This is a genomic window from Streptomyces sp. NPDC012888 (genome assembly GCF_042900645.1).
Classification (GTDB): Bacteria; Actinomycetota; Actinomycetes; order Streptomycetales; family Streptomycetaceae; genus Streptomyces.
Window position 1 is genome coordinate 1 of sequence record NZ_JBIBBM010000025.1, and the last position, 54,175, is coordinate 54,175.

The window sequence follows — 54,175 nt, forward strand, 5'->3', positions numbered from 1 at the left end:
CCGGGTCCTCCGCTGCGCTTCGGACTGCCCGGGTTCCGCTGCGCTCCACCCGGGCTGGGGCCCGCAAGCGGGCCTTTGGAGGCTCCCGCGCTTCGCGCGGGAGGTGACCCCGTTTCACGGGGTTCAGGCCTTCGGCCTGTTGGGTGTCCGCTTCGCTCCCACCCCCGGTCTTCCGGCTTCGCCTCCAGCCCGAAGGCCCGCAAGCGGGCCTGGCTGGCAGCGGCGAGGGGGCGGTCTCGCTCGGCTGACGGATCGGTGAGGTTCCGCGCGAGAAGCGGCCTGGGATCCGGGTCCTGTCCACATAGCTGCCGCCCCGGTAGACTGCATCATGGTTCGGTTGGCTGTGTAGGATCCCGAGAAGACCTAGCATCCCCATCAGGTCACCAGCCTGTCCAGCACCCGGCGGTCGAGACAGGGCGTAGCACGTCCGCCGCCCAGCCGGGGCTGTAGCGGATGAGGACGTTCGGTTGCTGTCAGCCGAGAGTACCGAGCGGCCTGGAGCTGCGAGAGGTCACGGGACCGGGTCTGCTTCAGTATTGGCCCGAGCCCGCCGCCCGCCTCGCGGGCGGCATGACTCCTCACTGCGCCCACGCACCAAGGCCACGCCGCCCGGTGTCCGGGCGGGTTGGCACCGGGCCTGCCCCGGTCCGCCGTCCGGGCCGGGCGCGAACATAGCGGGGGTTCCGCGGCCGCGAAACCCCGCGACGAGCCAAGCAGACGCGGGCAGGCGACCAGAGACCCCAGGGCGCCGCTAGCTGTATTGCTCACGAGCGCCCCACTCGCCGCGTCGATGCCATCCTTCAGACACCATGCGGCGGACTGCCGGCTGCGGCTCGGGGCGTTGCGCAACCGTAACTACTGTCAGTGATTTTCTGGCCTAGTCTGTGCCGGTGATCCACACGGCCATCGACCCCACTTCCCATGCCTACGCTCTCGGCCACGCATCCGGCACCATCCTCATCACACTGGCTGCCGTCGCGTTGCTCTGGCGGCTGACGCGTACCTACCGGCGAGCCACCGCGTCGCAGGCGCCGCTGCCGGCGGCGCAGCTTCCCGCCCTGCGGCAGCGTCGGCGGGTCCGCGTACTGGTCGCGGCCGCCCTGATCACCGCGGGCGGCACGGCCAAGGCCGTGGCCGACTACGATCCGGCATCCCGGAAGGCCGGAACCGCAGCCGAGGCCGGGACCGGGACAACGGCGGAAGTACCGGCGCGCACCATCGCGGCGCCGGCGCAGGTGGGGCGCTACCGGTTGCTGACCGGCGAGCAGGCCGCCCCGTACGAGGCGCAGATGGCCGGGTCGCCCGTCAAGGGCGACTACTGGGTCTTCGACGCCGACGGAGATGCAACTCCGGACGGCGTGCTGTCCATTCTGAGCGTGGAGAAGAGCCCGAAACTCACCGCGGAGAAGAAGCGCGACTCGACCGCTCAGCAGTTCCGCAACTTGTTCGCCGGCGCCAAAGCCAGTGACGTCGAATGGTTCCCCGCAGGCCCCCTGGGAGGAGGCCTCGGGTGCGGACACACCGACACTCCCGCACCCGGAACCATCGTCTGCGGGTGGATCGACGACTACACCACGGGCACCTTCCTGGCCGCCGACGCCACCGACCTCAAGGAGATGGCTGAGGTCACGCTCGCCCTGCGCAACGCATCCGACCAGCGCTCCTGAAACCCCACCGGCCAGTCGCAGGCCAGTGGGGCCGGGGCACCCGGCGCAGGCAGGCTGCAGCGCTGCTCGGGTCTGCGCCGCGGCCAGACCTATCGAATGCGCAGAGTCGGGGCTGGCCGCTCCGACTGCCTGGGCCTGGCGCGGGTGGTTAGCACCGTCACGGTGGCCGGGTCGCCCGGGCCGTGGTCCGCCTCCAGCTGCGCCTCCAGGCGGTGCGCGAGGACGACGGCTGTCGGCAGGTCCCCGGCGGTGTGCACGGCCCGTACGGCGGCGGGGAGATCCGACATCGGCGGGCCGATGCGGGGTTTGGGCGTCGGGATCGTGAGCAGGCGAGTCGTCACGACCAACCCGGTACTACACGAGGAGGTCCCCATGTCGGGCGACGAGAAGACCAAGGCCCACGTCGAGCAGGCCAAGGGCAAGGTCAAGGAGGCCATGGGCCGCATGGCTGGCAACGAGCGGATGACCGCCGACGGACACGCCGACCAGGCCAAGGGCAACGTCCGCCAGGCCAAGGAAGACGTCAAGGACACCTTCCGCCGCCACTGAACCACACCCGTGCCGCGGCCCTGACCCGCGGCAACCCACTGGGCCCCGACCACCCCCCTAGGTCGGGGCCCAGCCACACTCCCAACCAGACACCAGGCCCCGACAGGTGCTTTGCCCCCCTGATCGCCCCCAGCCGTTCGAAGACCTCCTCGGACGGGACCACGAGCTTCGTCAAGACGCGTCCGGCACCCGCACCGAACGCCGCCCCGGCCCCGCCCCGCCTGTCCCGCAGACCCGCAGGCGGGCTAGTCTTGATCAAATGACTCGCAGTCACATCCCCTTCACCGCAGCCCTGCTGGCCTGCCTTGCCCTCTCCGCCTGCTCGACGGACAAGGCAGGGGAGGCCGGGGCGCCGGCCTCGCGCGCCGGAGACGGGAAGCCGTCGGCCGCGCCGGCGGCGCCGGAACCGTTCAAGGACGACTCCGACGTACCACTGACCGAACAGCTCCGCATGAGCGACTTCACCCTGGCGGTCCCCGACGCGGGGGACATCGTGGCCGGCTACTACCCGGGCAGCCTGCACAAGAGCATGACGGGCGAGGCCGACGACTGCGCTCCCCCGAACGGTGCCGCCTCCCCCGGCTGGCAGCGGTCGGTCAGGGGAGACTACGACTACCGGGGGTCGACCGTCTCGCGCGAGATCGACCTGCACGTCTGCCAGTTCGACACCGTCGCGCACGCGAAGGCGGCGTACGCCCTGCTGCCGGACCGGGACGAGACGGCGCCGCCCGCCGAGGCGCCCACGCCGGTCGGCGAGGAGTCCCTCTTCCTCAGGCACACCGGATCGAGCGGCACGGTCTACGGCTACACCAGGTCCGGCACCGTCGTCGCCCGGGTACGGGTCGAGGACGCCTCCGGCGACGCCACCGATGCCCGTCACGTCCTCGCCGCCACGATCAAGCGCCTCCAGCAGGTCCAGGTGGGCCGGCCCCCGACGGCGACGGCAGTCGAGATCGCCGATCTCGACCGGGCCCGGCGGCAGTGACGGGCCAGGGGCGCGTCAGCGACCCGGACGCGGCGGGGCGGGGCCCCACTCGCCATGCCCCCGTCCACCTGCGCCGACCTGCGGTTCGAGTGATGTGGTTCGTGGGCGTTCCGCCTTCGTAGGGAGTGAACTGGAACCCCTTGTTCCCACGGGCGTGGATGACGAGGCCCTTGGGGATCACGTCGGTCGGATCGTCAGTGGAGTAGATCGGCGTGACGGTGTACTCGATGGTTTCTCCACGGCTGTCGACGGCTGCCCGGATCTGGTCCTCGATCTTTCGCATGACCGGCGAGTTGGCGAATCGGTGCATGGTCACGAAGTTCCGGGGGTCCTTGTTCGAGCCGCCGATCTGAGCTCCGAGCAGGTGGGTCTTGTTGAGCTTCTTGTACTTCTCGTAGCCGGGGACCTTGACGGAGGGGTTGGTCCTACCGCCCGTCATTCCCGGCTCGATGCGTGCGCGCATGGTGGTGGCGCGGCCGCCCGGACCGGGGTCACCGTAGCGGACTCGGCCGTTCCAGGTGACGTCGTTCTCGTCACACGGAGTCAGCCCCAGCGGGTCGCTGTAGCTGAGCGGGTTGTCGACATAGGTGCGAGGGTTCGGAGCCGGGTCGAGTCCCAGTGGGTCGAGCGACAGGTACCGGCCGGTCCTGGGGTCGTAGTGGCGGAAGTAGTTGTGGTGGAGCCCGGTCTCCGGGTCGTAGTACTGGCCCGGGAAGCGCAGTGGTGTGTACGCCGTGGCGTCGCGGTTCCAGGTCGTGGCGCCCCAGACCGAGGCGCGGGTGTACCAGGCGATTCGTCCCGCCTCGTCGACGAGTTCGGTGGGGGTGCCGATCTGGTCGGTGACGATGGCGAAGAATCGTTGGTCCACCACACTCTGTGGCAGGTCCGCGAGGTGTTTGGTTTCCGTCTGGGAGAGCGGTGTGGCTCCGTCATGGTCCCAGGTGAGGGTGACCGCAACCGCCGTCCCGGTTTCCGTGGTGGTCTGTTCGGTGAGGGTGGAGCCGTCCCAGGTGAAGACGGTCTCCTCCATGACCGTCTCGCCGTCCTGGCCGAGGCGCTGCTTGGCGACGCGCCGGCCGAGCGGGTCGTACAGGTACCGCCACCGGGTGCCGTCCGGGGTGGTGACGGCAGTGAGGTGATCCTCGGCGTCCCAGGCGTAGCGCCAGTTGTCGGGCTTGCGGGACAGCCGGGTCCGCTGACGGAGTACGGCCCGCCCCTGGGCGTCGTACTCGTAGCGTGTATCTCCGGCCTGGGTGAGGAGGGTGCCTTCGTAAGCCCGCTCTCCGCGGCTGCGCGGGTCGGTGTGCCGGTCCGGCCACGCGGCGTGGGTCTGGTTACCGGCCAGGTCGTAGGCGTACGACTCCTGCCAGTTGTCGGCCGTGACGCGGGTGACCCGGCCTACGGCGTCGAGGTCGTAGGTCCGGCGGCCGGTCCGGCTGTCGGTGATGGCGGTGGGGATGCCGTCCGCCCGGTAGGCGTATCCGCGCTGCACGACGGTGCCGGGCGTCCCGGGAGTGGTGAGGACCTGGCGGCTGAGGAGGCCTGCCGGGTCCCATGTGTGGTGCAGGGTGAAGGCGTGGTGGAGGCGGCGCGCGGTTTCGCGGCCCATCGCGTTGTGCTCGAAGGTGAACGTCCGGCCGGCGGTGTTCAGCCCCGTGCGCCGGCCTGTGACCGCGTCGTACTGGTAGGTGGTGACGGTCCCGGCCGGGGTGATGCGTTTCGTGCGCCGGCCGGTTGCGTCGCACTCGGTGGTGAGGGTGCGGCCGTCAACGGTTTCGCTGACGAGGCGTCCCACCGCGTCATAACCCATGCGCAGTGTCGCGTCCGGGCCGACGGCGTGAACGAGGCGTCCGCAGGGGTCGTTGGTGTAGTGGACGACACCGGCGTCTGACTCCTTCTCGACGAGGTTTCCGACGCTGTCGTACCGGTAGTGGACTGCCTGCCCGGCGGCATTGACGCGGCTGGTGAGCTGGCCGGCCCCGTCGTAGGCGTAGGTGACCGCTCGGCCGTCGAAGTCGCTTTCCGAGGTCAGCCGACCCGCGCCGTCGTACTCGTACGTCCACGTCAGGCCTTGGGGGTTCACGGCTCGGATGAGACGCAGCTCGGTGTCGTGGTGGTAGGCGTACCGCGCACCGTCGGGGGCGACGCGGAGGGTGGGCAGGTCGAAGGGGCCGTACTCGAAGCGGGTGGTTTGGCCGAGGCCGTCGGTGTAGGTGGTGCAGTTGCCCTCGCCGTCGTAAGTCCACCGCTCCGTGGTACCGACGGGGTTGGTACGGGAGGTCAGCAGGCCTTCGACGGACCACGTCAGGTGGGTGGTGCCGCCGAGAGGGTTGGTCACCCGGGTAAGGCGGCCCAACGCGTCGTACGCGTGCGATGTCACCGCGCCTGACGCGTCGGTGACGGTCAGGGGAAGGCCCGCATCGTTACGAGTGATTGTGACCGTGAGCCCGTTGGCGTCCGTGACGGACGTGACGGCGCCGTGCCCGTCGTAGGTGTAGCGGGTGGTGGCACCCGCAGGGTCGGTCAGCTCGATCCGGTTGCCGTGGTCGTCATAAGTGTGGCGCCACGTCGCCCCGTCCGGCTCGGTGACCGATGCGGGCAGGCCCTGCTCGCCGTAGGTCACCGTGGTGCGCCGGCCGTCGGCTCGGGTCAGCTCGGTGGGACGTCCGGCAGCGTCGTGCGTGAAGTAGGAGGTGTGGCCCAGCGCGTCGGTGACGGAGACGAGCCGGTCATGTGGGTCGTACTCCGTGTGGGTGGTGTGACCGGTGGGGTCCGTGACGGCGACGACCTGGAGTCGCTGGTTCAGCTGGAAGGTGGTGGTGGCACCGGTCGAGTCCGTGTACCGGGTGACGCGGGATTCGGTGTCGTACGAGAAGGCCGAGGACATGAACCCGGCGGGTCCGACGGTCCGCACCACGCGCCCGGCGTCGTCGTAGACGTAAGTGAAGGTGGAGGACCTACTGTCGGTCCAGGAGGTGATGCGGCCGTCCGCGTCGTAGGTGAAGGACAGCGGGAGCCCTGAGGAGTTCGTGACCGAGGTGAGGTCCCCCGTGTCACCGTAGGCGTATGACCGGGCTGTCACCGGGCCCTGGGGTGTGGCCAGAGCCAGACTCTCGACCCGTCCGTTCCGGGTGTCGACGACCACCCGGTAGCCGCCGTCGTGCTGCACGGTGACGGGCGCTCCGTCGCCGCGCCGGGTGATGGAGATGCCGTTTCCGTGGCGGTCCTGGATGTCGGTCAGCCAGTACGCGGTGGAGGTGTTGTATGGGCTGCCGGAGAAGAGCCGGGCGGTGGCGCTGTCCGGGTCGGTGATGCGGAAGGTCGTCGTCGCTCCGGCTTCTCCGTCGTGGGTCAGGGCGAGCTGGGGCCCTTCGAGCGGGAGTACGGGTTCCCCGCCCGGTTGCGGAGTTCGTGGGTACACCAGGAGGGAGCCGTCCTCGCGCGCCCAGATCATCCCTGCACCGAGGGGATCGGCCTCGAGCCGCTCGTCCAGGGTCGAGGCCCAGCTCCGGCCGAACCACTGTCCGTAGCGGTATTCGGACAAGATGGGTCCGGGTCAGCACGAGGGGGAGCGTTCCGGGGAGGGAGACGTCCGTCTGGGGCAGGGTCATCTCGCCCGTGGCGACGTCGACGGGGTCTCCCTCGCAAGTCTTGCCGTTGAGAGGGATGGATTTGCGACGCGGATCCGTGGTGGCACCGCGCAATGAGTTCGGCCGGGTGCGGGCGCTGTCACTGCCGCGCGTACCGCGACGGTCCCTACTGTCCCGTCCCTCGTTTCCGCGGGGGCCCGAGGAGTCACCGCCCGTGCCGCCGACGTCCTTGTGTAGACGGGCGAACCTGTCGCGCAGCGCGTCGTCGGTCTTCTTGTGGTCGACGGATATCTGCTTGACGGCCTTCGGCAGGGTCTTGCCCACATGGTCACCGATGGCCTTCGTCGCCTTCTCCAAGGCACCAATGGCCTTGTCCGCCACGGGATCGAGGGCCTGCGCTATCGAATCCCGGCCGCGCGTGCGCCCGTGGGCGGACTTCGCCTTGCCGAGCTTCCCCGCCGTCTTGCCGTGGATGTTGCCGCTTACGCCGTGAAGCCGCCCGCCTGCGCCGCGATGCTCGGCGTGGTCGATGAACAGATCGGTCAGCCCGCTGCCTGCGCTCCCGGCCCCGGCAGAGGCGGAGGCCAGGTGCATGGCCTCCTTGCCGGACTGAACGCCCTCGCTGAATCCCTCCCTGCCGGCGTCCCTTGCCTGTTCGACGTCGATCTCATCCTGGAGGCCGATCGCCATCGCGCCGAGCTGCACCACCAGGTCGGCGGTGATTCCCTCCAGGGCGGCGACAGCAGGCTCTGTCATCGCGGCGACTACGTAGCCGACGGCCTCCTCCACGCACTCCTTGATCAGGCGCTTGACGGCTTCCTGGGTCACCCGCATCGCACCCGCGCCCAGCAGGGCTGACAGGCCACCGGTCAGCGGGATGGCGGCGATCGCGATACCGGCCTCGGCCGCGAGATAACCGAGTTGGACGATTGCGGCGAGCTTCATTGCCTCGATGGCCCCTGCTGCAGAGTCCATTGCTCCGGCGATGACCCGCGCGGCGTCCGCGATGTCCTTGAAATGTCTGTCCTTGACCTTGGCCCAGTGCTTGTCCAAGGCCTGAATCGATTCGCCGTCACTGGCGGAGATCACGCGCTGGAGGTGGTTGTTCGCCAGCTGCCCGTCGTCTGCCAGGTCTTCGGCGAACTCCCGGAGTGCGTCAGCCATGTCCCGGTAGGCGTCCTCGTCGACGTTCGGCCACGCCACGCCGATGACATCCAGGAGGGTATCTGCCCAGTCCGGAACCGTTACTGCCATGCTTTCGCAAACCCCCGAACAAACACACCATCAGAACAGGCAACTTCTATCATCTGATGAACGTTTTACGTGCATGCGATAGCGCATCCGGCCACCTCCGCATCCGCCTGAAGGACCGAGCCATGGGAAGCCCCCTCGACGGCGGCATTGCTATGCAGGCGTGGGAGAGCAGCAGGCAGTCGGCTCACCGACCGATCCGGAGGCCGGGTCCGCACGCGTGGGCGCGGCAGCAAGACCGTCATGGCCGAGCCGACTGGTTTTGTCCACGGGAACGGGCTCTGGCACAAATTCAGTTGATGCGGCAACGTTGAGTGAGCGGATCACCTCGCGGTTGACCAATCCCGTACTGGATCCTCGTGAATACCGGGGCCCGGAGACGGTGCTGCGCCGCCCTGAACTACACGGACGGACGTGGATGGATTGCGCATAGATTGGCCTGGACAGAGCCACGCCCCGGCACATGGGCGCTCCCGTGGGCACCGGAGGACGCCGTGATCACAGCGCAGCACTGGATCGACACCCTCGGGCTGGAAGCCCACATCGAAGGCGGATACTTCCGGCGGACCTTCCAGGCAGACCACCGTCCGCGCATCCGGACACCCGCTGGTGAGCGCTACACGCTGACCTCCATCCACTACCTGCTCACGCACTGGTCACCCGTGGGTCACTGGCACGTGAACCGGTCCGACGTCCTGCACTTCCACCACCACGGCGAACCGATCACCTACCACCTGCTCCACCCCGACGGCCGCTACAGCAGCGCCGTCCTCGGGCAGGACATCGGCCGGGGAGAGCTCCTCAGCCTGGCCGTGCCCGGAGGGGTCTGGAAGGCCTCCCATCTCGTCGACGGTGACCACGCCCTCATCAGTGAAGCCGTGGCGCCCGGATTCGACTACGCCGATATGACCCTCGGCCGCCCGGACGAGCTCATGACCCGCTTCCCCGACCACGCCGACCTCGTCCAGCGCTACTGCCGACCCGGCCACCCTTAGCGCGACCGTGAAGCCGGTGGTGTGGGCGCCGTCATCATCCGGCGCGCCGTCGGGTGAGCCGGTCGGGGCGGTCTCCACGAGCTGGCGTATGCGGGGTCGTCGGCCGGAGGACAGGTGTCATGGTCCGGCCGTCGTGGCGCGGGTCGGTGGGGGACGTACGTCACACCGCGGCCCTGTCAGGTTCCGCGGAGCTGTCCGGTCAGAGGTGTGTACCCGTCACCAACGGCACAGGAGCACACCATGGACGCCCGTCTGAACCTCTTCGCCAGCCCGGTCGCCGGCAAGTTCCTCAAGCAGCTCATCGCGGCCGGCACCCACCTGAAGGACACCGGACTGCCCCTGTCGACGCAGGAACTGGTGAAGATCCGTGCCAGCCAGATCAACGGCTGTGGTTTCTGCCTCGACATGCACACCAAGGAGGCCGCCGCCGCCGGTGAAAGCCCGACGCGCCTGAACCTGGTGGCGGCCTGGCGGGAGGCCACGGTCTTCACCGAGGCCGAGCGCGCGGCGTTGGAGCTCGCCGAGCAGGGCACCCGCATCGCGGACGCGGCCGGCGGGGTGCCGGACGAGGTCTGGGCGAAGGCGGCCGAGCACTACGACGAGGAGCAGCTCGCCGCCCTGATGTCGCTGATCGCCCTGATCAACGCGTTCAACCGGGTCAACGTCATGGTGCAGTTGCCCGCCGGCGACTACCAGGTCGGCCAGTTCGCCTGACGGACGGAACCGGTCCAGCGCCTCCTCAGCCGGGTCCCGTGCGCAGGGCGCGCATCGGGTGGGTGGGGTGACGCGGTTCCGGGCGGGGCGGCCCTCGCCGCCCCGCGCGGTGCCGAGGTCAGGCCCGGATGCGGTCTGGTTTGACCGGTGACGATGCGACAGCCGCTCAGGCCGGGTTCGGTGATGGCGCAGTTGGCCAGTCGGGGTGGTCACCACGGCGGAGCCCGGCGTGGGGCCGTCATGGGTGGCAGGCCGACTCGCCGGTCCGCTACTTGCCAGGAGCCCGGTATTGGATGTGCCCGGCTCTGCGCAGGGCGTCGAGTGTTTCGTCGATGCTCAGGAGAACGGTCGTCTCAAAAGAGCTGAGAGCGCCGCCGCCACTGATCGCCAGCGCCACCGAGGCCATGGACACGTTGTCCGGAGCTTCCCAGAGATTGTAGCCGTCGTGTGTGCCGAAGGCGTACCAGAAGCCGTGGAGCTTTCCACCGGCGGACTCGATGTAGGACTGAGCGGCCTTTGCACGGTCCTCGGGGTGACCGATCAGCCTCGCCCACGTCTCCGGCGTGTAACTGAACCTTGACAGATAAAGCGGCATCGCGTCTCTCCCTCGTTTGAGGCATGGGTGCCCGCACCCGGTGGGAGAAGGACCGGATGGCTCACACTTCCCCCGATCAGCCGGGGACGATGACCGCCACGGCCCATAAACGACGTGTTGCATGGGGTGCTCCAGGTCACTTCAGGGTCCGTCCGGCTCCTGCGGCGACCGAGCGGCCCGGAGAGCGATGTGTCGGCAGGCCAGGCTTCTGTCGGGGTGAACGGATCGGCGATGGCCGCCCCCGCCCTGTGCCCGGCTGCGACGGGCGCTGACGCCGGTGGCGGCACGTACTGGGCGCCGCGAGGGTCTCCAGCCAGACCCTCGCCTCATGCGCCCGGAGCTTTCGTCTAGACGAACTTGTAGGTGCCGGCGGTGGCGCGAATCGAGCCGACGCTGGAGCAGTAGGCGTAGGACCAGCCGCCGTTGCTGGTGGTGACGCCGTAGACGGTCTTGCCGTTCTGGCACTTCACGTAGTCGAGGTAGGCGCGGGAAGTACCGGTGCAGGAGACCCTGTACGTGGACTGGTCGCTCCATTCCTGGCAGCTGGGGGCGGCGCTGGCGCTGCCGCCGGTGAAGACGACGGCGGAGGCGGCGAGGGTGGCGGCGGCGAAAGCGCCGGCGGGAGTTCCACCATGACTGGCCGTCTTGTCCGGGGCCGCAAGGAGATAGGCACTGATCGCGTCCCCGCCCTGGTCGAGCTGGCTGGCCCCGTGAGCGGAGGAGTCAGGAGCCCAGTAGCGCTTGGGCGATGGTTTCCGCTTGGGCTGTTGTGACCGCCCCGTCCTCGATCTCCCAGAGGCAGTTCTGCAGGACGCGGCCGAGTGCCCATCCGGTGGCCCGTTCCCGGTCTAGACCGACATTCGCGCACAACCATCCCCGAGTATCTGCGGCCTGCAGAATTAAGTCCAATCGGTTCACCTGCCTTGAGGTCAAATGCAATTGCGCCTGAATCTCTCTGGGGAAGAGATCTGTGAATCGACCTCGCCGGAAGTTCTTTATGGCCAGTTGTCTTGCCGCGACTCACCACCGTAGGTGGTCATACCACTGAATGGATGAAGCGGCCGTGCCAGTTCGCGACGTCGCGATCTGCCAGAGATAGAGTGCTCGACTGATTGATCAACATGCTGTCGTCGAGCAAGGAGTGTTCTCTTGAGGAAGATTAGTCGGATCTTCGCAAGTCTGACAGCCGCGATGGCCATGGCGGCAGCGGGCTCCGGACAGGCCCATGCCGACGACAACCTGCTCGGGCTGCTGTCGCCACTGCTGTGTGGAGTTCAGAACAATGTGAACGGCGACAACAACCAGTTCAACCAGGCAACTTCCTGCCACCAGACCGCGACGACAACAACTCCGCCCGCGAATAACGGCATCCCGGGGTATGAAGTGGTGTCGGAACCGTTCGCAGTTTTCAACAATGGCATTGTTGCGACTGACGTTGACTGCCCCACCGGCAAGCACGTTATCGGGGGAGGAGCCTCTGCGGACGACTCTGGGATTCACGACATCCACGTGCTCGAGTCCGGCCCCACCCCGGATCAAACGGCTTGGAGAGTCACAGTCCAGGCCCTTGACGGAGCACCTACCACTAACGGGCACTTCTACGCGATCTGCGCAACAACCAGTTAAACATCGTCTCATTTGGCGGATTGGGTGCATCCAACTGACGGCCCCGCCGCCCTGAGGGCGGCGGGGCCGTCAAGGCAAGTAGCGGCAGCAGTCAGCCGGCCTTGGCCGACTCCTCGGCGCGAGCCCGGGTGCTGGCGAGGCGGTAGGAGTCGGTTCCGGTCTCGATGATCGTGCCGTTGAAGTGAGACGGTCGACGATGGCCGCGCAGAGACGGGGGTCGGTGAACGTCTTGGTCCAGCCGCCGAACGACTCGTTCGAGGCGATGGCCACGCTGTTCTTCTCCTCGCGTTCGGTCAGGGCCTGGAAGAGGAGTTCAGCGCCGCGGCGGTCGAGCTCCATGTAGCCGAGCTCGTCGATGCACAAAAGATCAACACGGCCGTAGCGGGCGATCGTCTTGGAGAGCTGCTTCTCCTCGGCGGCCTCAACGAGCTCGTTGACCAGCTTGGTGGCCAGCACGTACTTGACCCGGTAGCCGGCCATCGGAGGGGAGCTGGGCGGTGGCGCGGCTGGCTGCGGGTGTGGCGGTGGCGGGCGGGGTGGCGACGGCGGCTTCGGGTGCGGGCGCGGCTACGGGGGTGGCGATCACGGCGGCGATGGCGAGGACGGCGGCGGCGCGCAGGGTCCACTTCAGCATGAGGATGCTCCGGTCTCGACGGGTGAGGGCATGTGCCACGCAAGCGTCGCTGCGGCCCCGGTGCCCGGGCATCGTCCGTAGGTAGGGGTCGCCTCCCCCGCCCGGGGGAGGTGGCCGGCCGCGCGTACCCGCTGTCACGGCTTCACGCCCGGTGCGCGGTCGCCGGGGGAACTGGCGGGGTGGCGTCCGCGTCGGGCAGGGTTCGCGGTGATGAGCGATGAGTGCGAGATGAGATACGCCCACCCCGACTGCGTCGAGGGGCTGCTGCAGCGGGGGCGTGGTCTGGGCGCGGTGCGCGCGCTCCGGGACCCGCAGGGTTCCGCTGTGTTCGTGTACGACGGGATCCGCCGTGACTGGCGGTGGGACGGCACCGACGACCGGTCGTTGTACCTGGCGCGGCTGGTGCGGGACCTGGAGCTGTCTCCGGCGCCGGTCGTGGACCAGCTGGCGGGGGACGAGGAGTCCTGCTTGCGGGCCTGTGAGGTGTTGGAGCTGCTGGCTCTTGCCGGATCGGACGAGGCCCGGGAGGGGCTTCGGGCGTATGTCCGGACGGGTGGGCATTGGGTTGTGGTGTTGGAGTCGGTGTCAGCCTGCTGGCCGGTGGAGTGGTGGGAGGACCTCGGTGATGTGGCACGTGCTCGGATGGGAGGAGAAGCGGAGCTTCCGTGGTTCGCCGAGCCGTGGACGCGGTTCGGGATCGAGGTACGGAGCCGGCCGTCGGTGGCGCGGCCGTCGCTGTCCGGGCTCAGGACCGCGGACCTCCTCACCCTGCTCGCCGACGCCCGTGGGGAAGCCGCCGAGAAGGTCGATGCACTGCGTGCGCTGAACCGGCGGGAGCCCTCCGAGGGACTGGTCCCGCTGGTGCCCTCGCTGGGCACCCGGGACGGCCGCCGAGCTCTGCCCCTGCTCAGGCGGGCCGTTGAGCGCCTCGGCGCCGCCGCCGTGCCGGCGGCGCGCGGCTGGGCGCAGGATGAGCGGGCGTGGCTGGCTCGGCTGGGTGCCGAGATCCTGGCCGACCACCCTGGCCCCGAGGCGTTGCCGGGACTCGTGGAGGAACTCGCGGAGCAATGGGCGGCTCGGGCCTGGTGCGGCCCCGACCGGACGGCCCGGCGTCTGGCCCGGTTCGGTCCCGGCGCCGCCGGCGCAGTGCCCTGCCTGCGGCGCTTCTGGCTGAGCACCCCGCACTCGTATGAGCGGACCGCGTACCTGGAGGCACTCGCCGCGATCGACGGGGACGGCCTGGAGTACGTGTACACCGAGTCCCTGTGGGACTGCGAGGAGACGGCGCGGCTGCTGGGGATCGCCTCTGCACCCGCGACCCCGGAGACCCTGGCGCGGATCGCCCTTCTGCGCGATGACCCTATGGAGACGCCCGAGGTACGTGCCGCGGCCGGAGCACGGCTGGTGACCCTGTCCGGTCCGCGTCGGACCTGACGCTGTTCGGACGTGGTGCTGTCGACCTCGTACTGTGGTTCGTCTTTTGGTGATCGTCCTCTGGCCTCGCGCGGGTGGGTGTCGGATTCTGGGGTCGGCGGAGGGGAGGCGGAGGTGGTGGGTAGGGGAATGCGGCTGCTCGTCGGTGTCGGTGTGGTGGTGGGGTGCGTGTTGTTCGTGGGCTCCAGTGCACCGCGGGGTGAGCTGTTCGACGGGTCCGGCTCGGTCGTGGCCGGGCGGGTCATGACGTGGAACATCTGCAACCCGTGTGACGTGGGCAACGGCGAGCGGGCGGCGGAGATCGCCGCGCACGCGCCCGAGGTGGTCGGGCTGCAGGAGGCGTGCGTGCGTGATGTCGAGGAGATCCGGCAGCGTCTGCGGGCGGCGTACGGGCTGGTCTACCACGTCGAGTACGGGACGGTGCTGCGGAACTGGAACCGGTGCGGTGGGTTGCCGTGGCGTCCCGGGGCCTACGGCCAGGCGGTGCTCTCGGCGGCACCGATGACGGGCGTCGTCGTGGAGGAGTACCCCGATGGCGGGTCCGAGGACCGGGGGTACATGGCGGTCACGACCGTGGTGGGTGGCCGGCCCGTACGTGTCTTCAACACGCACCTCGCCGAACGGCGTCAGGAGGCGGTGCGGGCGCAGCAGGCCGGCGTGCTCGGTGCAGCCGTCGCCCGGCACGACCGTGTGATCGTTCTCGGTGATCTCAACGCGCGGCCGACCGCCTCCGAGCTCGACGTCCTCCTGGGGCCGCACGCCGGTGGGCGGTGTGGGGCCGGGGCGTGCGAGCCGACCACCGACTGGGAGACCAAGTTCGACTACGTCCTGCTGCGGGGCGTCGTCCCGCTGGGGCAGCGTGTGGTTCCGACGGCCTACTCGGACCACCACCTGCTGTACGCCGATGTCGATGCCGGGTGATGGCTGTTCAGTTCTTGCGGGTCAGCGGTTGTCCGGCGAAGGTCACCGCTGCCAGGCCGTGGGCCGCGAGGTTGCGGATGTTGCCGTGGTCGGTGCCGTCCGGGGTCGCCAGCACGTTGCGGTAGTGCTCGCCGAAGGCCAGCAGTGCTTCCTGGTCGCTGAGTCCTTCCAGCAGGGCCAGTCCCAGGGTCTTGCAGGAACCCTCGTTCTCGCCGGCGGCGTTCTCGAGTTCCCCGTTGCGGAAGGCCTGGGGCCGGTACTCGTAGTGCTCGGCGACGAAGGCGAGGGTGTCGGCGAACTCGTGCTCACCTGAGGCGAGGCTTGCTCGCAGCGAGTCCAGGTCGGTCATGGTGGTTCTCCTGGGTGGACGGACGGGCTGATCGACCGGACGACGGTACTCGCTGCGGGGACGGCGGGTGGGGGACGGCCACATGTTGGAACGGGGGGCTCGGCTCCGTGTCGTGTGGTCCGCCTGGGGCTCAGAGGGGGGTGGTGGCGATCAGGTGGTCCACGACGTCGGTGAGGCGGGCGCGGGGGTGGTGGGCCGCGCGTTGGGCGTCGGCGCGGCTGCCGTGGGCGCGGAGGCGGGACCAGAGGGTGTCGACGAGGTCGGTGTCGCCGTGGTGGTGGAGGGCGGGTCGCAGGTGGGTCAGGAGCCGGTCGATCTGGGTGGTGGCGGGGACGAGCCGGCCGGTGGCGGGGTCGATGCCGTGTCCGGCGAGGCCGTCGCGGGCGGCGCGCCAGCAGGCTGCCCGGAGGAGTTCGGTGGCGGGCCGCGGGGGTGGTTCGCCGGCGGCGATGGCCGCCATGGCGGTCGCGGTCATCGCGCGGACGACGCCGGCGAGCAGGGCGGTGTCGTCGGAGGTGGCGGTGGCGTCGGCGGCGCGGAACTCCAGGGTGGGCTGGTGGTGGGAGGGGCGGATGTCCCAGTACAGGCCGCCGCGGTCCAGGAGGGTGCCGTTGTCGAGGAAGCCGGCGACGAGGTCCTCGAAGTGGGACGGGGAGGCGAAGAAGGGCGGGGGGCCGGCGACGGGCCAGCGGCCCCAGGTGGTGGTGCGCCAGCTGGCGTAGCCGGTGTCCCGGCCCGCCCAGTACGGCGAGTTCGCCGAGAGGGTGATCAGGAGGGGGATCCAGGGGCGCAGGTGGTTGCTGATCCGGAGGGCGGTGGGGAGGTCCGGGACGCCGATGTGGACGTGGCAGGCGCAGGCGAGCTGCTCGTCGTCCAGGGCCCGGAACGTGGCGGCGCTGCGGGCGTAGCGGGGGGCGTCGGTCAGCGGTGGCGGGCCGGGTGGGGCGAGGACGGGGGTGCCGGTGGAGGTGACGCGCAGGCCTTGGCGGGTGGCGGCCCGGGCCAGGGTGCGGCGGGTGGAGCGGATCTGGTCGGCGAGGTCGGCGAGGTGGACGTGGGGGTCGGTGCGGGTCTCGACCTGGTAGCGGGTGAGTTCGGGGCCGATGCGGTCGCCGAGTTCGGGTGCGGCTTCGGTGACCACCTTCTCGGCGTCGGCGCGCAGTTCGCGGGTGAGGGGGTCGACCAGGAGGAACTCCTCCTCGACACCGACGGTGAGCGGGGTGGTCCGCCCTGTGCTCGTCATGGCGGTCATGGTGGCATGCGCGCCGGGTCCGGGGACAGAACGCGGGGCGGGAAGGGTGCCTATAGAGGGGGTTGGGATCGGCGCAGGTCAGGGGGGATGTGGTGTATCGCTGAGGGCTATTCGAGTTGCGGATCGGGACGCGTCTTTCCCCTGGAGGGGAAATGATCGCAGGGGGGTTCCGGGGAGTCGCGGTGGAAGGATTCCCTCCAGGGGGAAGGACAACTACGGTCGCCTACCACGTTCCCCTCCGAGGGAAAGCGTGAGGTGAGGAGTGGTATGGGTGGGGCCAGGCCGGCAGCGAACACCGCGACCGGCGAGTACCTCCAGCTGGAGCTGCTCGACAAGAACGACAAGCCGTTCGCGTGGAGCGGGGGCGGGCGGCACGTCAACGCGAGCAAGCGGCTGGGGGCGGCGCTGTACTCCAGGGACAGCGGGTACACCAAGAACGACAAGCTGGTCTGGGGCTACTACCTGTTCAACTCGCCGCCGGGGGACGAGCCGTTGCGCATGAGCTTCCGGGAGATCGGCGTGGACCTGGAGTTACGTCCGAATGCGGTGAGCAGGTCGGTGGGTAACCTTCACCGCGGGGGCTACCTCCTGGAGGCGGAGAAGGTGGGCCGGGTGAAGTTCTACAAGCTGAATCCCCGGGTCGCCTACGACGGTTCCTCGGGGCAGCAACGGCACGCCACGCAGCACGCACGGCATCCCTCGACCACCCGCCCGCGGGAGAAGGAGGCGTCATGACCTCGCAGATCGCAGATCCGTTCGCCCCGCGTTTCATGGAGGCCGCCGAGCTCAACGATCTCCTCCTGCGGTCGCAGCTCAGGCAGGGCGCGGACGTGAAGGTGCTGATGTACTACGCCACGGCCGTCGCCATGGGCGAGCCCGTGCGCACCACGGCCACGGACATCGGCCGGATGCTGGGTCTGAGCACCACCAGTGCATCGCGCAGCATCGGGCGGCTGACCGAGAACGGGTGGCTGCAGCTCGCTTACACGGCGGTGGGCGTGAAGTTCTACCGGCTCGGTACCAGGGCCACGGGTCTGCCGGCGGTGGCCGAGCCCGGGGACGACGCTCCCCTGGCGACGGTGAGGCATCTCCACGCTTCCTGACGGGAGTGCGGTACATCGTTACCCCCGGGGGGAAATCGCAGGTGGGGTGGCGGGTGCTGGGGTGGGTGCGGTTCCCGTCCGAGGGCACGGGAGGTCGTGGGGCGCACATCGTTCCCGCGGAGGGGAAAGTGTGTCAGGTGGCCACGCAGACGCCGATGCGGAAGCCGGTGGGTGCCTGGGGTGCGTGGCAGGCCCAGCGGGTGGGGTCGGGGACCGCGGCGGTGCGCAGGAGCCGGATCGTGCCGTGGCCGTCCGTGCGGAAGGCGATCTGGCGGAAGGGGAGGCGCAGGCCGAGGCCGACGGCTTTGGCGTAGGCCTCCTTGAGGGCCCAGAGCTGGACGAAGGCGTCCCGCCGGTCGTGGGCGGGTACGCGGTCGAGGTCGGTCTGTTCCTCCGGTGAGAGGCTCCTGGTGACGAGGCGGCGTCCGACGTGGCCGGGTTCGTGCAGGGTGGCGCAGGTCTGGACGTCGACGCCGACCGGGTGGCCGTGGGCGATGCCGACGAGGCAGACGCCTCCGGAGTGGGACAGGCTGAAGTGGAGGTCCAGCCCGAACCGGGGGTGGAGTGCGGGTTTGCCGTGGTGGGACTGGACGAACTCCCAGTCGCGCGGTGGGACGGGGGCGAGGCGGGAGAGTTCGGTGCGGAGCATCCAGCGGGTGTACTGGAACTGGCGGCGGTCGGTGTCGAAGCGGTAGGTGCCGGCGCGCCGCAGTTCGGCGGGGGACAGCACGGCCCGCCAGGTGTCCTCGGCGGGTGCGTCCGGGCCGTCCGGGAGGCGGCCCATGGCGGTGGTCACCCCGGGGATCCGGGGGCTGGTGGGTGTCGGTTCGTGCCGTGCGTGGGCGGGGCGCCGCGCGGCCGGCTGCCGCGCGGCGTTCCGCACTTCCGAGGAGGCGTTCGTCGCTGCTGCCCTCCCGTGGTCGTTCAGGTGTCGGTTCCGAGCATGTCGGGCCGCTTGGCCAGCTCGCGCAGGGTGGCGAGGGGGTCGGGGAGCAGGCGGCGTGTGGTGAGGTCGAGCAGGCCGATGACGCTTTCGATCCGGGCGACCGGGATACCGCCGGGCGTCTGGAACTGCTGGAGCAGTTCGACGAGTTTGCCGCGGGATCCGCTGATGGCGCAGCCCACGTCGACTTCGTCGCCGGTGCGCAGCTCGCGCTGGAAGCGGATGGTGGTCTTGAGCAGGACCGGGCCGGTCCCGGCCTCGCCGAGGACGTCGGGGGTGAGGCCGGCGGCTTGCAGGAACTCCCAGCGGGCGTGTTCCGCGTACTGCGTGTACACGGCCTGGTTGAGGTGGCCCTGGCGGTCGACCTCGTAGCCGCGGGCTTGGATGCGGACGGTGAACGGTTGCTGCACTCGGTCCTCCTTCAGGCCCCGACCGGGTCGTCGAAGAGGATCCGCCAGGTGCCGTCGGGCCGGCGGCGGGACACCACGGTGCCCTTGCCCCTGAGGTCGATCGGTTCGCCGGCCTCGTCCTTGCCCACCAGGTGCCAGTCGGCGTGCGTCATGGCGATGTCGCCGGCGCGCATCGCGCTGGTCATGGTGATCTCGGCCGCCGTGATGGCGGCGAACATGGGGGTCAGGGCTTCGTCGACGGCCGCGAGCCCCGCCTGCTGGGCGCCGTCCGGCGGGGTGACGAGGATGCCGTCGGGCTCGTACAGGTCGAGCATGGCCTGCTTGTCGTTGGTGTTGAAGGCCTCGGCGATGAGGCCGGGGAGGTCTTCCGGGCGTTGTGCCGGCATTGCTGGTTCTCCTTGCTGGAGTCGCGGGGCGCGGGCCGTCGGCGGGTCAGCCGAAGATGCCCTGGCCCGGGGTGAGGATCCCGGCGGGGTCGTACTGGCGCTTGAGGGAGCAGAGCTGGGTCCAGCGCGTCCCGTAGTGGGTCTGCCAGTCGGCGCGGGTCATCGAGGGCACGGAGCCGACGAGGTAGCGCTTGGCGCCGAGGGCGACGGCACGGTCGTAGAAGCGGCGGTTCTGGGCGAGCAGGCCGGGGACGTCGGGGTGGTTGGGGGCGGGGAAGCGGATGAGGCTGACCTCGAAGAACTCGTTGGTGCGGCGGCGGGGCAGGACGAAGTTGGGGCGGGTGACGGCGTTGGCGTCCATCGGGGAGATGCGGACCGGGCCGGGGCCCATCTGGGTGGCCGTCAGTTCGCCGAGCACGGTGTCGAGGTAGGCGGGGGTGTTGTCGAGGCCGACGAACATCATGAGCCAGGGCTTGCTGGCACCCCAGAAGCCGGCGGCCTTGAGGGCGGCCCAGTTCGGCTCGAAGCGCAGCAGCCAGTCGCGGAACGGCATGTCGGCGGTGGGGCCGGCGGTCGCCTCGGGCGAGAGCACGGCCTGGAGGGCGGCGACGTCGGGCTGGGCGGGCGCCGAGTAGAACATGCCGAGCGCCAGGCGGTAGGTCCAGCCGCCTCCGGGTGCGGGTTCGGCGTAGCCGTTCTGGTCGTGGACCACGCCGGCCCGCATGACGGCCAGCGAGTCACGCAGGAAGGCGGCCCGGTCGGTGTAGGTGAATTCGAGGGAGCGGGCGGTGGTCTCGGCGGGGATCAGCCTGACGCCGGCCCGCACGATGACGGCGTACTGCCCGCCGCCCACGAGGACGGCGTCGAAGAGCGCGCGGTTGGTGGTGCGGGAGCAGGTGACCAGTTCGCCGGTGCCGGTGACCACCTGGAGCCACTCGACGTTGTCGGCCTGTGCGCCGTAGCGCTGGCTGGTGCCGCCGAGGCCGCCGACGCTCAGGGTGCCGCCGATCGACAGGTGGGCGAAGTCGTTGTAGACGGGGAGGGTCTGGCCGGATTCGAGGGCGCGCAGCGCGAGGGTGGACCAGGTGACGCCGGCGCCGACGTCGGCGATGCCGCGCGAGATGCCGTGGATCATGCCGAGCGGCTTGGGGTCGATGGCGATGCCGCCCTCGACCAGGGCCTGGCCGTAGTGGGAGTGCGATTCGCGGTCCTCGGTGCCGGTTCCGCTCTGGCCGTTGACGGCGACGGGTATCCGGTTGTTGCGGGCGAAGCGGACGACCTTCTGGATGTCCGCGACCGAGCCGGGGGTGAGGACGGCCCGGGGCTGGCGGGTGAACAGGTGGCCGAAGTCCTTGCTGAACGCCGACGCGTCGGCGGGGAGGACGAGCGTGCCGTCGAGGGCGGGTGCCTGCGCGATGCCTGTCGTCGAACCGGGGGTGGTGGCCCATGCCTTGGTGTTGGGGTTCCACCCCAGTACCGCCGCGCCCGCTCCGACTGCCAGGCCGGACAGGATCTTCCGGCGTGAGAGGTCCGTATGCATGTGTCGTTGGTACGCCCCGGGTCGCAAGGGGAGCGCAAGCCCGTCCGGGCGGGGCCGGTTCACCGGGGGCTCGGGGTGGTCGCCGGCCGGTCGCCGAGTAGGAGGTCGTGGCCCTCGCACCAGAGGGCGGCGGCGACGTCGAGGGCGGCGGCGCGGTCGGGCCGGTCGCCGGGCAGCATGGAGAGCACCGTGCTGCCTCCGGTGCGTACGGCGGGTTGCTGGTGGGCGAGGGCGGACAGGGTGCGGCCGGGTCCGCATTCGACGAGGAGCCGGTCGCCGCCGTCGAGCATCGCGGTGAGGGCGGGTCCGAAGTGGACGGTGTCGGCTATCTGGCGGGCCCAGAAACGCGGGGAGCCCGCTTCACCGGCCGTGAGGAGGCGTCCGGTGTAGCCGGAGCGGACGGGGAAGCGGGGTGGTCCGGGTGGTGTGCGGAAGGCCGGTTCGGCCGCGGCGACGGCCGGTTCCATCGCGGGGCTGTGGAAGGGGGTGGTGGCGGGGACCGGTCGGGCGGTCAGGCCGTCGGCGGTGAGGCGGGCGGTGACGGCGGCCAGTTCGGCGCGCGGGCCGGCCAGCAGGGTACGCCGTGGTGCGTTGACGGCGGCCACGGCGACCTGCCCGGACAGGTAGGGGCGGAGCGTCCGGGTGGAGGCGGCCACGGCGAGCATGCCGCCGGCCGGGACGCGGGCGGCGGCCCGTACCCGGCCGTGGACCAGGGCGGCGGCCTCCGCGACGGTGAGCACGCCGGCGAGGGTCGCCGCGACGACCTCGCCGGCGCTGTGGCCCAGTGCCTCGGCGGGGGTGACGCCCCAGCCGAGCAGGAGCCGGCCCAGGCCGTGGTCGACGGCGAACAGCAGCGGCTGGGCGCGGCGTACGTCGTCGATGGGGATTCCGGGGCCGGTGCCGGTGCCGAGCCAGTCGGCGCGGATGGCCTCGCCCTCGGCTCCCCACCGTTCCAGGACGTCGTCGACGGCCGCGCGGAACACGGGTTCGTCGCGGTACAGCCCGGTGGCCATGCCCTGGTGCTGGGAGCCCTGGCCGGGCAGCAGCAGGGCGACGGGGCGGGGTCCGCCGGCCGGGGCCCGTCGCACCGGGGCGGCCGCGAGGTCGTCGAGGGCCCGGGCCGCCGTGGTGACCACCGCCCCGCGGACCGGCCCCGGGACCGGTGGGGGTGGTGGGGCACCGGCGCGCAGGGCGCCGGCGACCCTGGCACGGGCGGCGCGTTCGTCCGCCGGGTCCGAGCCCGCCCAGCACAGCAGCCGGGCCGTGTGGTGGGCGGTGTCGGTGACCGTCATGTTCGGTTTCCTCCCGTGCCGGCGGGGTGTCTCAGGTGAGGGAGATTCCGCCGTCGACGCTGAGGACCTGCCCGGTGACGTAGTCGTTGTCCAGGAAGACGCGGATGGCGGGTGCGACCTCCTCCGGGGTGGTCAGCCGGGGTACCGGCAGGTTGGCGGCGAGGTTCTGGCGGAACTTGTCGGTGGCGCTCGCCGTCATCCGCGTCTCCATGAAGCCGGGTGAGACGGCGTTGACGGTCACCCCGCGCCGGCCGCATTCGGTGGCCAGGGTGCGCGTGAGCGCGATCACCCCGGACTTGGAGGCGGCGTAGGCGGTCTGGCCGGGTGTGGCGACCAGGGCCGACGGGGAGACGACGTTGATGATGCGCCCCCACCGCCGTCTGACCATGGACGGCAGGACGGCGCGGCAGACGTGGAAGGTGCCCATGAGGTTGGTCTGGACGACTTCGCTCCACACCTCGGGTGACTGGGCCATCATCAGGGCGTCCTTGCGGATGGCCGCGTTGCTGACGAGGACGTCGACGTCGCCGAGTTCCTCGGTGACGCGGCGGTGCATCGCGGTGACCGAGCCCCAGCAGGCGATGTCGGCCTGGACGACGACGGAGTCGTTCGTGAGGCGTTCGCTGACCTCCCGGGCGCCGTCCTCGGCGCGGTTGTAGTGGAGTGCGACGCGGCATCCGAGCCGGTCGAGCTCGATGGCCACGGCGGCGCCGAAGCCGCCGGACGCTCCGGTGACGAGGGCGACGGGCTTCTCGGGACGCTGCGCCGCGAAGGGGCGGTCGTCGGTGGCGGGGGCGCTCATGACCGCCACTCCGTCGGCTCGCCCGCGCCCCATTCGATGAGTGCGGTGACCCAGACCATGCCGGCGCCGAACGCCGCGAAGAGGACGCGGTCGCCCTTCTTGACGCGTCCGGCGTCGAGTGCCTCGGCGAGGGCGATCGGCATGGACGCCGCCCCGGTGTTGCCGTAGTGCTCGATGTTGGTGATCAGGCGTTCCCTGGGGACGCCGCTGTGTTCGAGGATGGAGTCGAGGATGCGCATGTTCGCCTGGTGGGGCAGCAGGTGGTCGATGTCCTCGGGGCCGAGGTCGGCCGCCTCGAGGGTGCGGCGTACCGAGCCGACGGTGAAGCGGACGGCGTGCAGGTAGATCTCGTTGCCCTTGATCTGGGCGTAGTGCTGCTTCTGGCGGAGGGTCTCCTCGCTGGCCGGGAGGCGGCTGCCGCCGGCCGGGACCTTGAGGCTGTCGACCTTGGAGCCGTCGCACCCCATGTCCCAGGTCCGCAGCCAGCTGCGGTCGTGGGGCGCGAGGACGACCGCGCCGGCGCCGTCGCCGATGAGGACCGAGAGGTCGCGGTCCTCGGGGTTGACGACGAGGGAGTGCGTGTCGGTGCCGATCAGCAGGATGGGGCGGGGGTCGATCGCCATGAGGCCGGCCGCGACGACGAAGCCGTAGGCGAAGCTGGCGCATTCGGCGTTGACGTCGTGGGCGCCGCCCGCGGTGCCCAGTTCGCGCTGGACGAACGCGGAGGTGGCCGGCGACAGCTGCTCGGGCGTGCCCGAGGCGACGATGAGGTGCGAGATCTCGTCGGGCCGGAGGCCGGCGTTCTCCAGGGCCCGCCGGCCGGCTTCGACGGCCAGCGAGGCGGTGGTCTCGCCCGGTCCGACGACGCGCCGCTCGCGGATGCCGGTGCGCTGCACGATCCAGTCGTCGTCCACGCCGAACCGTTCGGCGAGTTCGGCGTTGGTGAGCCTGCCTTCGGGGAGGTACTTGCCCCACCCGATGATGCCGATTCCTGACATGCGTGCCTCCGCGGTCACGCGTCGCCGGCCGCGGCGGCGGCCGGGGAGACGCCGTGGGCGGCCAGCAGCTGCTGGTGGATGCCCCGGAAGGTGGCGGTGTCGTCGACGAGTTCGACGACGGACTCGTCCACGCCGAGGTCGGGGTAACGCTCCTGCATGTCGGCGACCCATTCCATGAGGTCGAGCGAGTCGACGCCGGAGGTGGTGAGCGGGGAGTCCGGGTCGAAGTCCTTGACCCGGCTCACGGCCATCAGCCGGCTGACGGACATTTCGAGGGTGGGAAGCTGCATGGCGCACTCCTGATCATCGTGATCGGCCTGACGGCCCGACGGCCGGACGGTACGGGGGCCGGTGCAAGCGTTTCGCAAGCCCAGGGGCGGCTCCCGGGCCGGGCGGCACCGCCCGGGCCGCGGGACCGCGGTGGTACCGGGGCGGTGTCGCGGGCAGGGGCCCCGCTGGTACCACCGGGCCGGAACCTGTCGGAACCACAGGCACTTTCAGGCTACGGGGGGCTGTTGATGGCCGAGATCGAGCTGCTGGGACCGATGGCCGTGCGGTGCGCGGGCACCGTGCACCACCTTCAGAGCGCGCAGGCCCGGGTGGCGTTCGCCCGGCTGGTCCTCGCCGGTCCGGAGGGGGTGACGCGGGACGAGCTGGCCGACGTCATATGGCCGGGTGAGCTTCCGCCCACGTGGGCGTCGGCCCTGCGGACGCTGGTGAGCCGGCTGCGGGCGCTGGTCGGGCCGCTGCGGAACGAGGAGGGGAACCCGCTGGTCATGCGGGGAGGCCGGTACGTGCTGGCGCTGGGCGCGGGCGTGCGGGTCGACGTGGAGGAGGCGACCGGGTCGGTGGCCGCGGCGCAGGAGGCGCTCGCCGCCGGTGACGTGGCCACCGCGGACCGGCTGGCCACGGGCGCGGTGGAACGGCTGCGTTTCCCGTTCCTGTCCGAGCACGAGGGCGACTGGGCCGCGGGCCGGCGCGAGTGGCTGGCCGGGCACCTGGTCACGGCCCTGGAGGTCGCAGGCCGGGCGGCGACGGGCGCGGGGGACCACGTGCGGGCGGTGCTGCTCGCCGAGGAGGCGACGACCCGGGCGCCGGAGCGGGAGAGCGCTCACCGGTGCCTGATGGCGGTGCACGAGGCCATGGGGAACCGGGGCGAGGCCCTGCGGGCGTACCAGCGACTGCGCCGGTACCTGGCCGAGGAGCTGGGCGTAGATCCGTCGCCGGAGACGGAGGCGGCCTATCTGGCGTTGCTGGGCCCGTCGTCGGCGCCGGCCGCGCCGGGTGCCGGCCCGGCCGCCGGGCGCCGTCCGGTCCCGTTCGCGGGGCGGGAGGACGAGATGGCGGCGCTGGCCGGCGCTTGGGGGAGGGCGGCGCGCGGCCGCCGGCAGTTCGTCCTGGTGACGGGCGAGTCGGGGGTCGGCAAGACGCGGCTGTTGCGCGAGGCCGGGGCGATGGTGGCCGCCGAGGGCGGGCTGCTGCTGGTCGGCCGGTGCGACGAGGGTGCGGTGGTGCCGTACCAGCCGGTGGTGGAGGCGTTGGACGGCTTGGTCGCCGCCTCGCCCGAAGACCTGCTCGACGGGGTCGGGCCCGCCGTCCGAGGGGTGCTGCGCCTGCTGCTGCCCTCGCTCGGGGGGCCGTGCCCTCCCGGTGAACTGCCCGCGCAGCCGGTCGTGTTCGCGGCGCTGACCCAGCTGCTGCTGGTGGCGGCGGGTGAGCGGCCCTGCGCCGTGCTGGTCGACGACGCCCACTGGGCGGACCCGCAGACGGTGGCTCTGCTCCGGCACCTGCTGCGCGCCACCGCCGGTGCCCGGCTGTGCGTGGTCGTCGCCGCCCGGAACGACCTGCCGACGTCGGCCTGGCGGCGGGTGCGGACCGGTCTGGACGAGGCGCTGCTCCCGTGCGAGCACGCCGGTGACGGGACCGAGGTGGCCCTCGGCGGCCTGGACCTGGACGCCGCGCGGGCGCTGGTGCGGGAGCTGGGGGCGGGCGGCGCGGGCGGGACGGCGGGCGGGGCCGGTGGCGGTGGCGGTGGCGCGGACGCCGATCCGGTCCGCCGGCTGCACGCCCGCAGCGGCGGGAACCCGTTCATGCTCCTGGAGATGCTGCGGAACCCGGCCGGGCCCGACGCGGTCCCGCCGGCCGTCGCCCGGCTGGTCGCGGCCAAGCAGGCCGCCGTCGGCCCGGACGCCTCCAGGCTGCTCCAGGTCGCGGCCGTCACCGGCCCGTCCGTCGACTTCGACGAGGTCGCGGGCGCCGCGGGGCTGGACGTGCTGGCGGCGCTGGACGCGCTCGAAGCGCTGCTACAGGGCGGGATCCTCGCCGAGGTGACCGCCGCGGGTTCGCAGCACCCCGACCGGCCGGCGATCTACGGGTTCCGGCACGAGGTGGTCCGGCAGGCGGTCGACGAGCAGGTGAGCGGGGCCCGGCGCCGCCACGTCACCTCCCTGCAGCGGATGGTCCCGGGGCCGCGCCAGGGCAACGACAAACTGTCGCGCACCGGGGCCGAGCGGCCCTGAGGAGGGGGTTCTCCGGCGCCCCGGGGCGGTGAACGGTGCTAGGTGACAGACATGGGTGACGGATCATCACCTTGCGTCATCGCTGGCGTACAGTCGGACCCCAATCGCCTGGAGTGCTGCCGGAGGTCCTGGGGGGCGCCGGTCCAGCCCGGCAGAAGAAGGGGACTGCCTCTCATGGCTCGAGTGCCTTTCGTCCCGCGTCAGCGGCTCGTGGAAGACATCGTCAACGCCAGGCACTCGGTCCTCATCGAGGCGGGCGGGGGATTCGGCAAGAGCGTCCTGGTCGGGCAGGTCCGGGCCGGCGCCGGCGGTGGCCTGGAGGTGCGGCTGCCGCGCGACCGCCCGGTCGGCGTCGACGAGCTGACGTCCGTGATCCTCGACGCCGCCGAGCAGCGGACCGGCCGGCCGCGGGCGGCCACCGGCGCCGCCGGGCGCATCGGCGAGCTGCTGGCGGCGTCGGCGGGGCCGGGCCTCCTGATCGTCGACAACGCCGAGGCGCTGACCGACGAGGCCGCGGCCTGGCTGGCCGATCTGGTGCGGGACGGCATGCCGCCGCTGCGCATCCTGGTCAGCAGCCGGCTGTTGCCGGCGCCGCTGGCGGCCATGGAGTTCCAGGGCACCGCCGAGCGCTTCAACACCCAGGACCTGCGCCTCACGCAGGAGGAGACCACGGCCCTGGCCCGGATCGGGATCGGGGAGGAGGACGGGGAGCGGCTGGCCACCACCCTGTACGACCTGACGGGTGGCTGGGTGGCGCTGCTGCTGGTGATGTTGCGCAGGCTCGCCCGGGAGTCGGACCGGATGGCGGCCGCCACGGGGCTGCTCCGGCGTCCGGGCCTGATCCGGCAGCTGATGGACCACTACGCCGCCGAACTCGACCCGGCCGACCGGTATCTGCTGACCCAGGTGGCGGCGTTCCCGATGGTCAACGACAGTCTGGTGGAGGGTCTGGGCGAGCCGGGGCTGCTGCGGCGGCTCATCCGGGCGGGCATCCCGTTCGCCGTGGGTGCCGACGGCTGGTCGCACCTGTGCGCCGAGTCGCGGGAGATCCTGTCCGCGCTGGTGCCGCTCGACCCGGCCATCGCCCAGCGGGCGGCGCCGTTGCTGGTGTCCCAGGGCGCCGAACTGGCCGCGGCCGGGCTGCTGGTGGACAGCGGGGATCCGGAGCAGGCGGCCGCGCTCGTCGCGAGGCTGCCCACCTCGCGCGTCAACCAGCTCGACCCGGTGGAGTTCATCCACCTGATGGCCCGCCTCGGGCCCGCGGCCGAGGCCGCGCCCCAGGGGCTGCTGCACCTGGCCCGCACGCACCGCAACCTCGGCCAGCTCGCCGAGGAGCGGGAGGTCATCGGCCGGGCGCTGCGCGTCGTACGGGAACGGGACACCGACGAGGACCTCGCCGTCGAGGTCGAGAGCGAATGGCTGATCCAGCGGGCGCTGCTGCGTGATCCCGACGTGCTGCCGCAGGTCGAGCGGCTCCTCAAGGAGGCCGCCGAGGGCACCCGTGCCCAGGCCAGTCTGCTGGAGGCCCTGGGTGTGGCGCTGTCCGACCGTCCCGACGGGCCGAGCCTGCGCCGGGCCGAGGGCGCCATGCGGCAGGCGGCCATCGCGTGGGGCGAGCTGGGCGAGCCGGCGCGCGTCGCCGCGGTCCGGCGGGGTCTCGCCACGCGGGTCCTGTCCGCCCTGGGGAAGACGGGCGAGGGTGCCGTGCTGCTGCGGCAGCTCGGTGCCTCCAGCGACACGCAGTTCGACCGCATGCTGTGCCTGGTCATGGAGGCGCGGCTGCTGGCGCTGGGCGGCGAGGCGGAGCGGGCGCCGGCCATCCTGGACGACGCGATGCGGCTCGCGGAACTGCTGCACATCGGGTGGGTGACCGGTCATGCCGCGTGGACCCGTCTGATCGTGGCGGCCAACGCCCAGGACAGGTCGGGGGTGCTGGAGCAGCTCGCCCTGGCCGAGGCCCACCTCGGCCAGATGATCCACAACACCGGCAGTCTGCTGTTCCTGTGCGAGGCCGCCGACGCCTGCGCCGCGGTCGGTGCCGACGCGCCGGCGGCCCGGCTGCTGGCGGCCGCGCGGGAGCACGGCATGGAGGATCCGGTGACCCTGGCGCTGACGGAGGCGTTCATCGGGGCCCGCCGGGGGGAGCAGGAGGCGGCCGACCTGCTGCAGCGGATGCTGGAGGACGGGGAGGTCGCCCCCTGCCTGCGGTGGAAGGCGGAGCTGCTGACGGGTTACGTCCTGCACGCCCGCGGCCACGTCGACGCCGCGCACCAGCGTCTGCTGGTGGCCCTCGACCGGGCGGCCGGCCTCGGCCATCCCGACCTGCCCGACCGCCGGGAGCGCCGGGTGGTCGGGGTCCTGCGGTCGGCGGTCCTGGTTCCTCCGCCCGTGGTGGCGGCCGCGCCCAGCGGCGGTGGCGGTGGCGGTGGTGGTGGCGGTTACGAGTTGCGGGTGCTCGGCGGGTTCGAGGTCCGCCACGGCCAGGGGGTGATCAACGGGACCGGCCGGGCCGCCCAGCTGGTGAAGCACCTGGTGCTGGCGGGCGGGTCCGTTCGGGTCGAGACGGTGGTCGAGACGCTGTGGCCGGGTGAGATGCCCGGGGTCGGCCAGCGCCGCCTGAAGAACGTCCTGACCAGGGCCCGCGCCACGTACGGTTCGCTCGTCATCCGCAGGGGGCAGCTGCTGTGCCTGTCGACGTGCAGGGTCGACCTGCACTCGTTCGAGGACCTGGCGCGGGCCGTCGCCGCCGTGCAGGACGGCGAGCGCGTGGCCCGTGCCCGGGAGGCGCTCGCCGCCTTCACGGGGCCGCTGCTGCCCGACGACCTGTACGACGACCGCATCGCGCAGCGCCGTGAGGTGGTGCACTGGCGGGTGCTCGGTCTGATCGACGTGGTGCTGGCGGCCGCGCTGGAGTCGGGTGACCTGGAGGAGGCGCTGGACCGGCTGGAGGCGGCCATGGAGCTCGACCCGTACGACCAGGAGCGGCCGCTGCGGGTCGCCCGGGCCCTGGTCGCCGGGCGGCGGTGCCTGGAGGCCAACGACCTCGCCGCCCGGGTGATGGCCGCCGCCAACGAGCTGGGTGTGCCGCTGGCCTTCGAGTGGGACGAGCTGTCGCTCAGCCGGCTGGAGGGAGCGCGGGCGACGCAGGACGCAGGGCGTCCAGTTCCTCGCACCATGACTCCAGACGGTCGGCCTGCAGCAGCCGGGTCCCGATCAGCAGTCCGGCGTAGCCGGCGTTGAGGAGCCGGGCGGCGACCTGCGGGTCGTCGATGCCGCTGGCGCTGACGGGGCAGGGCGTGCCGGTCCGCCGCACGTCCGGCAGCAGCCGGAGGCTGCGGCCGGTGTCGGCGTCGCCGCGTTCGCGGACGCGGATGTCCTTGTTGTTGACGGCCACCACACAGCCCTCGCAGGACGGCAGCGCCTCGATCTCGGCGGCGTCGGCCACCTCGACGAACGGGGTGAGGCCGAGCGCGAGGGCGGCTCCGGTCAGCCGCGCCAGCGCCGCCGCGGGCAGGAGTGCGGCGGTGAGCAGTACGGCGGACGCGCCGAGTTCGCGTGCCGCGTGCAGCTGGCCGGTGTTGGTGATGAAGTCCTTCTGCAGGACGGGCAGGTCGGTGAGGGCGGTCACCTCGGCCAGCAGGCCGGTGTCGCCGCCGAACCAGCGGCCGGTGACGACCGAGAGGCAGGGGGCGCCGGCGGCCTCGTAGCGGGCCACGATCTCGGCCGGTCTGCGGCCGCGGAACAGGTCCTCCCCGTCGGCCGAGCGGGGTTTGAGCTCCATGATCACGGGGCGTCGGGCGTCCGTGAGGGCGTCCGTGAACGAGGGGGGCATCAGGGGATCACCCCTTCCAGGTCGGGGGAGGCACGCCATTGCTCCCGGATGTCCGCGACGCTCCGGGCGCAGAACGCTCCGGTGCGGTCGCGTGCCGCGGTGTCGACGTCGACGCCGGCGAAGCGGGGGTGGGCGGCGACCTTCTCGTAGTGGGTGCGGTTGGCGGCCGAGATGCCCCCGGCGACGAGGAACGGCCGCGAGGTCGCCTCGGCCAGGTCGATCACCACGTCGGGTTCCAGTGAGCGGCCGGTGCTGCCGACCCGCCCGCCGGCGCCCACGGCGTCGAACAGGAACAGGTCGGTCCCGGCCCGCTCGTACGAGGCCAGCAGCGGGCGTTCGGGGCAGGCGTCGCCGGTGACGTGGAGGACCTTGACGACGGTGGCCTCCGGCCATCCCCGCTTGATGGCGGCCACCACGCCGGGGGGCTGGTAGCCGTGGAGTTGCAGCCACCGCACGTCGGCGGTGCGGGCGGCGTCGAGGATGGCGGCCGGGGTCCGGAGGAAGGTGACCAGCATGGGTTCCGGTGCGGGCCGCCCGGGGGCGGCCGCCCCGGCGGCGCGGCACGCCTCCGCCAGGGCGGTGAACCGGCCGGGGGGCAGGTCGGCGTGGCCGCCCGGGACCCCGCGCCACAGGCCGATGAGGTCGGCGCCGGCGGCCCCGAGCAGCTCCACGTCTTCGCGGCTGGTGGCGCCGCACACCTTGAGCAGCACGGTCACAGCCCCAGCAGCGAGGAGATCCGGTTGTACTGGATCTCCGTCGTGCCCGAGTAGATGGTGCTGCCCACGGCGTTGGCGAGCTCGGTGTCGAGGCCGTACTCCGACATGTAGCCGTTGCCGCCGAAGACCTGGATGGCCGCCAGTCCGGAGGCCACGTTGGCCTCGCTGGTGAGCAGTTTGCCGATCGCCACGTCCATCGTGACGTCCTCGCCGGCGACGAGGCGCTCGGCGGTGTCGTAGAGCCACCGGCGTGCCGTCTCCAGCCGGATGCGCATGTCGACCAGCTTGTGGGAGACGGCCTGGTACGAGCCGATCGGCTTGCCGAACTGGGTGCGGGTGCGGGCGTATTCGAGGCAGCGCTCGAACCGGTGCCGCATCTCCCCGACGTTGATGATGAAGGAGCAGAGGATCTCCCACTTCATGACGTGTTCGAGCAGCAGGTACCCGCGTCCGATGCCGCCGATGACGCGGTCGGCGGGTACCCGGCAGTCGTCGAAGTACAGCTCGCTCATCGGGGAGGAGGCGAGGCCCATCTTCTTGAGCGGGCGGCCGGCCGAGAAGCCGGGGGTGTCCGTCTCGACGAGGAAGGCGGTGATGCCGAGGGGGCCTCCTTCGGGCCGGGTCTTGGCGTAGACGACGACCACGTCGGCGATCGGGCCGTTGGTCACGAAGCTCTTGCTGCCGTTGAGTACGAAGTGGTCTCCGTCCCGCACGGCCGTCGTCCGCATGTTCAGGGCGTCCGACCCCGTGTCGGGCTCGCTGATGGCGTGGGCGCCGATCAGTTCGCCCGAGCACACCCGGGGCAGGTACCGGTCCTTCTGCTCGTCGGTCCCGAAGTGCTGGAGCGGGACGCCCGTGCTGCAGATGGTGGTGGCGGCGGAGAAGCTGAGGCCTCCGTCGCGGCAGCCCTCGCCGAGGGCCTCCAGCACGAACATGGTGGTGAGCAGGTCGAGGCCGGCCCCGCCCCGGGCGGGGTCGAACGGCAGGCCGAGCAGCCCCGAGGAGCGGACCAGCTTCCACGCGTCCCATGGAAAACCGTCCCCTGCGGGACCGTGCCCGGTGACGGCGAGGTCGCGGCACCACCGCTCCATACCCTCGCGCAGTGCGAGCTGGTCTTCGTCCCAGGTGCGCATGCCCGCGGCCTCAGTAGGCGGACGGGCCGGCGTCGAGGCTGTGCCGCTCGTCGCCACGGAGGGCGGGAGAGAACACGCACACGAGGCGCAGGTCGGTGTCCGGGTCGGCGATGAGGTAGTGCGGGTCGTGCTCGTCGAGCGCGTACAGGGTGCCGGGGGTGATGCGGTGCGTGGTGCCGTCGAGGGCGACGACCTCGCCGGAGCCCTCGATGCAGTAGCAGGCCTCGAGGTGGCGGCGGTACTCCAGCAGGGACTTGGTGCCGGCCCGCACGGTGGTGTCGGTGACGGTGTAGCCGAGGCCGTCGGCCTCCAGCAGGAAGCGGCGGCTGAGGCCGTTGCCCCAGTCGACGGTGGTGACGTCGTCCAGTTCGCGCACGATCATGGGAGCGCTCCTCTCAGGGTTGGGTGACCGGTCGCGGGGACCGGGGGCTGTGGTGGGGACGGAGGTCGGTGACGAGGGCGGCGAGGTCGGTGACGACGTCGCCGCCGCCGAGGAGGGACGCCTCGGCGCGGGCTACGACGGCGCTGCCGACGACGGCGGCGTCCGCGCCCGCCGCGTGCACCCGTTCGACGTCGGTGGCGGTGCGCACCCCGAAGCCGGCGGCGATCGGTGCGCCGGTCAGGGCCCGCAGGGCGTCGACGGGGGCGCGGAGCGCGCCCGGGTCGGGTGCCGGGCCCGCGCCGCTCTGGCCGTAGTGGGTGACCAGGTAGACGTAGGCGGAGGCGTGGGCCGCCGCCTCGGCCACGACGCGGGGGTCGGAGGACGCGTAGCACGTGGTGACGACGGGGAGTCCGGCGGCGCCGGCCCGGTCGTAGAAGTCGGGGCGGGCCCGGGGCGGGGCGCCGTGGAGCAGCGCCCCGGCCGCCCCGGATTCGGCGATGGCGGTGACGACCCGGGCCATCGAGCGGGGGCGGACGGTGTGGGCCCAGTCTGCGAGGACGACCACCCGCAGGTGCCGGTGCCGGTTGCGGGAGCGTTCGACGAAGGCGAGCGCGTCCTCCAGTTCGGTCCCGGCGGCGAGGGCCCGGTCGGCGGACCGGCGGATCACCGGCCCGTCGCTGATCGAGTCGGGGAACGGCACGCCGAGTTCGAGGACGTCGACCTCGTGGTCGTCGAGCATGTCGGCGACGTCGTCGAGTACGTCGAGGGGCGGGTCGCCGGCGTTGAGGAACACGGCCAGGCCGGGCGGGCGGGGGAAGAAGGCGGTCACCGGACGCCGCTCCTCGCCAGCTGTGCCCGCGCGGGCGCGGGTGCCGGTCCGGCGGCCCGTACGGTCTCGACGAGGTCGCGCACCAGGCCGCGCCGCATCGCCTTGACGGCGGCGGCCATGGCGGGGCGCCATTCCGTCTCCTGCCCGGCCGCGATGGCCAGGGCGGCGGCGTTGAGGGCGACGGTCTGGGTGGCGACCTCGCCGGCCCGCCCGGACACGACGTCCAGGAAGTGTCCGACGACGCGGGCGGGGTCGGCCACCGGGGCCAGGTCCGTCAGGGTGCCGCCGACCGTGCCGAGGCCGTCGCGGCCCAGCTGGAGTGCGGGCATGCCGGGGCCGCGGTCCACGGCGTTGTCGGCGAAGCTGATCAGTTCGTCGGCGCCGACGTCGTTGGTGCACAGCCAGATGTCGCGGTCGTCGACCGCTGTCGCGAGCCTGCGGGCCAGGGGCAGGAGGCCCGGGTTCGACAGGCCGGTGAGCTGGCGGGTGCCGGGCAGCGCGGGCAGGAACGGGCCGAGTGTGTTGAGTACCCGTCCGTAGGGCCGCATGGGCTGCGGCATGATGCGCCGGGCCAGCACGGTCAGCTCGACCGGGTACACGAAGTAGCCGGCGAAGGCGACGCCGTGGCGGTCCAGTGACTCGGCGGTCTCGTCGTACGACTTGGTGAGCGGGATGCCGAGGCGGACGAGCAGGTCGATGGAGCCGTACTTGCTGCTGTAGGCGCGCGATCCGGTCTTCACGACCCGCGCCCCGAGGGCGGCGGCGACGAAGGCTGCGGCGGTGGAGACGTTGAAGGTCGATGCGCCGCCGCCCGTGCCGACCACGTTGACCGCCCCGGGAAAGGGGCGGACCGGCCCGGTGCGGCGCGCGTGCAGGGACCGCACCAGGTCGGTGAGCGTCTCGGGGGCGACCGTGTCGAGGTCGAGCGCCGCGAGGAGCGACGCCGGCTCGCCGGGGTCGAGGGTGTCGGCACTCAGCTCGTCCCAGAACGACGACCACGTCGCGGTGTCGACCGGGCGGCCGGCCAGCAGGGCGGCGGACGCGTCGTGCACGGGTCAGCTCACCTCCACCGGGGCCGACGCCCGTGCCACGAAGGCTTCGATGGCGTCGACGGTGCGGAAGTTGTCCGGGTCGAGGGCCGCGTCGTCGACGGTGACGTCGAACTCGGTCTCGATCCAGGCGATGAGCTTGAGCAGGCCGAGGCTGTCGACCACTCCGTTGGTGAGCAGGTCGTAGTCGTTGGTCAGCTCCGACGCGTCGACGTCGGGCATGAACTCCTCGATCACGTAGCGCTTGATGAGGTGCTCGTTCTTCATCGTGCCGGTTCCTTTCTGGCGACGGTCGCCTCGGGGCGAGGTGACATCAGGTGCCGGCCGAGGGACTGGCGGTCGACCTTGCCGGTGGACGTGCGCGGCAAGGGGTCCTCGGACAGGCGGAGGTTGGACGGGATGGCCGCGGTGGGCAGGTGCCGGGCGCAGTGCTGGCGGAGGCCGAGCGTCTTGACGGTGGCCCCGGGGACGCGGCGGACGACGGCGTGCAGCAGGTGGCCGGCGACGGGGTCGGGGACGGCGAGGACGACGGCCTCGGCGATCTCCTCGTGGTCGAGCAGCACCTGTTCGACCACGGCGGTGTTGACCCGGGTGCCGCGCACCTTGACCTGGTGGTCGTTGCGTCCTTCCAGGTGGAGGACGCCGTCGCCGTCGCGGCGCACGACGTCGCCGGTCCGGTAGAAGCGGGTGGCGGTGCCGGGCGGGCGGCCTTCGGGGGCGTCGACGAACGGGCCGGGCAGGGCCGGGTCGGCGCCGAGGTAGCCGGCGGACTGGAACGGTGTGGCGACGACCAGTTCGCCCCGTCCGGGCCCGGTGACCACGGCACCTTCGTCGTCGAGGACGACCGCCTCGACGCCGGGCAGTGGCGTGCCGAGCGGGACGGCGTCGGCGGGTGGTGCGTGCCGGTCCACCTCGTGCAGGAAGCTGTCGTTGGTCTCGGTGCAGCCGTAGACGTTGTAGAAGCGGCCGGCGGGGAAGACGGCGGGCAGCCGGGCGAGGCAGCGGGCGGGCATGTGGTCGCCGGTGAAGAGGAGGTGGCGGACCGAGGTGAGCCGGCGGGCGGGATCGCCGGCGGCGTCGACCATCAGCTGGTGGGCCATGGGCACGGCCTGGACGACCGTCACGGCGTTGTCCTCGATGGCGTCGAGGAGGTGGCGGCCGTTGGTGGCGGCGTCGGGGTCGACGAGGACGACGCGGCCGCCGTGGTGGAGCGTGGCCCAGACGTCGAGGAGGCAGAGGTCGAAGTTGAGGGGGGCGTAGTTGAGCACCGAGGCGGTGGGGCCGAGGTCGAACCGGGCGGCGGCCCAGTCGGCGAAGCGCTCGACCGCGCCGGCGGTGAGCGGCACCAGTTTGGGCAGGCCGGTCGACCCCGACGTGGTGAGCACGAAGGCGACGTCGTCGGGGTCGTGGGGTCCGCGGGGGCCGGCGGGGGCCGGAGCGGCGCCGGACCGGGCGGGGGTGGCTGGGGCCGGCGCCGCGCCGGTCCGGGCGGCGCCGGCGTCGTCGTCGGCGTGGACGACGTGACGGCATCCGGCCCGGTCCAGGAGGCGTTGCAGTGTGGTGGCGGGCAGCGTGGCCGAGGGGAGCACCACGGGGAGGCCCGCCCGCAGGCACGCCAGCACCAGGGCGATGGTGCGGGGCGTCTTGGTGGCGGGTATGCCGATCGGTTCGCCGCCGGTGGTGTCGAGCCGGTCCAGGCGGACCGAGGCTTCGGCCACGAGGTCGGCGAGTTCGCCGTAGGTGAGGTGCCGGTCCCGGGTCACGAGGGCCGTGGCGTCGGGGCGGGCGTCGACCTGTCGGGCGAACGAGGTCCAGAGCCGGGTTAGTTTCGTCATCCCCAGCATCGTGCGGGGGAGGCCGCAACTTCACCGCAAGGCCGGCTCGGGCACGGTGCGACGGGTCAGACCGCCGAGGGGACCCGTCCGCGCGGCGCGGGGGCGTGGGAGCGGGTCCCGGAACGGCCGAGGAGGACCAGGGCCCAGGAGAAGCAGGCGAAGGAGGCCGTGTTGGCGAGGGCGCGCGCGTGGTTCGCCAGGACCCACGGGTCTTCGAAGGCCTCGCGGACGGCGGCGGTGTCCTGGATGCCGGCGGGGTCGCCGGCCGCGGCCAGGTCGTAGTTGAGCGGGACGTGGAAGCCGGCGGTGATCGCGAGCATCGTCAGGTAGCAGACGGCGCCGGCGGTGATCCAGGTGCGGAGGGCCCTGTCGGGGGTGCGGCGGTGGGTGGCCGTGGCCGCGACGGAGAAGGCCAGGCCGCCCGCGAAGCAGCTCAGGAACACCGGGTTGAGGATGACCTCGTTGATGTTCTGCATGACTTCGATGAGGACGCGGTCCTCGCTGCGGGCGAGCGCGGGCATGATCGCGTAGGAGCAGGCGGCGAAGAGGCCCGCCGTCAGTCCCGAGGTGAGGGTGGCTCCGACCAGGGTGACGGTTCTCCAGGAGCTCACGATCGCCCCCCGGACCGCACGGTCGTGTGGTTCTGCATGGACTCTCCCGAGGGGTCGGGTGGTCGGGGACGGTGCCGGTGCGGGGCGGGCGGGCCGGGCGGGGGAGGGTGGGGGCGCGTCGGTGACGGCCCCCGGCCTCCCCCGCCTCGTGCTCGGCCCGGATCCCCGGCGAGTCGCTGTTCTAGGCCGCGTTCCAGACGCCGGTGCGGGCGATCTCGGCGACCCAGTCCGCGAAGTCGCGGGGCTTGCGGCCCAGGGCACGCTCGACACCGTCGGCCAGGGAGCTGTTGCGGCCGTCGAAGAACTCGGAGATGAGCGTGGCCAGCGGGTCGGCGAAGGCGCGCGGGGCGCCGTCGTCGACGATGGCGTCGGCGAACTGCTGCCGGGTGATGGGCTCGTAGCGGAGCTCGCGGCCGGTGGCCTTGGCGATCTCGGCGACGCCTTCGGCGAAGGTCCACAGGCGGGGGCCGGTCAGCTCGTAGCGCTGGCCGACGTGGCCCTCCTCGGTGAGGGCGGCGACCACGACGTCGGCGATGTCGTTGGCGTCGACGAAGGGGTCGGCGTTGTCGCCGGCGGGCAGGGCCAGCACGCCCTGGCGCAGCGGTTCGAGGAACACGCCCTCGTCGAAGTTCTGGTTGAACGAGGCGGGGGCGACGATGGTCCACTCGACCGGGAGGGCGGTGACGGCGTCCTCGCAGCGGACGGCCTCGTCCTGGTTGCGGGCGGACAGCAGGACCAGGCGCTGGACGCCCGCGTCGACCGCCAGTCCGGCGACGGTGGCGATGGCGTCGCTGGCGCCGGGCCACTCGACCTCGGGGTAGTACATCAGGTAGGCCGACTGGACACCGGTGAAGGCGTCCGCCCAGGTCGAGGAGTCCTCCCAGTCGAACGGGGGCTTGCCGGAGCGGGAGCCGACCCGGACGTTCACGCCCCGCTCGACCAGTCGCTTCGTCACCCGGCGACCGACCCGGCCGGTACCGCCAAGAACCAACGTGGTGTGCTCGTTTGTTGTCATGCCTCAAGTTTGGGCGTCGGCGTCTGGACGGTCCATGGCCGAGATGCCGGACTGCATGTCCGGTCGTCTATTCTGGGTCAATGGACGCTCTCGCAGGATTACTTGAGGGACCGCGTGCCAGCGGTGCCTTCCTCCTCCGCATCGTGCTGGACCCGCCGTGGTCGATCCGGGTCCAGGACGAGTCCCCCCTGTGCCTCGCCGTCATGCTCAGCGGCGAAGCGTACATCGAGCCCGAGGGCGGCGAGCCGGTGCGGCTGCGCCCGGGCGACGTCGCCATCGTCCGGGGGCCGGACCCGTACGTGATGTGCGACGACCCGGCGACCCCGCAGCAGGTCATCGTGAACCCGGGGCAGCAGTGCGTGACGCCCGAGGGCGTCGAGCTGCGCGAACGGATGGCGCTGGGGGTGCGCACCTGGGGCAGCAACCCGGACGGGCCGGTGCAGTTGATGCTCGGCGTGTACGAGGAGGTCGGCGCGGTCGGCCAGCGCCTGCTCGACGTGCTGCCGCCGCTGCTGGTCGTGTCCGCCGACTCGTGGGACTCGACGCTGCTCCCGGTGCTGACCCGTGAGGTCACCAAGCAGGGACCGGCCCAGGGCGTCGTGCTCGACCGCCTCCTCGACCTGCTGCTCATCTCGGTGCTCCGGGTGTGGTTCGACCGGCCCGAGACGGAGGCTCCGGCCTGGTACCGGGCCTACACCCACCCGGTGGCCGGGGAGGCGCTGCGCCTGTTCCACGAGGAACCGGCGGCCGACTGGACGCTGGCGCGGGTCGCCGCGCGGGTCGGCGTGTCGCGGGCGACGCTGGCGGAGTGCTTCCGCAGTGCCGTCGGCACGCCGCCGATGACCTACCTGACGGAGTGGCGCCTGGCCCTGGCCGCCGACCTGCTACGACAGTCCGACGACACGCTGAACGCGGTGGCCCGGCAGGTCGGCTACGGCAGCGGGTTCGCCCTCAGCTCGGCGTTCAAGCGGGTGTACGGCATCAGCCCCCAGGAGCACCGCAGCGCGGCGCCGGCCCGCTGAGCGCGTCGGTCACCAGGCCCCGACGGCCGGCGCGCCGGGTGCGTACCGCCGCCACGCCTCGTTGAGGCGGGTGAGCCGGCCGGCGGCGGCGATGCCGCGCAGGGCCGCCACCCTGCCGTCGCAGACCTCGAACGCCACGGCGCCCACGACCCGGTCGCCTACCACGGCGAGGACGGCCGGGGAGCCGTTGACCAGCTCGACGTACAGCGCGGGTGTGCCGCCCGCCAGCCGCCGCTTCGCCGGGGTCGGCCTGAAGCCGGCCCGCGCGAAGGAGGCGACGCGCTCGCGCGTGTCGTACCGCAGCAGCCGCCCGGCCAGGCCGGCGCCGTCGGAGACCAGGGTGGCGTCGGCGGTGAGCATCTCCACCAGCCGTTCGGTGCGCCCCGACACGGCGGCGGCGAGGAACTCCTCGACGATCCGGCGCGCGGCGGCGGGGTCCGCCCCGTCGCCGGTGCGGCGTCCGGCGGCGATCCGGCGGCGGGCCCGGTGGAGGTGCTGCTGGCTCGCGGACTCGGTGATGTCGAGGATCCCGGCGATCTCGGCGTGGGGGTACGCGAAGGCCTCGCGCAGGACGTAGGCGGCCCGCTCGACCGGCGAGAGGCGCTCCATGAGGGTCAGCACGGCCAGGGACACCGACTCGCGCTGCTCGAACGTCTCGGCGGGGCCCAGCATCGGGTCGCCGTCCAGGAGCGGCTCGGGCTGCCAGTCCCCCGCGGCGCGTTCGTGGCGGGCCCGCGCCGAGCGGAGCCGGTCGACGGAGAGGTTGGTGACGACCTTCGTCAGCCACGCCTCGGGCACCTCGATGCGCTCGCGGTCCGCGGCCTGCCAGCGCAGGAACGCGTCCTGGACGACGTCCTCCGCGTCGGCCGCGGACCCGAGCAGACGGTACGCGAGCGAGGCCAGCCGGTCCCGGCCGGCCTCGAACCGGTCGATCGCCGCGGAGTCCATGCGGGGCAGCCTAGGCGGCCGCCGTCTCCGCGCCGGGGCCGGGGCGGAGGGTGGTGGTGGCCGGGCGGCGGCGCCGCGCCGGCATGCCGAAGGTCGGGTGGACGATGCTCCAGGCGGCCGTGGCGATCACGCCCGACTTGAGCCGTGCGGCGGTCCGGCCGCCCAGGTACCAGGACTTCGGCCTGGCCGCGCCGTCCACCATCTGGAAGATCGCGTCCCGTCGTCCGAGGCCGATGTGGTTGCCGTGGTACTTCAGACCGGTGGTCGGGACGGGGCCGCCGGTCAGGCGCGCGATGATCGCGGCGGTGGCCTGCATGGTGGTGTAGCCGGCCGAGGCACAGGACATCGGCAGGGGATTGCCGTTGTCGCCGATCGCGTGGGCGCAGTCACCGGCGGCGTAGACGTCGGGGTGGGAGACCGAACGCATGCTGCGGTCGACGACGATCCGGCCGCTCCCGGTGACCTCCAGGCCGCCGGCGGCTGCCATGGGGTGCGCGGCGAAGCCGGCCGACCACACGGTGACGTCGGCCGGGAGGGACCTGCCGCCGGCGGCGACCGCCCGTGCCGGCTCCACCGTTTCGATCGCGGTGTGTGCGTGGACGGTGATGCCGAACCGGTCCAGTGCCCGGCGCAGGTGGCGGCGGGCGGCGGGGGCGAGCCAGGCGCCCGGCTCGCCGCGGGCGGCGAGCGAGACGGAGAGGTCGGGCCGGGCCTCGGCGATCTCGGTGGCGGTCTCGATGCCGGTCAGCCCCTCGCCGACGACGAGGACGGTGCCGCCCGCGCGCAGGCCGGCCAGGCGGTCGCGCAGGCGGAGCGCCTGGGACAGGCCGGTCACGTCGTGGGCGTGTTCGGCGACGCCGGGGACGCCGTGGTCGGCCCCGGTGCTGCCGAGTGCGTAGAGCAGGGTGTCGTAGGCGAGTTCGGCCTCGCCGGGGCCGGTGCCGGTGCCGTTGTCGTCGTCGCCGGTGGTCAGGGCGACGGTGCCGCGCTCGGCGTCGACTCCGGCGACGCGCGCCACGCGCAGCCGTACGCCGGTGCCCGCGAACACCTCGCTCAGCTTGCGGAACGTCAGGTCCCGGCCGGTGGCGAGCTGGTGGAGCCGCATCCGTTCGACGAAGTGGGGCACGGCGTTGACGACGGTGATCTCGGTGTCGGCCGGAGAGAGCCGGCGGGCCAGGTTCCCGGCGGCGAAGGCCCCGGCGTATCCGGCGCCGAGTACGACGATGCGGTGCTTCATGGCAGGGCTCCTGTCTGTTCGCGTGCCCTTTGAACGGGGCGGCGCGGCGATTGCTGACAGGAGGGGGATGTGACGCCCGTCACCGGGCGGGGCACGGTGCGGCGGCCCGCCCCGGCCTGCGCGGGCGTGTGCCGGGCGGAAACACGTGGCGGCCGGGTGTGGGCTGCCGGTAGCGTCCGGTCCTCCGAACCGCCGTGCCCTGTCGGCGGTCCACGTCCAGAGAGTGATGCGCATGACCAGCCCGCGAGCGACGACGACCCTGTGGCGCCCCACCGGCCCGAGGGAGCTGGAGCTGGTGCGCGAGCTGGGCTGGCGGGCCTGGCCGCCCCGGCTGCCCGACCAGCCGATCTTCTACCCGGTCCTGAACGAGGACTACGCGGTCAGGATCGCGCGGGACTGGAACGTGAAGCACGACGGCGCCGGCTTCGTCACCCGTTTCGAGGTCGACTCGGAGTTCCTGAGCCGCTACCCCGTCCGGCAGGCCGGCGGGCGGACGATCCTGGAGCTGTGGGTCCCTGCCGAGGAGCTGGACGAGTTCAACGCCCACATCGTCGGCGCGATCCAGGTGGTCCAAGAGTTCCGCTGAGGTCCCGGGCGTCTGCCCACCGCCCGGGGTCCTCCGCTGCCCCGCCCCCGGCATCGGGGCCCGCCCTCGCGGGCCCGGGGGCGGCCTTCAGAGGACGCGGACGGACTCCGCCTGCGGGCCCCGCTGGCCCTGGCTCACGTCGAACTCGACCCGCTGGTTCTCGTCGAGGCTCTTGTAGCCGTCGCCCGCGATGGCGGAGTAGTGCACGAACACGTCCGGCCCTCCGCCGTCGACGGCGATGAAGCCGTAGCCCTTCTCCGCGTTGAACCACTTGACGGTGCCCTGCTGCGGCATCTGTCACGCCCTTTCTGCCGTGTCCGAGACCGGTTCGCCTCGGTACCGCGCGGATCCTCCCCCTGGTGGGGATCCGGAAACCCGGCGGACCCGGGGAGGGCCGGCCCGGACGGCCCGGGACGGCTCCGTACGCTCCGTACGCGAGCGGGGAGCCCCGCCGGTCCGCGGGGGTGTGGTGGAGGTCACGGGAACCCGGCCGTGGCTGCCGGACAGCCGAGAGGGGTGACGACAGAGATGCGAAACCGGGTGCGGTCCGGGGATCCGGACGCCTATGCGGAGCTGTTCGACAGCTACGCCCGCACCCTCTACAACCATGCCTTCCGGATGACCGGGGACTGGGCCGTCGCCGAGGACGTGATGTCGGCGGCCTTCATGGAGGCGTGGCGGCTGCGCGGGACCGTCGACGCCGAAGGCGGCTCGCTGCGGCCGTGGCTCCTCGGCATCACCACCAACCTCGCCCGGAACCACTGCCGCAGCAACCGGCGCTACCGGGCCGCCGTCGCCGCGGCCACGACGGCGGGCGCCGTGTCGGTGCCCGACCACGCCGAGGAGGTCGCGGGGCGGCTGGACGACCGGCGGCGGATCCGGGTCACGCTGGCGCAGTTGGGCGCGTTGCGCCGGGCCGAGCGCGAGGTGCTCCTGCTGTGCCTGGGTGAGGGGCTGGAGTACGCGGAGGCCGCGCGGGTCCTCGGGATCCCGGTGGGGACCGTCCGCTCCCGGCTGTCCCGGGCCCGTACGAAGCTGCGCAAGCTCGCCGAGGCGGAACTCGCCAGGCACGGGCGGGAACCCGCCGCCCCGCTCCGACAGACATATGGCGACCGCGCGACCGCGGTCCGGTCCGCACAGGAAGGAATCCGATGAACGCCGACCTTTCCCGGCCCCACCCGGCCGGCGGGGACGACGAGCCGCTCCTCCTGGAGTTCGCCGCACGGGAACTCCCCGCGGGCCGCCACCAGTTCCACAAGGAGCGCCTGATGGCCCGGATCCACGAAGACCTCCGCCCCGCCGACGCCGCCACCGCCGCCACGCCCGCCCGTGGCGCCGGGCCGCGCAATCCGTTCCTGCGCCGTGCGGTCCTCGTGCCCGCCGCCGCGTTCGCCCTGGCCGGGGCGCTCGCCACCGGCTTCTTCGCGTACGTGGACCGCGGCGCGGTCGACGGGCCCGGGTCCACGGTGGCGACCGGTCCGGTGCTGACCACGCGGATCGGCGCCGCCGACCCGAAGGGCACCCCGCAGCTGCTGGACCGGATCTCGCTGGCCGCCGCCTCCTCCCCCGCGTCCGGTTCGGCGGCGGTGCGGGCGGACCAGTTCCTCTACGTCGGCAGCAAGACGGCCACGACGTACGTGCGGACCGTCGGGAGCAAGAGCGAGCTGGTCAGCGAGGAACTGCACATGCGGCACCAGTGGAACTCCCCCGACGGCACCAAGGGCTGGCTGATCGAGCCCGGCAACACCGGCCCCGAGGGGGTGACGCTGGAGGGGCCCGACGAGACGGGCCGGACTCCGCAGCCGAGCCTCAACTCGCCCAGCCACGACTACCTCGTCGCGCTCCCCACCGACCCGGACGCCCTGCTGCGGCGCATCTACCAGGAGACCGCCGGCCGGGGCAACGGACCCGACCAGCAGGCCTTCACCACCATCGGCGACCTGCTGCGCGGCAGCCACCCGCCGGCCGCGCTCACCGCCGCGCTCTACAAGGCCGCGGCGAAGATCCCGGGTGTGGTGACGGTGGACGACGCGGTGGACGCCGCGGGCCGGCACGGGATCGCCGTCGCCCGGCTCGACGAGCAGTCCGGTCAGCGGGAGGAGTGGATCTTCGACCGCGGGACCCTCGCGTTCCTGGGCGAGCGCACCGTCCAGGTGAAGGGCGAGTCCGGGGAGCAGGGCCTGATCAAGCCCGGCACGGTCGTGTTCACCGCCGCCGTGATGACCCGGGCGGTCGTCGACCGCGTCAAGCAGATGCCGGGTGCCGCCGGCTGACCGGCGCGCGGGGGCCGGGGGCCGGGGCGTGGGCCGGGGCGTGGGCCGGGGGTCTGGCGCCCGGCCCCGGGTCGGGGCGGTCAGGCGGGCTCGTGGCCGGTGGTGGCCGCGAGTTCGCGGACCGCGTCCGCGACGGCCCGGAAGTCGTTGCGGAGGATCTTCGAGTGGTTGCTCGGGACCTTCGCGCTGACCCGGATGTGCGGGTTGCGGGCGCGGACCGGGTCGAGGTTGGCGCGGATCCGCTCCATCAGCTCCGGGTCGCCGCCCAGGTTGCCGCCGGTGGCTAGCACGTAGCGGACCGGTGCGGTCACGGCGTCGAGGACCGGTTCGAGGACGGCGGGGGCGCAGAGCTCGTTGGCCTCGATGTTGATCTCGGCGTGCTGCCGGGCGTCCATCCGGGCCGCCAGGCCGAGCCGTCGGGCGACCGGGAACAGCGGGCTGAGCCGGCGGAACAGCTTGCGGATCTGGGCGCGGGCGGCGTCGTCCAGCCACTCGTGCGGGAGCGCGCCGTCCACGGAGACCACGGCCCGGGTGCGGTCGGGGTTGCGGGCGGCCCAGTTCACGGCGAGGGCCGCGCCGTAGGACCAGCCGACGAGGATCGGCCGGTCCACGCCCCGCGCCCGGAGGACGGCGTCGAGGTCGCGGACGCAGGCCTCGAAGGAGTAGTCGGAGGAGAGCCGCGACTTGCCGCGGGCGCGCTCGTCGTAGGTGATGTGCCGGTAGCCGGGGCCGAGGTCGGCGATGACGCGGCGCCAGTGGGACGTGTCGGCGTAGGAGCCGTTGAGGTAGACGACGGGGCGGCCGGGGCCGCCGGTGTCGGTCACGGCCAGTGCGGTGTCGTCGACCGGGACCATGCCGGTCCAGGCGGACGGGATGGCGGAGGCGGTCGTGGGGGTGGGGGTGGGGGTGGGGGTGTGGGTGGGGACGGTGGTGGTCATGGTGGGGGCTTCTCCCGGGTGTTGGTGAGGTGGGCCGGTGGTGCGTGGTACGGCACGGTGCGCGGGTGCGGTGTGCGTGGTGCGGTGTGCGTGGTGCGGTGTGCGTGGTGCGGTGTGCCGGCCGCGTCAGAGGCTGCGGGCGGTGATGTCGCCGTAGGACGTGGTCGCCTGGATGTTCAGCGCGGCGGCGGAGCCGTCGCCGTTCCGGAGCGTGTTGCGGATCCGGCCGTAGGCGGTGCCGGCGTCCAGGGTGGCGGAGACCCCGCGGGCGGCGCCGACGGAGATGCCGCCGTGTCCGGTGCGCAGCACGACCGTGCCGTGCAGGGCCTCGGTGATGTGGAGGTCGCCCTTCTGGGTGGTGATCTCGGCGGGGCCGGTCAGGCGGCCGACGGAGACGTCGCCGGCGTCGAGGGTGAGGTGTGCGCCGGCGGTCTCGTCGAGCTTGACCGTGCCGTGCGCGCCCTCGAAGACGACGTCGCCGAGGCGGCCGACGCCGCGGAGTTCCGCGCTGGCCGCCTTCGCCTCGACGCGGGAGCCGGCGGGGAGCTGGATGGTGAGCTCGATGGATCCGGAGCCGCCCAGGAGGCGGTTCTTCGGCATCGGGGAGCCGATCCGCAGGACGCCGTCGGCGTAGGCGACCTCGGTCCGCTGGGCCGCCTTCACGTCGCGGCTGTCCGCGGCGTCCGCCGGCCGGACCTCGACCGTGGTGTCGGTCCGGTCGGCGGCGACGAGCCGGATGTGCCCGGCGGGGACGTCGAGGACGGCGACGACGGGGGCGGTGGTGGGGAACGTCTGCATGGTGTGCTCTCCTGCACTCGGTGTCTGTGTTTCTGACATTGGAAACATTAAGTTGCGTTCACGATGGCGGCAACAGACTCGTTGCACAGAAATGCTATTTGCGCAGGTCAGAGGCATTCATTCGTTGCAACAGGCCTGAATCTAACGCAACATACGCCCCGTCAGGCGTTGCAATGGAATGGAGGTGAACGCTAGGGTGGGGGCACCACGGACCATCAAGGAGGCCGCGATGCCGGGAGGCAGACTCACCCAGGCCGAACGCCGGCAGATCGCGCTGGGACTGGCCGACGACCTCGCCTACGCGGAGATCGCCAGACGGCTCGACCGCCCGACCTCGACCATCACCCGCGAGGTGATGCGCAACGGCGGCCCCACCGCGTACCGCGCCGACATCGCCCACCGCGCCACCGAGCAGCGCGCCCGCCGCCGCAAGCAGGCCGCGCCGCGCGGCACCACGACGGCCGCACCGGCGCACGGACGCGACCCGGAGGCCGTGCGCGAGTACGAGGAGGCGTTCACCACCGTCCTCATGCAGTCGGGCCTGGCCAAGATGCCGGCCCGGGTGCTGGTGTGCCTCTACACCACCGACGCGGGCAGCCTCACCGCGTCCGAGCTGGTCCAACGGCTCCAGGTGAGCCCGGCGTCGGTCTCCAAGGCGATCGCGTTCCTCGACGGGCAGGGCCTGGTGCGGCGGGAACGCGACGAGCGCCGGCGCGAGCGCTACTTCGTGGACGACGACGTCTGGTACCAGTCGATGATGGCCAGCGCCCGCGCGAGCACGTACATCGTCGACACCGCGCGGCAGGGCGTCGGCGTCCTGGGACCCGGCACCCCGGCCGCTGCCCGCCTGGAGAACATCGCGCGGTTCGTCGACTTCGTCAGCGAGAGCATCGTCCGCGCCGCGGAGCAGGCCCGGGACATCCTCCACACCCGGCCCGGGTCGGGGTCAGGCAGTGCCGCCCCCTGAGCCCCCGCGCGGGAGCCGCGTGCCGACGTCGTGGGCGGTGCCGGCCCCGACGGCCCGCGGCTTGTCCGGGTCGGCCACGCCGGGCCGGCCGGCCAGCCGGCGACTCGGCGCTGCGCGCCGCACTGCGGGCGGGTCCGCTGAAGCCGAAAGGGCCCCGCGGTCGCGGGGCCTGTCGGAGGGTCGGGACGTGTCGGGTCGGGGTGCGGGTCAGCTGGGGTCGCGGTCGTAGACCGCCTTGGCCCAGCGGTAGCCGAGGGCGGCCAGGGCCAGGCACCAGGCGAGGGCGAGCCAGCCGTTGTGGCCGATTCCGGTGCCGAGGAGCAGGCCGCGCAGGGTCTCGATGGCGGGGGTGAAGGGCTGGTACTGGGCGATCGGCTGGAACCAGCCCGGCATCGCGTCGACCGGTACGAAGGCGCTGGAGATCAGCGGCAGGAAGATCAGCGGCAGGGCGTTGTTGCTGGCGGCCTCGGCGTTCGGGCTGATCAGGCCCATCCCGACGGCGATCCAGGTGAGTGCCAGGGCGAAGAGCACGAGCAGGCCGAAGGCCGCGAGCCATTCCAGGAGCGTGGCGTCGGTGGAGCGGAAGCCGATGGCCACGGCGACGGCGCCGACCAGGACGACGCTGAGGACGGCCTGGAGCACGCTGCCGATGACGTGGCCGACGAGCACGGAGCCGCGGTGGATGGCCATGGTGCGGAAGCGGCCGATGATGCCCTCGGTCATGTCGTTGGAGACGGAGACCGCGGTTCCGATGGTGGTGCTGCCGATGGTCATCAGAAGCAGGCCGGGGACGAGGTAGGCGATGTAGGCGGAGCGGTCGGCGCCGGCGCCTCCGATGCCGGCGCTCATCACGTCGCCGAAGACGTAGACGAAGAGCAGCAGCAGGACGATCGGGGTGAGCAGCAGGTTCAGCGTGAGGGAGGGGTAGCGCCGGGCGTGCAGGAGGTTGCGGCGCAGCATGGTGGACGAGTCGCGTACGGCGAGGGAGAGGCTCATCGGGCGTCCTTGGTGGGCTGGTTGGTGCCGGTGAGGGCGAAGAAGACGTCGTCGAGGTCGGGCGTGTGCACGGTCAGTTCGTCCGCCTCGACGCCGGCGGAGTCGAGCCAGTCGAGGACGGAGCGCAGTTCGCGCTGGCTGCCGTCGCTGGGGATCTGGAGCGAGAGCGCCTCGTCGTCGGTCGCGGCTCCGGTGAGGGCGGAGGCGGCGGCCTGGTACGCGGACGGGTCGGCGAAGCGGAGCTTGACGTGTCCGCCGGGGATGAGCCGCTTCAGTTCGTCGGCGGTGCCCTCGGCCACGATCTTGCCGCCGTTGAGGACCGCGATGCGGTCGGCGAGTTCGTCGGCTTCCTCCAGGTACTGGGTGGTGAGGAAGACGGTGACGCCGTCGGCGACCAGTTCGCGGATGATTCGCCACATGTTGTGCCGGGAACGGGGGTCGAGTCCGGTGGTGGGTTCGTCGAGGAAGATGATCCGGGGGTCGCCGACCAGGGTCATGGCGATGTCGAGGCGGCGCTTCATGCCGCCGGAGTAGGTGGAGGCAGGCTTCTTCGCGGCTCCGGTGAGGTCGAAGCGTTCCAGCAGTTCGGTGGTGACGCGGCGTCCCTCGCGCTTGGAGAGGTGGTGCAGGTCCGCCATGAGGAGCATGTTCTCCTCGCCGGTGATCAGGCCGTCGACGGCGGAGAACTGGCCGGTGACGCCGATCGCGGCGCGTACGGACTGGGGGGCGGCGGCGAGGTCGTGGCCGGCGACGCGGGCCTGTCCCCCGTCGGCGGTGATGAGGGTGGAGAGGATCTTCACGGCGGTGGTCTTGCCGGCGCCGTTGGGGCCGAGCAGCGCGAACACGGAGCCGGCCGGGATGTGGAGGTCGATGCCGTCGAGGACGGTCTTGTCGCCGTAGGACTTGCGCAGGCCGGTGACGGAGACCGCGTCCCGGAAGGTCGACGTTGATGTGGGCATGACAGAAGAAGGCACGGGGCCCTCCGTTCGAGGGGTGGGCGGCGGGTGCGGTGGTGGGGTGGGGCGGGGCGGGACAGGCGGGCGGGCGGCGGAGGTGGGCCGGGGCCTTCCGCGTCAGGCCCGGGCGCGGAGGATGTCGATGTTGCCGTAGCGGGTGCGGGCGCGGACCTTGACGGTTTCCTCGGTGTCCTCGGGCGCTCCGGAGGCGCTGAGCATGTTGCGCACCTGGCCGGCACCGGAACTGACGTCGAGCCAGGCGGCGGTGCCCTCGCGGACGCCGATCTCGATGGCGCCGTACGCGGTCTCCACCTGGACGGTGCCGCGGGCCACCTCGCCCACGCGCACCGTGCCGTGGGCGGTGGTGGCGGTGACGGAGTCCTCGGCGCGCCGGATCTCGATGTCGCCGTTGGCGCCGCTCACCCGCAGCTCGCCGGTCGCGGCGCCGACGGTGGTGGTGCCGTGTGAGTTCTTCAGGACGGCGGGGCCGTCGGCGAGGCCGACGCGCAGGCTGCCGGAGCTGGTGGTGATCTCGGCCGCGCCTTCGATGCGGTCCACGGTGATCGATCCGTGTGACGCGGTCAGCTTCAGCGGGCCGGTCGTGTCGAGCCGGGCGTCGCCGCTCGACGTCTTGACGCGGACCTCGCCGAGCCTGCCCTCCCCGAGGACCTGGGCCCAGGCGCCGGTCACGTCGACGGCGGAGCCGGCGGGCAGTTCGACGGTCACGTCGACCGTGCCGGGGCGGCGGAGCGAGTTGCGCAGCCGGGGGGTGGCGATGGTGAGGGTGCCGCCGGAGTAGGTGACCTCGGTCTGCTGGACGGAGCGTACGTCCCGGTCCTTCTGGGGGTCCCGGGGCTTGACCTCGACGACGGTGTCGGCGCGGTCACCGGCGACGAACTGGATGGAACCGGCCTCGACGTGCGCGGTGACGGAGATCGGTCCGGGGGTCTCGAAAGCAGGCATGGTTGTCCCGTCCTCATGGCTCTGGTGGGCGTCCCCGCTGGTGGGACGTGGTGGGTGGCGTGGTGCGGGCGGGCGGTGGTGCGGCTAGCGCACCCAGCCCGTGATGCTCTGTCCGACGGTCCGGGGCTTCTCGGCGGGCCGGGGGCGGTGCCCGCCGTCGACGGCGGCCGAGACGGCGCGGACCAGCCAGGCGTTGACCGAGAGGCCCTCGCGGCTCGCGGCCTCCTCGGCGCGGGCCTTGAGGTGGGCGGGCAGACGGAGGTTGACGCGGGCGGTGCCGCCCTCGTCACCGTCCGCCGGGGCGATGGTGCCGAACTGCTCGACGGGCGCGGGGGCCGGCTCGGCGACGGCGCCGCCCTCGGCGGGCGGCAGGGTCACGACGAAGTCGGGGTCCAGGCCGCGCAGCCGTACGTCGACCGAGCCGGGGGCGAGGTCACGGGTGATCTCGTCCATCGCGGCGGAGAGCACGTTGAGCATGGTCAGCCGGGTCGCCGACTCCAGGGGAGCGGTGAGCCTCTCGGCCAGCTCGCGGGCGTCTTCCCCGCCGGCTTCGGCGGCCACCGCGAGTTCCCGGCGGAGAGTGTCGACATACGGGGTGAGGTCCATGACGCCATCATGGCACCATCGTGGCACCATGCGCAAGTGGCAGTGATGCCGATGGGGGGCCGAGATGGCACCTAGTGGGCTTGACCTGCGGAAACAGGGGCCTCACGGAATGTGGTTACCGGTCCGACCTGACGCCGGACGACACAGATCTGGCACCACTTGGCGCCACATGGCGCCGGACGGCGCCGGACGGCGCCGCATGGCATCGGATGCCCCCCTGGCACCCCCGGCGTCAGGCGACGCCACAGCACCACCGACAGCGTCCCGGCAGCACCCCGCGGGCGGGCCGGCACCACCCGGCGGACGGGTCCGCCATGTGCGGCAGTGGCGGCCGGCGCCTCCCGTGCGGGCGGCCGGTCGCCGGGAGAGGATCGGTGGGACGGCCGCCCGGATGCCGGCCGCTCGTCCGCCCACCACGCGAAGGGGTGACGCCATGCAGGTTTGCGGCGGTCCCGTGTTCCGGCCGGCCCCTGAAGCCCTCCGGGTCCCGACGTGAGCGCCGGGCCGGAGGACGGGCGGTACGGCGAGGCCGTGTTCCGCCCCGAGGAGGCGGGCGAGGGCGAGCGCATCGACTTCGGTGCCCTCGCCTACGACGACATCACCGTGGCACGCCTGCGGGCGCTCGGGGCCGGCCCGGGGTGGCACTGCCTCGACGTGGGCGCCGGGACCGGCACGGTCGCGCGGCGCCTGCTGGACGAGGCCGGGGTGGCGGGTGTCGTCGCCGTGGACCGCGACGTGCGCTTCCTCGCCGGGCGGCCCGGGCTCGACGTCCGGCAGGCCGACGTCACCGCCCCGGACTTCGCCCGGAGTTTCGGCCCGGGGGACGGGTTCCGGCTCGTGCACGCCCGGTTCGTGCTGATGCACCTGCGCGAGCACGAACGCCTGGTCAGCACGCTGGCCGGGCTGGTCGCGCCCGGCGGGGTCCTGGTGCTGAGCGACGCGGTCGACCTGACCGGCGACCGGGCGCCCGCCACTCCGTACACCGCGGCGATGCGGGCGATGTGGCAGGGCCTGCGGGCCACCATCGGCACCGACGTCTCCTGGGTGCCCTCGTATCCGCAGCTGCTGCGCGGGGCGGGGCTCGCGCACGTCGCCGCCGAGATCCACGTGCCGCCGCTGGTGCCGGACAGTCCCATCAGCCGTTTCTGGGCGGACACGTGGCAGCGGAGCAGGACGGCGATGGTCGCCACCGGCCTGGTCGAGGACGCGGACGTGGACGGGGCGGTGCGCTACCTGGAGTCCGAGGAATGCGCCGCGCTGTCGGCCGGCATGCTCACCGCCTGGGGGTGGAAGCCGGGCCCGGCGGCCGGGCGGCCGGTTGCCCTTGCCCCCCAGTAATACGATCTCGTAATATACGAAATCGTGAATTCCGAATCCGCATCGTCCGAGCCGTCGGTACTGCTGGCGCTGCAGCGGGCCACCCACGCCACGCTGCACCTCCTCACCGCCGAGCTGGCCGAGCTCGACCTGACCGCCGCGGAGATCAACGTCCTGGGCAACCTCGCGGACGGCCGGGCCAGGACCGTGTCCCGGCTGGGCGCTGCCGTCGGCAGCCGTCCCACCACCCTGACCAGCGTCCTGGACCGGCTCGAACGCCGGGGGCACATCACCCGCGCACGGCGGGCCGGTGACCGGCGCGCGGTGCACGTCGAGCTCACCGCGTCCGGGCGGGCGGCGGCCGCCCGGATCCGCCGGACCCTGGCCGATCTCGAGGACCGCGCGTTGGACGGCCTGCCCGCCGGGGCCGTCGCCGGCTTCCACGCCGTACTGGACAGACTCACCGAGGACCGGACATGACCAGCGAGAACGAGCACGAGGACGAGAACCAGGACCCAAGCACCGGGCCGTCGCCCTTCGCGACGCTGATGGACGAGGTGACGGCCCGGGCCGGGCGCTTCGGACACCGCCAGCACGTCCACCTGACCTGGCTGGCCGTCAGGCGTCACGGAACCGCCGCGGCGGTGGACCTGGTCAGCGACGGCATCCGCCGCACCGCCCGCTACGCGGGCGCACCGCGGAAGTACAACGCGACCGTCAGCCGCGCCTGGGTCGAGCTGGTGGGCCACCACACCGGGGAGACGGACACGGCCGACTTCGACACCTTCGTGGCCGCGCATCCGGCGCTGCTCGACAAGAAGCTCCTCACCCGCTTCTACGCCCCCGCCACCCTGGCCGGCGAAACGGCCAGGAGCGGCTGGGTCGAGCCCGACCGCGAACCGTTCCCGTGGCGGCGCTAGGCGGGGGTGACCCCCGGGCCGGCAGGGCCTTTCGAAGAGGGAAGCGGCCGGGACGTGCGCGGGGCGGTCCGGTGCGCCGGCCCGTGCGGGCGGTCGCGGGGGTGCAGGCGCCGGTGCCGGCCGGGGTGGTGTGGGTCGGGGCGTGGCCGTTGGCGGTGGTCGCGGGCGCGGTCATGGTGTCGATGGCGTGGAGCCGGTCGACGGCGTGGAGCCGGCGGGCGGGCCGAGGAGGCGGCGGAGCCAGCGGGTCCGGGCGTCCTGCGCTTCCCGGCTGACGGCGGCCTCGGGGGCCAGGGTGTCGAAGCCGTGGAAGGCGCCCGGCCAGACGTGGAGCTCGGCCTGGCCGCCGGCCCGCCAGATCGCGTCGGCGTAGGCGATGTCCTCGTCGCGGAACATCTCGGCGGAGCCGACGTCGATGTAGGCCGGGGGCAGGCCGGAGAGGTCCGTGGCGCGGGCCGGGGCCGCGTGCGGCGGCGGGCCGGCGGCGGCGTGGCGGTCGCCGAGGTACGCCCGCCAGGCGGTGGTGAGGGTGGTGCGGTCCAGCGTGTCCAGGCCCGACATCTGGTGGCAGGAGACGGTGGCGGCCCGGTCGTCGAGCATCGGGGAGAGCAGGAGCTGCCCCAGGGGCCGGGGGCCGCCGCGGTCGCGGGTGAGCAGGGTGAGGGCGGCGGCGAGGCAGCCGCCGGCGCTCTTGCCGCCGACGACGATCCGGTCGGCGTCGACACCGAGTTCGGCCGCGTGGCCGGCCGCCCACACCAGGCCCGCGTAGCAGTCCTCCAGGGCCGCGGGGTAGGGGTCCCCGGGCGCCAGCCGGTACTCGACGGAGATCACCGCGAGGTCCAGCGGCAGGGCCCAGTGGCGGAGGATCCGCGGCAGTACCGACCAGGCGCTGCCCATGATCATCGCTCCGCCGTGCATGTAGTAGAGCAGGGGCAGGGGACCCGGGCGCCCGGACGGCCGCACGCTGACGAGGGTGACGTCGGGGGCGTCCGGGGGTCCGGGCACCCGGAGTTCCGCCACCTCGAAGAGGCCGTCGGCACGGAGGTCGCCGGCGGTCGGCCGGGACCGGGTCGCGGCGTCCCTCCGCTGGTGCTCCCGGAGGTTCTCGGGGGTGATCGGCTCCCTCGGACCCGTCGTCAGCGAGGCCGTTGCGGCGACCAGTTCGGGGTCGAGGGGCGGTGCGGGAGGCGGGGGCGGTGCGTGGACGGGGTCCTTCTGTTCACCCATGTGGTGTAGCCAACCACATGCCGCGGCACCCTGGTCCGGACGCCCGGCTCGACGGAGGATGTGGGCATGCGGAACCTGGTTCTCGTCGACGCCCCGTCCAACCTGGGGCTGCGCCCGCCCGCGCCGGGGACGGTGCCCGGGGTGTACAAGCTCGCCGGGGCCCTGCGCGAGCAGGGTCTGCTGGGCCGGCTCGGTGCCCGCGAGGGCGGGGTCGTGGTGCCGCCGCGCTACGACCGCGGCGGGTGGAAGGAGGGTGACGGGGTGTTCCACGCCGGGCCGCTCGCCGCGTACACCGTCGCCCTCGCCGACCGGCTCGAACGGCACCTGAGGGCCGGGGAGTTCCCCGTGGTGCTGGGCGGCGACTGCTCGATCCAGCTCGGCGCCTCGCTCGCCCTGCGGCGCCTCGGCCGTTACGGGCTGGCCGCCGTCGACGGCTCGGCCGACTTCCGCCATCCGGGGAACGA

The 54,175-nt window shown here is 72.6% G+C and carries 54 protein-coding genes and 3 pseudogenes (1 of these 57 cut by a window edge); 22 read left to right on the forward strand and 35 right to left on the reverse strand.

Features of this window, described 5'->3' with window-relative positions; translation table 11 throughout:
* The first annotated feature begins 890 nt into the window (after window positions 1-890).
* On the forward strand, window positions 891-1,667 hold the full coding sequence (locus tag ACFY61_RS31405; RefSeq protein WP_389477742.1) for a hypothetical protein: 777 nt from the start codon (window positions 891-893) through the stop codon (window positions 1,665-1,667).
* A gap of 89 nt (window positions 1,668-1,756) precedes the next feature.
* Here ACFY61_RS31405 and ACFY61_RS31410 read toward each other — a convergent pair whose 3' ends face one another.
* Complete coding sequence (locus ACFY61_RS31410; RefSeq protein ID WP_389477744.1) at window positions 1,757-2,008, reverse strand: hypothetical protein; 252 nt, start codon at window positions 2,006-2,008, stop codon at window positions 1,757-1,759.
* A gap of 31 nt (window positions 2,009-2,039) precedes the next feature.
* On the opposite strand from ACFY61_RS31410, the gene ACFY61_RS31415 reads away from it, so the two are divergent.
* Entirely contained in the window at window positions 2,040-2,216 is a 177-nt protein-coding gene (locus ACFY61_RS31415; RefSeq protein ID WP_389477746.1) for a CsbD family protein, read from the forward strand.
* Window positions 2,217-2,475: 259 nt separating this feature from the next.
* The gene (locus ACFY61_RS31420) at window positions 2,476-3,201 is read left to right on the forward strand and encodes a hypothetical protein (RefSeq protein ID WP_389477748.1); all 726 of its coding nucleotides are present in this window, start codon (window positions 2,476-2,478) and stop codon (window positions 3,199-3,201) included.
* A gap of 88 nt (window positions 3,202-3,289) precedes the next feature.
* On the opposite strand, the pseudogene ACFY61_RS31425 reads toward ACFY61_RS31420, so the two are convergent.
* A pseudogene (locus ACFY61_RS31425) lies at window positions 3,290-8,045 on the reverse strand (DUF6531 domain-containing protein); the annotation flags it as partial.
* A 491-nt stretch (window positions 8,046-8,536) separates the two neighbouring features.
* Between ACFY61_RS31425 and ACFY61_RS31430 the strand changes: the two are divergent.
* On the forward strand, window positions 8,537-9,037 hold the full coding sequence (locus ACFY61_RS31430; RefSeq protein ID WP_389477750.1) for a cupin domain-containing protein: 501 nt from the start codon (window positions 8,537-8,539) through the stop codon (window positions 9,035-9,037).
* A gap of 240 nt (window positions 9,038-9,277) precedes the next feature.
* The gene (locus ACFY61_RS31435) at window positions 9,278-9,751 is read left to right on the forward strand and encodes a carboxymuconolactone decarboxylase family protein (protein WP_389477753.1); all 474 of its coding nucleotides are present in this window, start codon (window positions 9,278-9,280) and stop codon (window positions 9,749-9,751) included.
* A gap of 268 nt (window positions 9,752-10,019) precedes the next feature.
* Here the strand turns inward: ACFY61_RS31435 and ACFY61_RS31440 are convergent, their stop codons facing one another.
* On the reverse strand, window positions 10,020-10,346 hold the full coding sequence (locus tag ACFY61_RS31440) for a GYD domain-containing protein (RefSeq protein WP_389477755.1): 327 nt from the start codon (window positions 10,344-10,346) through the stop codon (window positions 10,020-10,022).
* A 347-nt stretch (window positions 10,347-10,693) separates the two neighbouring features.
* Window positions 10,694-10,816: a hypothetical protein gene (locus ACFY61_RS31445; RefSeq protein WP_389477757.1), complete on the reverse strand. Its 123-nt coding sequence runs from the start codon at window positions 10,814-10,816 to the stop codon at window positions 10,694-10,696.
* A gap of 28 nt (window positions 10,817-10,844) precedes the next feature.
* Between ACFY61_RS31445 and ACFY61_RS31450 the strand changes: the two genes are divergently transcribed.
* Window positions 10,845-10,982: a hypothetical protein gene (locus ACFY61_RS31450; RefSeq protein ID WP_389477759.1), complete on the forward strand. Its 138-nt coding sequence runs from the start codon at window positions 10,845-10,847 to the stop codon at window positions 10,980-10,982.
* A gap of 513 nt (window positions 10,983-11,495) precedes the next feature.
* Window positions 11,496-11,972: a hypothetical protein gene (locus tag ACFY61_RS31455; RefSeq protein ID WP_389477761.1), complete on the forward strand. Its 477-nt coding sequence runs from the start codon at window positions 11,496-11,498 to the stop codon at window positions 11,970-11,972.
* Between the two features lie 91 nt (window positions 11,973-12,063).
* Here ACFY61_RS31455 and ACFY61_RS31460 read toward each other — a convergent pair.
* Window positions 12,064-12,446, reverse strand: a pseudogene (locus ACFY61_RS31460) (ATP-binding protein); the annotation flags it as partial.
* Between the two features lie 388 nt (window positions 12,447-12,834).
* On the opposite strand from ACFY61_RS31460, the gene ACFY61_RS31465 reads away from it, so the two are divergent.
* Both ACFY61_RS31465 and ACFY61_RS31470 read left to right on the forward strand, forming a co-directional pair.
* Window positions 12,835-14,040 carry a hypothetical protein gene (locus ACFY61_RS31465; protein ID WP_389477763.1) on the forward strand — a complete coding sequence of 402 codons (1,206 nt, stop codon included), beginning with the start codon at window positions 12,835-12,837 and terminating at the stop codon, window positions 14,038-14,040.
* 129 nt (window positions 14,041-14,169) lie between these two features.
* Window positions 14,170-14,961, forward strand: coding sequence for an endonuclease/exonuclease/phosphatase family protein (locus ACFY61_RS31470; RefSeq protein WP_389477892.1), 792 nt, complete (start codon window positions 14,170-14,172; stop codon window positions 14,959-14,961).
* A gap of 7 nt (window positions 14,962-14,968) precedes the next feature.
* Here ACFY61_RS31470 and ACFY61_RS31475 read toward each other — a convergent pair whose 3' ends face one another.
* Together ACFY61_RS31475 and ACFY61_RS31480 are read right to left on the reverse strand one after the other, a co-directional pair.
* Complete coding sequence (locus tag ACFY61_RS31475) at window positions 14,969-15,310, reverse strand: HopJ type III effector protein (protein ID WP_389477765.1); 342 nt, start codon at window positions 15,308-15,310, stop codon at window positions 14,969-14,971.
* A gap of 130 nt (window positions 15,311-15,440) precedes the next feature.
* Window positions 15,441-16,553 (reverse strand): glutamate--cysteine ligase, encoded by a 1,113-nt coding sequence (locus tag ACFY61_RS31480; RefSeq protein ID WP_389477767.1) that lies wholly within the window; start codon window positions 16,551-16,553, stop codon window positions 15,441-15,443.
* A 276-nt stretch (window positions 16,554-16,829) separates the two neighbouring features.
* Between ACFY61_RS31480 and ACFY61_RS31485 the strand changes: the two genes are divergently transcribed.
* Together ACFY61_RS31485 and ACFY61_RS31490 are read left to right on the forward strand one after the other, a co-directional pair.
* Window positions 16,830-17,297, forward strand: coding sequence for a transcriptional regulator (locus ACFY61_RS31485; RefSeq protein ID WP_389477769.1), 468 nt, complete (start codon window positions 16,830-16,832; stop codon window positions 17,295-17,297).
* Window positions 17,294-17,665: a hypothetical protein gene (locus tag ACFY61_RS31490; protein WP_389477771.1), complete on the forward strand. Its 372-nt coding sequence runs from the start codon at window positions 17,294-17,296 to the stop codon at window positions 17,663-17,665. Before ACFY61_RS31485 ends, ACFY61_RS31490 begins: the two co-directional genes overlap by 4 nt.
* 133 nt (window positions 17,666-17,798) lie before the next feature.
* On the opposite strand, the gene ACFY61_RS31495 is transcribed toward ACFY61_RS31490, so the two are convergent.
* From ACFY61_RS31495 to ACFY61_RS31530, 8 genes are all read right to left on the reverse strand, one after another.
* Window positions 17,799-18,461 carry a 4'-phosphopantetheinyl transferase family protein gene (locus tag ACFY61_RS31495; RefSeq protein ID WP_389477773.1) on the reverse strand — a complete coding sequence of 221 codons (663 nt, stop codon included), beginning with the start codon at window positions 18,459-18,461 and terminating at the stop codon, window positions 17,799-17,801.
* A 128-nt stretch (window positions 18,462-18,589) separates the two neighbouring features.
* Window positions 18,590-19,018: an acyl-CoA thioesterase gene (locus ACFY61_RS31500; RefSeq protein ID WP_389477775.1), complete on the reverse strand. Its 429-nt coding sequence runs from the start codon at window positions 19,016-19,018 to the stop codon at window positions 18,590-18,592.
* 11 nt (window positions 19,019-19,029) lie between these two features.
* Window positions 19,030-19,404, reverse strand: a complete 375-nt coding sequence (locus ACFY61_RS31505; RefSeq protein WP_389477777.1) for a YybH family protein — start codon at window positions 19,402-19,404, stop codon at window positions 19,030-19,032.
* Between the two features lie 46 nt (window positions 19,405-19,450).
* Window positions 19,451-20,944 (reverse strand): FAD-binding protein, encoded by a 1,494-nt coding sequence (locus ACFY61_RS31510; protein ID WP_389477779.1) that lies wholly within the window; start codon window positions 20,942-20,944, stop codon window positions 19,451-19,453.
* A gap of 59 nt (window positions 20,945-21,003) precedes the next feature.
* The gene (locus ACFY61_RS31515; protein ID WP_389477781.1) at window positions 21,004-22,236 is read right to left on the reverse strand and encodes an acyltransferase domain-containing protein; all 1,233 of its coding nucleotides are present in this window, start codon (window positions 22,234-22,236) and stop codon (window positions 21,004-21,006) included.
* 31 nt (window positions 22,237-22,267) lie between these two features.
* Window positions 22,268-23,038 (reverse strand): 3-oxoacyl-ACP reductase family protein, encoded by a 771-nt coding sequence (locus ACFY61_RS31520; protein WP_389477783.1) that lies wholly within the window; start codon window positions 23,036-23,038, stop codon window positions 22,268-22,270.
* The gene (locus ACFY61_RS31525; RefSeq protein ID WP_389477785.1) at window positions 23,035-24,036 is read right to left on the reverse strand and encodes a 3-oxoacyl-ACP synthase III family protein; all 1,002 of its coding nucleotides are present in this window, start codon (window positions 24,034-24,036) and stop codon (window positions 23,035-23,037) included. The genes ACFY61_RS31520 and ACFY61_RS31525 overlap by 4 nt, the downstream gene beginning before the upstream one ends.
* Before the next feature lie 14 nt (window positions 24,037-24,050).
* Window positions 24,051-24,326, reverse strand: a complete 276-nt coding sequence (locus ACFY61_RS31530) for an acyl carrier protein (protein WP_389477787.1) — start codon at window positions 24,324-24,326, stop codon at window positions 24,051-24,053.
* A gap of 228 nt (window positions 24,327-24,554) precedes the next feature.
* Here ACFY61_RS31530 and ACFY61_RS31535 point away from each other — a divergent pair, with 228 nt between their 5' ends.
* Window positions 24,555-26,555 carry an AAA family ATPase gene (locus ACFY61_RS31535; RefSeq protein ID WP_389477789.1) on the forward strand — a complete coding sequence of 667 codons (2,001 nt, stop codon included), beginning with the start codon at window positions 24,555-24,557 and terminating at the stop codon, window positions 26,553-26,555.
* A 2,592-nt stretch (window positions 26,556-29,147) separates the two neighbouring features.
* Window positions 29,148-29,567: pseudogene (locus ACFY61_RS31540) on the forward strand (bacterial transcriptional activator domain-containing protein); the annotation flags it as partial.
* 103 nt (window positions 29,568-29,670) lie between these two features.
* Here the strand turns inward: ACFY61_RS31540 and ACFY61_RS31545 are convergent.
* The 10 genes from ACFY61_RS31545 to ACFY61_RS31590 all read right to left on the reverse strand — a co-directional run bounded on the left by ACFY61_RS31545 (window position 29,671) and on the right by ACFY61_RS31590 (window position 37,897).
* On the reverse strand, window positions 29,671-30,387 hold the full coding sequence (locus tag ACFY61_RS31545) for an indole-3-glycerol-phosphate synthase (protein ID WP_389477791.1): 717 nt from the start codon (window positions 30,385-30,387) through the stop codon (window positions 29,671-29,673).
* The gene (locus tag ACFY61_RS31550) at window positions 30,387-31,103 is read right to left on the reverse strand and encodes an N-(5'-phosphoribosyl)anthranilate isomerase (protein WP_389477793.1); all 717 of its coding nucleotides are present in this window, start codon (window positions 31,101-31,103) and stop codon (window positions 30,387-30,389) included. The genes ACFY61_RS31545 and ACFY61_RS31550 overlap by 1 nt, the downstream gene beginning before the upstream one ends.
* Window positions 31,100-32,236 carry an acyl-CoA dehydrogenase family protein gene (locus tag ACFY61_RS31555; protein WP_389477795.1) on the reverse strand — a complete coding sequence of 379 codons (1,137 nt, stop codon included), beginning with the start codon at window positions 32,234-32,236 and terminating at the stop codon, window positions 31,100-31,102. The genes ACFY61_RS31550 and ACFY61_RS31555 overlap by 4 nt, the downstream gene beginning before the upstream one ends.
* Before the next feature lie 10 nt (window positions 32,237-32,246).
* Window positions 32,247-32,618 (reverse strand): ectoine synthase, encoded by a 372-nt coding sequence (locus tag ACFY61_RS31560; RefSeq protein WP_389477798.1) that lies wholly within the window; start codon window positions 32,616-32,618, stop codon window positions 32,247-32,249.
* Between the two features lie 13 nt (window positions 32,619-32,631).
* Window positions 32,632-33,447 (reverse strand): tryptophan synthase subunit alpha, encoded by an 816-nt coding sequence (gene trpA, locus ACFY61_RS31565; protein WP_389477800.1) that lies wholly within the window; start codon window positions 33,445-33,447, stop codon window positions 32,632-32,634.
* On the reverse strand, window positions 33,444-34,499 hold the full coding sequence (locus ACFY61_RS31570) for a hypothetical protein (protein WP_389477802.1): 1,056 nt from the start codon (window positions 34,497-34,499) through the stop codon (window positions 33,444-33,446). The genes trpA and ACFY61_RS31570 overlap by 4 nt, the downstream gene beginning before the upstream one ends.
* A 3-nt stretch (window positions 34,500-34,502) precedes the next feature.
* Window positions 34,503-34,763 carry an acyl carrier protein gene (locus tag ACFY61_RS31575; RefSeq protein ID WP_389477805.1) on the reverse strand — a complete coding sequence of 87 codons (261 nt, stop codon included), beginning with the start codon at window positions 34,761-34,763 and terminating at the stop codon, window positions 34,503-34,505.
* Window positions 34,760-36,331 carry an AMP-binding protein gene (locus tag ACFY61_RS31580; RefSeq protein ID WP_389477807.1) on the reverse strand — a complete coding sequence of 524 codons (1,572 nt, stop codon included), beginning with the start codon at window positions 36,329-36,331 and terminating at the stop codon, window positions 34,760-34,762. Before ACFY61_RS31580 ends, ACFY61_RS31575 begins: the two co-directional genes overlap by 4 nt.
* Window positions 36,332-36,396: 65 nt before the next feature.
* A complete protein-coding gene (locus ACFY61_RS31585; RefSeq protein WP_389477810.1) occupies window positions 36,397-36,942 on the reverse strand; it encodes a DUF1772 domain-containing protein in 546 nt (181 codons plus the stop codon).
* Between the two features lie 181 nt (window positions 36,943-37,123).
* Window positions 37,124-37,897, reverse strand: a complete 774-nt coding sequence (locus ACFY61_RS31590; RefSeq protein ID WP_389477812.1) for an NmrA family transcriptional regulator — start codon at window positions 37,895-37,897, stop codon at window positions 37,124-37,126.
* A gap of 140 nt (window positions 37,898-38,037) precedes the next feature.
* On the opposite strand from ACFY61_RS31590, the gene ACFY61_RS31595 reads away from it, so the two are divergent.
* Complete coding sequence (locus ACFY61_RS31595; protein ID WP_389477815.1) at window positions 38,038-38,979, forward strand: AraC family transcriptional regulator; 942 nt, start codon at window positions 38,038-38,040, stop codon at window positions 38,977-38,979.
* A 9-nt stretch (window positions 38,980-38,988) separates the two neighbouring features.
* On the opposite strand, the gene ACFY61_RS31600 is transcribed toward ACFY61_RS31595, so the two are convergent.
* Both ACFY61_RS31600 and ACFY61_RS31605 read right to left on the reverse strand, forming a co-directional pair.
* Window positions 38,989-39,927: a sigma-70 family RNA polymerase sigma factor gene (locus ACFY61_RS31600; protein ID WP_389477817.1), complete on the reverse strand. Its 939-nt coding sequence runs from the start codon at window positions 39,925-39,927 to the stop codon at window positions 38,989-38,991.
* A gap of 10 nt (window positions 39,928-39,937) precedes the next feature.
* Window positions 39,938-41,164, reverse strand: a complete 1,227-nt coding sequence (locus ACFY61_RS31605; RefSeq protein WP_389477819.1) for an NAD(P)/FAD-dependent oxidoreductase — start codon at window positions 41,162-41,164, stop codon at window positions 39,938-39,940.
* A gap of 232 nt (window positions 41,165-41,396) precedes the next feature.
* Here ACFY61_RS31605 and ACFY61_RS31610 point away from each other — a divergent pair, with 232 nt between their 5' ends.
* On the forward strand, window positions 41,397-41,750 hold the full coding sequence (locus ACFY61_RS31610) for a hypothetical protein (RefSeq protein WP_389477821.1): 354 nt from the start codon (window positions 41,397-41,399) through the stop codon (window positions 41,748-41,750).
* Window positions 41,751-41,837: 87 nt separating this feature from the next.
* On the opposite strand, the gene ACFY61_RS31615 is transcribed toward ACFY61_RS31610, so the two are convergent.
* Entirely contained in the window at window positions 41,838-42,044 is a 207-nt protein-coding gene (locus ACFY61_RS31615; protein WP_389477823.1) for a cold-shock protein, read from the reverse strand.
* A gap of 234 nt (window positions 42,045-42,278) precedes the next feature.
* Here ACFY61_RS31615 and ACFY61_RS31620 point away from each other — a divergent pair, with 234 nt between their 5' ends.
* Together ACFY61_RS31620 and ACFY61_RS31625 are read left to right on the forward strand one after the other, a co-directional pair.
* A complete protein-coding gene (locus tag ACFY61_RS31620; protein WP_389477826.1) occupies window positions 42,279-42,905 on the forward strand; it encodes an RNA polymerase sigma factor in 627 nt (208 codons plus the stop codon).
* Window positions 42,902-44,023: a CU044_5270 family protein gene (locus ACFY61_RS31625; RefSeq protein WP_389477828.1), complete on the forward strand. Its 1,122-nt coding sequence runs from the start codon at window positions 42,902-42,904 to the stop codon at window positions 44,021-44,023. Before ACFY61_RS31620 ends, ACFY61_RS31625 begins: the two co-directional genes overlap by 4 nt.
* Window positions 44,024-44,103: 80 nt before the next feature.
* On the opposite strand, the gene ACFY61_RS31630 is transcribed toward ACFY61_RS31625, so the two are convergent.
* Together ACFY61_RS31630 and ACFY61_RS31635 are read right to left on the reverse strand one after the other, a co-directional pair.
* On the reverse strand, window positions 44,104-44,961 hold the full coding sequence (locus ACFY61_RS31630; RefSeq protein WP_389477830.1) for an alpha/beta fold hydrolase: 858 nt from the start codon (window positions 44,959-44,961) through the stop codon (window positions 44,104-44,106).
* A 126-nt stretch (window positions 44,962-45,087) separates the two neighbouring features.
* Window positions 45,088-45,759 carry a DUF4097 family beta strand repeat-containing protein gene (locus ACFY61_RS31635; RefSeq protein WP_389477833.1) on the reverse strand — a complete coding sequence of 224 codons (672 nt, stop codon included), beginning with the start codon at window positions 45,757-45,759 and terminating at the stop codon, window positions 45,088-45,090.
* Between the two features lie 229 nt (window positions 45,760-45,988).
* Between ACFY61_RS31635 and ACFY61_RS31640 the strand changes: the two genes are divergently transcribed.
* A complete protein-coding gene (locus tag ACFY61_RS31640; RefSeq protein ID WP_389477837.1) occupies window positions 45,989-46,726 on the forward strand; it encodes a helix-turn-helix domain-containing protein in 738 nt (245 codons plus the stop codon).
* Between the two features lie 207 nt (window positions 46,727-46,933).
* Here the strand turns inward: ACFY61_RS31640 and ACFY61_RS31645 are convergent, their stop codons facing one another.
* The 4 genes from ACFY61_RS31645 to ACFY61_RS31660 all read right to left on the reverse strand — a co-directional run bounded on the left by ACFY61_RS31645 (window position 46,934) and on the right by ACFY61_RS31660 (window position 50,247).
* Window positions 46,934-47,722 (reverse strand): ABC transporter permease, encoded by a 789-nt coding sequence (locus ACFY61_RS31645; RefSeq protein WP_389477840.1) that lies wholly within the window; start codon window positions 47,720-47,722, stop codon window positions 46,934-46,936.
* A complete protein-coding gene (locus ACFY61_RS31650; protein WP_389477843.1) occupies window positions 47,719-48,681 on the reverse strand; it encodes an ATP-binding cassette domain-containing protein in 963 nt (320 codons plus the stop codon). The genes ACFY61_RS31645 and ACFY61_RS31650 overlap by 4 nt, the downstream gene beginning before the upstream one ends.
* A gap of 114 nt (window positions 48,682-48,795) precedes the next feature.
* On the reverse strand, window positions 48,796-49,641 hold the full coding sequence (locus ACFY61_RS31655) for a DUF4097 domain-containing protein (protein ID WP_389477845.1): 846 nt from the start codon (window positions 49,639-49,641) through the stop codon (window positions 48,796-48,798).
* 84 nt (window positions 49,642-49,725) lie between these two features.
* Window positions 49,726-50,247 carry a hypothetical protein gene (locus ACFY61_RS31660; protein WP_389477848.1) on the reverse strand — a complete coding sequence of 174 codons (522 nt, stop codon included), beginning with the start codon at window positions 50,245-50,247 and terminating at the stop codon, window positions 49,726-49,728.
* Between the two features lie 492 nt (window positions 50,248-50,739).
* Here ACFY61_RS31660 and ACFY61_RS31665 point away from each other — a divergent pair, with 492 nt between their 5' ends.
* From ACFY61_RS31665 to ACFY61_RS31675, 3 genes are read left to right on the forward strand one after another with little or no spacing between them, the layout of a single operon-like run.
* The gene (locus ACFY61_RS31665; RefSeq protein ID WP_389477850.1) at window positions 50,740-51,585 is read left to right on the forward strand and encodes a class I SAM-dependent methyltransferase; all 846 of its coding nucleotides are present in this window, start codon (window positions 50,740-50,742) and stop codon (window positions 51,583-51,585) included.
* A 24-nt stretch (window positions 51,586-51,609) separates the two neighbouring features.
* Complete coding sequence (locus ACFY61_RS31670; RefSeq protein WP_389477852.1) at window positions 51,610-52,044, forward strand: MarR family winged helix-turn-helix transcriptional regulator; 435 nt, start codon at window positions 51,610-51,612, stop codon at window positions 52,042-52,044.
* A complete protein-coding gene (locus ACFY61_RS31675) occupies window positions 52,041-52,484 on the forward strand; it encodes a hypothetical protein (protein WP_389477855.1) in 444 nt (147 codons plus the stop codon). The genes ACFY61_RS31670 and ACFY61_RS31675 overlap by 4 nt, the downstream gene beginning before the upstream one ends.
* Before the next feature lie 171 nt (window positions 52,485-52,655).
* On the opposite strand, the gene ACFY61_RS31680 is transcribed toward ACFY61_RS31675, so the two are convergent.
* Window positions 52,656-53,711, reverse strand: a complete 1,056-nt coding sequence (locus ACFY61_RS31680; protein WP_389477858.1) for an alpha/beta hydrolase — start codon at window positions 53,709-53,711, stop codon at window positions 52,656-52,658.
* A gap of 66 nt (window positions 53,712-53,777) precedes the next feature.
* Between ACFY61_RS31680 and ACFY61_RS31685 the strand changes: the two genes are divergently transcribed.
* Window positions 53,778-54,175 carry the 5' portion of an arginase family protein gene (locus ACFY61_RS31685; protein WP_389477860.1) on the forward strand. 502 nt of this gene lie beyond the right edge of the window, so the window shows 398 of its 900 coding nt (coding positions 1-398); the start codon lies at window positions 53,778-53,780; its stop codon lies beyond the right edge, outside the window.

Coding starts and splice junctions, on each gene's coding strand:
- ACFY61_RS31415 (WP_389477746.1), top strand. CDS start 2,040: ATGTCGGGCGACGAGAAGACCAAGGCCCACGTCGAGCAGGCCAAGGGC.
- ACFY61_RS31420 (WP_389477748.1), top strand. CDS start 2,476: ATGACTCGCAGTCACATCCCCTTCACCGCAGCCCTGCTGGCCTGCCTT.
- ACFY61_RS31435 (WP_389477753.1), top strand. CDS start 9,278: ATGGACGCCCGTCTGAACCTCTTCGCCAGCCCGGTCGCCGGCAAGTTC.
- ACFY61_RS31440 (WP_389477755.1), bottom strand. CDS start 10,346: ATGCCGCTTTATCTGTCAAGGTTCAGTTACACGCCGGAGACGTGGGCG.
- ACFY61_RS31465 (WP_389477763.1), top strand. CDS start 12,835: ATGAGATACGCCCACCCCGACTGCGTCGAGGGGCTGCTGCAGCGGGGG.
- ACFY61_RS31470 (WP_389477892.1), top strand. CDS start 14,170: ATGCGGCTGCTCGTCGGTGTCGGTGTGGTGGTGGGGTGCGTGTTGTTC.
- ACFY61_RS31475 (WP_389477765.1), bottom strand. CDS start 15,310: ATGACCGACCTGGACTCGCTGCGAGCAAGCCTCGCCTCAGGTGAGCAC.
- ACFY61_RS31480 (WP_389477767.1), bottom strand. CDS start 16,553: ATGACGAGCACAGGGCGGACCACCCCGCTCACCGTCGGTGTCGAGGAG.
- ACFY61_RS31485 (WP_389477769.1), top strand. CDS start 16,830: ATGGGTGGGGCCAGGCCGGCAGCGAACACCGCGACCGGCGAGTACCTC.
- ACFY61_RS31490 (WP_389477771.1), top strand. CDS start 17,294: ATGACCTCGCAGATCGCAGATCCGTTCGCCCCGCGTTTCATGGAGGCC.
- ACFY61_RS31505 (WP_389477777.1), bottom strand. CDS start 19,404: ATGCCGGCACAACGCCCGGAAGACCTCCCCGGCCTCATCGCCGAGGCC.
- ACFY61_RS31510 (WP_389477779.1), bottom strand. CDS start 20,944: ATGCATACGGACCTCTCACGCCGGAAGATCCTGTCCGGCCTGGCAGTC.
- ACFY61_RS31515 (WP_389477781.1), bottom strand. CDS start 22,236: ATGACGGTCACCGACACCGCCCACCACACGGCCCGGCTGCTGTGCTGG.
- ACFY61_RS31520 (WP_389477783.1), bottom strand. CDS start 23,038: ATGAGCGCCCCCGCCACCGACGACCGCCCCTTCGCGGCGCAGCGTCCC.
- ACFY61_RS31525 (WP_389477785.1), bottom strand. CDS start 24,036: ATGTCAGGAATCGGCATCATCGGGTGGGGCAAGTACCTCCCCGAAGGC.
- ACFY61_RS31530 (WP_389477787.1), bottom strand. CDS start 24,326: ATGCAGCTTCCCACCCTCGAAATGTCCGTCAGCCGGCTGATGGCCGTG.
- ACFY61_RS31535 (WP_389477789.1), top strand. CDS start 24,555: ATGGCCGAGATCGAGCTGCTGGGACCGATGGCCGTGCGGTGCGCGGGC.
- ACFY61_RS31545 (WP_389477791.1), bottom strand. CDS start 30,387: ATGCCCCCCTCGTTCACGGACGCCCTCACGGACGCCCGACGCCCCGTG.
- ACFY61_RS31555 (WP_389477795.1), bottom strand. CDS start 32,236: ATGCGCACCTGGGACGAAGACCAGCTCGCACTGCGCGAGGGTATGGAG.
- ACFY61_RS31560 (WP_389477798.1), bottom strand. CDS start 32,618: ATGATCGTGCGCGAACTGGACGACGTCACCACCGTCGACTGGGGCAAC.
- ACFY61_RS31575 (WP_389477805.1), bottom strand. CDS start 34,763: ATGAAGAACGAGCACCTCATCAAGCGCTACGTGATCGAGGAGTTCATG.
- ACFY61_RS31580 (WP_389477807.1), bottom strand. CDS start 36,331: ATGACGAAACTAACCCGGCTCTGGACCTCGTTCGCCCGACAGGTCGAC.
- ACFY61_RS31595 (WP_389477815.1), top strand. CDS start 38,038: ATGGACGCTCTCGCAGGATTACTTGAGGGACCGCGTGCCAGCGGTGCC.
- ACFY61_RS31600 (WP_389477817.1), bottom strand. CDS start 39,927: ATGGACTCCGCGGCGATCGACCGGTTCGAGGCCGGCCGGGACCGGCTG.
- ACFY61_RS31605 (WP_389477819.1), bottom strand. CDS start 41,164: ATGAAGCACCGCATCGTCGTACTCGGCGCCGGATACGCCGGGGCCTTC.
- ACFY61_RS31610 (WP_389477821.1), top strand. CDS start 41,397: ATGACCAGCCCGCGAGCGACGACGACCCTGTGGCGCCCCACCGGCCCG.
- ACFY61_RS31615 (WP_389477823.1), bottom strand. CDS start 42,044: ATGCCGCAGCAGGGCACCGTCAAGTGGTTCAACGCGGAGAAGGGCTAC.
- ACFY61_RS31620 (WP_389477826.1), top strand. CDS start 42,279: ATGCGAAACCGGGTGCGGTCCGGGGATCCGGACGCCTATGCGGAGCTG.
- ACFY61_RS31625 (WP_389477828.1), top strand. CDS start 42,902: ATGAACGCCGACCTTTCCCGGCCCCACCCGGCCGGCGGGGACGACGAG.
- ACFY61_RS31630 (WP_389477830.1), bottom strand. CDS start 44,961: ATGACCACCACCGTCCCCACCCACACCCCCACCCCCACCCCCACCCCC.
- ACFY61_RS31635 (WP_389477833.1), bottom strand. CDS start 45,759: ATGCAGACGTTCCCCACCACCGCCCCCGTCGTCGCCGTCCTCGACGTC.
- ACFY61_RS31640 (WP_389477837.1), top strand. CDS start 45,989: ATGCCGGGAGGCAGACTCACCCAGGCCGAACGCCGGCAGATCGCGCTG.
- ACFY61_RS31645 (WP_389477840.1), bottom strand. CDS start 47,722: ATGAGCCTCTCCCTCGCCGTACGCGACTCGTCCACCATGCTGCGCCGC.
- ACFY61_RS31650 (WP_389477843.1), bottom strand. CDS start 48,681: ATGCCCACATCAACGTCGACCTTCCGGGACGCGGTCTCCGTCACCGGC.
- ACFY61_RS31655 (WP_389477845.1), bottom strand. CDS start 49,641: ATGCCTGCTTTCGAGACCCCCGGACCGATCTCCGTCACCGCGCACGTC.
- ACFY61_RS31660 (WP_389477848.1), bottom strand. CDS start 50,247: ATGGACCTCACCCCGTATGTCGACACTCTCCGCCGGGAACTCGCGGTG.
- ACFY61_RS31675 (WP_389477855.1), top strand. CDS start 52,041: ATGACCAGCGAGAACGAGCACGAGGACGAGAACCAGGACCCAAGCACC.
- ACFY61_RS31680 (WP_389477858.1), bottom strand. CDS start 53,711: ATGGGTGAACAGAAGGACCCCGTCCACGCACCGCCCCCGCCTCCCGCA.